A 57,671-nucleotide genomic window follows, 5' to 3' on the forward strand; every position below is an offset into this window, starting at 1 on the left:
CACAGCTCGTCAAAAATCAAGCTACGTACTTTCAAATTGTTAAAAGTACCTTCATCAACTATTCTTCCATCTTGTAGAATGTAGATATAGTCAAAATAGGGCAGCAGGTATAGGCGGTGTAGACTGGAAATCAGCACCTTTTCTTTGAATTCTTCAAAAAGATGTTGATAGATCTTGACCTCTGTTTTAGGATCGATGCTGCTGGTGGGTTCATCCAGTAAAATAATACTACTGGACCGTGCGGCCAATATTCCACGAGCCAGTGCCAATCGTTGTTTTTGCCCCCCACTTAGGTTTACACCCTTTTCCTGGATATGTGATTCCAAACCTTTTGGAAGCGTTTGCACAACCTCCGCAAAATGGGCGATCCGACAGACTTCCATTACTTCTTCATCCCTAAACGATAGCCCAAGGGTGATATTATGCTTGATGGTGTTTTCGAATATTTCCGGTTCTTGCGGAAATAAAGTGACTGCATCGGCCAGGCTTGCGGCATCGATTAATGTATTGTTGTCCAATCGTATTTGGGTGTCGGATTGATGGGTATATAAACCCCTAAGTATGGCCATAAGCGTACTTTTTCCGCTACCACTTTCTCCGATCAACGCGATTTTTTGCCCTCTTTGAATGGTAAGATGGATATTATGTAGGCTGTGCGCTTTTTGTCCGGAAGAGTAGGTTTCGGTATGCGAGAAATTCAAGCCTTCGATCTCGATCTGTTGCCATTTATCCGGTAACATCACAGTAGCTTCCGCCTGATGTTGCCGCTGATAGGCGTCGCTGATATGACGGGAGGTTTCCACATCCGTATTAAACTGAACAATCTGTGTATACTGCCAGGCCACATCGTGAAAAACGCTGGTGAACTGATTGACAAATCCCAGCAGCGCAACCAGATTTCCGATTAAAAAGACTTGACCCTGTTGTCCGTGCTGATAAATATATCCGAGTACCGTAACTACATAAATAAGCGCAACCAACATGTCGGCAATAAACCATTTCAACTCATTTACATGGACAGATTTTCTAAAAGGAGGATAAACATCGGCCACTTTCCCCATTAAGCTTTTCTCCATTCGGTCTTGCAGACGTAAGGTAATCACTGTAATGATGTTGGAAAGACTGTCGAACAGCGTTCCGGAAACGATATGGTCTTTTTCATTTGTTTCGTCCAAAGCCTTGATATAGGGTTTATCAAACTTGAAAATAACAAATACCGTCAGAAGTCCGATCCCTACGCCAATCAATCCAAACAAGGGTGAAAATGCGATCATTGCAATGAGGGAAAAAACAAACTTCATCAATGCATAGGTATACATAAACCCGTTCTCAAAAAAGGATTTCAGTGCTGTGTAAGCTTTCCGGATTCTGTTGATGGTGATTCCTGAGTGGTTATCCTGATGCCATTTCACCGGAAGATGCAGCGTTTGATGATAACGATCCTGCAAGAAATTTCTACTGAGTGCGAATGCCAGCTTCTGTTCGAGTATTCGGGCCGGGCCATGGAAGCTCCATTCTACTAGCTTGAGAAGCAGGTAAGCCCCAACATATATCCAAGCGTAGCGTAAGTACGTAGCACCCTGCTGTTGTATCCCGTTAATAAACCAACCGTACAGGAGCGGATAAGCAGCAAAAGCAGCGCTAGCCAATATGAATAACCCGTAGATGGAAACGTAGCGTTTCTTCTCGCCTCGGGCATAGATCCAGGCAGTGCGCAGAAGAGAAATATAGGGATTGGTCATAATTCAATGTTTGAAATCTAAAAGTATAAAATCCACCGCAACCGGGAAATAGGTTTTTCGAAAAGTGCATACTATGCGCTATTTACGAAGATAGAGCGACTCTAATAAAAGACGAGATGGGACGAAAGGGGGTACGATTTTTGAACAGGAAAGAAGACATGCAACAACAGCGAACATTTGTTATGGGTGATATTCATGGCGCCTATAAAGCATTGATGCAATGCCTTAAAGGAACGGATTTCGATTACGATAACGATGTGTTAATACAGCTGGGGGACGTGGTAGATGGTTACGGAGAAGTCTTTGAATGTGTGGAAGAACTCCTTAAAATAAGGAACCTGATCGCTATCAAAGGAAATCACGACGATTGGTTCGATTCGTTCCTTCAAACGGATTACCATCCAGGTGCTTGGAATTACGGCGGCAAAGGCACTATTGTTTCTTATCTAAAACATGCCGGAAAAGACATTATCTGTATACCATCGAACAGGGGATATAAAACCTCGCTAAATTCGTCGGATATCCCTTCTACGCACCGACAGTTTTTTCGAAATCAAAAGCTTTATCATATCGACAGCGAACAAAGATGTTTCGTGCACGCAGGTTTTGACCGCAACATACTGTTCAGTAAACAAGTACCAAACAAATACTACTGGGATCGAGACCTTTGGATGGATGCCATTCATCATGCCGCGTCAGGTGGAACTGTCGCGGATTTTGAAAGCAAAGCAAGCTTCCGCGAAATATTTATCGGCCATACACCAACCATAAATTGGAATACAGACAAACCGATGCATATACTCAATATCACCAACCTCGATACAGGTGCGGGGCACTCGGGAAGACTTACGATGATGGATATGGACAGCAAGCAATATCGGCAATCGGACCCATTACCGAAACTCTACTCGGAAAACTTTCGGAGCTAGCAATCTATATTTTTGTTGGATCGTTACCACCTACTCAAACTATTGCTCCGCTGGAAACGTTTGGAAAAAACATGATGGATTCGTTTTTATCGACCCGGATGGTCATAGATTTAATGCCTTTTATATGGAAGGCTTTTAAACATCATGTTCATATATTTCCTACCTCTTCTTTTTTATGTTCGCTCGAATGGGTAACTTGCCTTGGCAATACATAAACTTATGTCAAACAAAGAGCAGGGATTTCAGAAAGGAAAGAGTTTTATAAAGGATAATTATATGTTTCCTGCATACTTTAGCGGTAAGTGGAGTTTGGAAAGACTGGTATTCCAACAACCGGAAGTATTATTTGCAAAAGCTTATGGCGTAGCCGAATTCCAGGAAAGCACAGCGAACGATACCATGCTGTATTCGGAGACCGGCAACGTTTTTCCTTTAAAGTCTCAACGTGCGTTTCGTTTTTATAGAAATTATCTTTATCAATTTGACCGCAACTATCTCGCTGTATGGCTTAATGACGAAATCAATAAAAATGTTCTTTTTCAAGAATATATCTTTGATCCCTTAGAAAATAAATATACGCCTAAACAGGAACACCTATGCAACAAAGATCGCTATACTGCGCTTTTCAAATTAAATGAAATTGATACCTATTTTCATAGCTGTAAAGTGGTTGGACCCCATAAGGATTTTTTTATAAATACAACTTTTACAAGACTCACGAAGCCCGCCAGTTAATATTTGCCTTAACTAAATAAGGCTCATTATCCGGAAACATGTTGGTAAACAGCACACGATTGAGCAAAGTATAAATCTATCGGTTTGCTTTTCTTTTTAATGTTGTATAGAATGGCTACCTTGGTATAACAATCAATAAGTTTATGCCAAACAAGAACAAAGAACTGGAATTCTGGGAAAAAAGCTTTAGCGAAAAACAGGAAATGTGGGGTTTTGAACCCGCTAATTCTGCCATCTTAACGAAAGATTTCTTTCTGGAAAATGCTGTAAAAAACATGCTTATTCCCGGAATTGGTTATGGCCGGAATGCGCAGATATTTGTAGATAATGGCATCAAGGTGACAGGTATTGAGATATCAAAAACGGCCATTGAAATCGCCAGAAAACATTATGGAGAGGAGATGACGATTTACCATGGCTCCGTTACGGACATGCCTTTTGACCATGCTCGTTTTGATGGTATATTCTGCTACGCATTAATCCATTTATTGAACAGCGATGAACGAGCGAAGCTAATTCGCGACTGTTATAATCAGCTCACAGAAAACGGTTATATGGTTTTTACGGTTATTTCAAAAGAAGCACCGACCTATGGACAAGGTAAACAGATAGGCAGGGACCGTTATGAAATGTTTGGTGGTGTTCATCTATTTTTTTACGATCGCGAATCAATTAAAGCTGAATTCGGCCGTTTTGGTTTGTTTGAAATTATAGCGATTACAGAGAACTATCCGTTTTTTCTGATTAAGTGTAAAAAGAGTTAATCCGTCATATATTGTCCCATTTTTACTGCTCCTTGTTTTAAGGTCACAATTTCTGATCTTAAAACAAGGAATTCTACTTTAACGTAACATCCAAATAAACGGAGTGACGTCCGTATGTTTCATAGAATGGTTTAAAGATTACATTGTCTATAGTGAATTCCAACTGCTTTGGGTTTCCTTTAATTGACTTGCTAATATCTCGCGCATCTAAGGTTACTTTGCGCCATTCTTTTCTGGCTTCGGTCTCCTGTGCTGCCAGTAATATCGGTCCATAAAACAGGCTGGCTATATTCTGCTGATCCATCACGGGATCGAGATGAAATTGGAAAGGCATCTGTAAATCGATCACATCGCCATCTTTCCAAGTGCGGCTTAATTTTAGATAGGTACCGGGGTTTGCCTGAACTGGTTCTGTGACGCCGTTGATCTTAACAAAGAATCCTTTGGTTGCCCATGCGGGCACCCGTACATGAATATCAAATTGCCCATTACCTTTTATTGTCAAACGGCTGTGATCTTCTCTTGGAAAATCCGTCGTTTGCTGCACAGTTACTTTGCGTTCTGCCCATTGCAGTGTTGAAGGTATATACAAATTGACGTACAGGGCTTTATCATCCTTACGCTTAAAGTAAATTGAATTTTGCAGTTTGGTACTACTTTCTATGGCCGTACCATTGCAGCAGGTAAAACCAGTCATATTTGGGTTGCCGAATTGCTTGATGGAGCCTGGCCTGAGCGGTACGTGATATGTATTGGCAGGGCTGTGCTCAGCTACGGAGGCCAAAATATGATTGTACAGACCACGCTCATAATAGTCCATCAACTCGGTCCGTTGATCGAAAAGAAATAGATCACCTGTCAATTTTAGCATATTGTAGGTGGCACAGGTTTCATTTTGTCCTCCTGCCGAGAAACCATTTTCGTACAAAGTTGCCGGTTGATTGATAAAGCATTCAGCATTGGCAGGATTGCGTGCTCCCGCAACACCCCCTATGCTGTACATATAGTCGTTCACGGCCTTATGCCAAAAATTATCCGCTATTCTGTAGTATACCGGATCATTGGAGACACGATACATTTCAATGCTGCCTACAACTTGCGGTATGTGTTGGTTCGCATGTAAGCCTCGAAATGTATCTACATTCTTAGCCAAACCATGCGAATGATTGGCATCGCCATAGAACATATTGATGTTATCAAACAATTGTGCTGTTTTAAGGTAACTCGGTTCATTCGTGATTCGATACAGACGGGCCATCACCTCATTCATACCGCCAAATTCACCGGCGATGTAAGTGTTCCACATCTTTATAAGGGTTTCCGTCGGCAGCTTGCTTAAACGGGTATATACCCAATTACTCATACCCCTCGCTATTTCGAGTGCCTTTTTATTACCGCTGACTTCATATACATCCATCAGTCCTGCCAGAATCTTATGTAAGGTATAATAGGGTGCCCACACTTGATTTTTTTGTCCCCCATACTTGGCACCCTGTTCCAACATGATAAACTGATCAGGTGGGTAAGCACTGATAAACCCTTCACCCCAATTCCAGTAATCGGTACGGATACCTTCTTCGCTCAGGTCGGAGTCATAGTCTGTTTTTCCCGGACCATGAGGCACAGCTGTCGGATCAGCTACATGAGTACCTCCAGCTCCTTTCGGCTTGCCAGAGAGCTGAGATAACTCGTAGAGCGTATTCACCATGTACGTCATTTTTTGTGCGAAATTGGTTTGAAGCGCTTTGTCGTATCCTGTGCTGGCATAAGCCTGTGCAATTGCTGTCAGGTAATGGCCTGTGGCGTGCCCTCTTAGTTTTGTATCCTGACTATCCCACACACCCAAAGGCTTTGCCCCTTCCGGCTGTTTTTGGCCAAAGGCATGGCGAAACATATAAAGAAAAGAGTTGGGGTCGGTTTTAGCCAATGTGGTGATGAACTTATCGCGATTTTCGATAAACTTAGTTTGGTGACCGTGTATATCGGTATCTAAAGAAACTTGATTCAGACCGAAGGGAACGAGTGTTAAACTTGGTGTTGTACGCTTAGCATCTCTGACAGTAACAAGGGCTTTGGGTTGTAGATCGGTTCCAGGAACTCGCCCGATAATGGTATAATGTCCTGTCTGAAGAACAGCACTGTTATCTGTAGGAGAGGGCCAAAGAACACGTACTTCCGGGCCGCTGACTCCATCCCGATAGGTTCCCTTTAAGTAGCTGGGTAATCGTGGTAAATTTCCGACTTCCGTCTCAACCTCCACATCGGACACCTTGACTAAATAGGTATTATATAGCTTTGAATGATCAGAAGAAAACTGCGGAAGATTATCTTCTGGTTTACCCACATTCACCGCCGTTTGTTGTCCACCTCCTAGCGCGTTGTGGTAGATTCCGGCAACTTGCTTACTGCTAAGAGAAACCCGATAAATACGAAAATCGTGTATCATAGCATCCAGATTGGGATCTCCAGGTAATAGCGATTTACCGATGTAAAGCTGCCTTTTGAGGTCCTGTTGACCAAATACTACCGTTAATTCTGCTGGAATGTTTTTAGCTTCACCTACTGGTTTACCATCGACATAGCTAAGAATCGATTTGGAGAAGACATCGATAACGATGGCAAGATGAACCCATTTATTCTGCGGTATTGTCGATGAAACGGCACCACCTTTATTATCATTTTTTACTGTTATCAACGTCTGGTAACCTTCTTGATCCTTGGTTCCGACAGGAGCAGCAAAGAAATGCTTGATAGCATCCTGTCCGAAATCAAAGAAATGTTGACCTCGCTGATCGGAACGTAAATAGATCCATCCGGAGATACTCAGTGACTCTAAATCGGTTAACGCTTCGCCTGGAATCGTAATAAAATCATGGTCTGCACCGGAAAGCGACAATACTTTTCCAAATCGCTTGTCATTAACAAATTTTACCTCGGCACCTTGAAATTTAGCGTGCAAATTATTGCGAGACCAGTCTTTGGTATCTCCGCCAAACACATAGCGTGCAATCATGCCGGTTTCCCCAATCCCATCCAATATTTGATCACCACTTTGTGCTTGCACGGTATACGTACTTTGCATCAACATTAGAACAAAGAAGATAGCACGCATGATTACTTTGTACATATTTGTTAGCATAAATTATTGTTAGATTTTGTTGCCTCACACATCCTTAAAATGAAGCCGTTAAATTAGGTAATTTATTGTTTGATAATTTTTGATAAAACTAGGGAGATTCTCTAGGTTTCTTTAGGCCTATTTTAACAAATGATCACAGGATATTATCAGGTAGGCTATATACAATGAATGAGGCGTAATCTTCATGTAGAGCTTAATAATGTGTGGCCCTTCTTCTGGTAAAGTTTAAATCTATAATCTTATGAAGGTACCAATAGCAAGGTTTACCTAGCTATTGGTATTGACAATATCCCCAGAACGGAAACATAAGATAGAAAAGAGAAGATGGAATTGATAACGTACGTTTATTAGGGCTCACTGCAAACAGATCCTCCCGTATTATTGGTCATGGTATTTTCCCATTGTCCAAAATTGGTTACCAATTCCGGATGGCGCATACTAATAGCGCACCCCTGATTGTTTGTAATCTGGTTGTTATATACCTGGCAACCATCATCCGGCTGGTTTAGGTTGTTCTGAAACCGTATCGCATGCCCATTGGTCTGGTCGATTGTACAATTGAAAATATTAGCGCCATTAGCTGCATCAATACCAATGGCACCAACTCCTCGCTTGCTGAGGTTGTTTTTGTAAATCCAGACATTTTCTACAAAGCAATTATGAGATCCACCGTCGATGGTAATGCCTTCACCCCCATTTTCGTAGGTCTGGCTATTTTTAATGCGATTATCGGAACTGCCCCACTGAGAAATACCGACTACATAATTATAATAGGTTTTTACTCCTTCCATCCAGATTCTATTTGCATTGTGAATCAAAATGCCCGAATGCCCACTGTTGCGAAAATGGCTGTTGTATATTTTTGTATCGTCCCCGAAAACACGAAGATTCGGTTCCGGCAGCATCCCCCCGTCAATATAAATCCAATCGATTACCGTATGGAGGATACCTGCATCTACGTCCAGTACGGCAACCCCTTGTCCCGAACTTGTTACGGCCTTACGCATATAATTGGTCGGGTCGGTGCCATTATTTTCTCCTCGAATCGTCAAACCGTTTTTGTTAATATGAACAGTGCCGTTGAAATAATGGTTTCCTGCCTGAATAATAATGATATCGCCCGAAACAGACTGATTGATCAAGGTCTGTAAGGCACTTGTCTCATCCGGTCCATTCTGAGCCGCTAAGTATCGTGTAGTTGCATCCTGAGCCAATGTCAGTGTTTGCGAATCTAAGCTATTGGCGGTAAGGCCGGGTCGGTCTTTCATCATATCAGACTTTCCGCAAGAGGCAAATACAAGACTCAGTAAGACCCCCTTCAATAAGTAGGCTTTTATCATAATAATTGGTTTTTAAGGGTTTATTAAATAACTAATTCAAATCTAAGGGCGCAATTACTTAATTGGTTTTTTAATTTGCTTCAAAAATTCATCAAATCATCTCATTTCCTGCAAATTTTCATACAGCATGTGAGGTCTTGTATTCTTCGTGAATTTGTATTGGTTTAGGATAGGGTTGCAAATAAAAAGAGCCATTTCTTTTCCAAGAAATGGCTTCATGTAGCGTATATTCTTCTTTTTATTGCTTTTCAGCGACGTTTAAAGATGATTCACCTTGCAGCTTATCGGCTAAGCGTTTCATATAGAACCCACCTACGACGCTCCGTGCCTTAAAGTTCTCACGGATTCCCGTGTTTGAATCATAAAAATCATTCAATGGAACACGGGATTTCGTCTCAATTGCATGCCGGTATACAGGTTTCACCAGAGCTTCAAACTCCTGACGGGTCGGTGCAAAGCTTGCGGTCCACACAATCCAGTCGTTTTTAGTGTAGGCTTTTCTACTATCCAATGGTAAACCGAATTTATTTTGCTTAGTGAGGTAATAGTTGATTTCGGTATCATATACTTTTTGTGGAAAGAGGTTTAGATCTAACACCTTATCCCAAATCAGGTTATATTTCTGGCTCCAGGTATCTTTATTGTCAAAAGTAAGCGCATAATGATCACCGGCATCAGCCATTGCGATCCATTTAGGTACCATGGCCTCGGCAATAGCACGGTATTTCTTGGCAGTTTCGGTTTCACCAATGGCTTCAGCCATTTGCGCATAGCAGGCGATGCCAACAATGGCTTTAACCGATAAATTGGCATTGCGTGCCAAATGACCGGCAAAGTCATCGGTACATAGCTGGGTTTTCGGATCAAGCCCCTCCTTCGTCAAGTAATCGACCCATGTAGTAAGCGTTTTCCAATGTTTTTTTGCATAGTCGCCTTTGTTCTGCACTTTGGTGATAGCCGCTGTTAAAATGATCATATTGCCCGACTCCTCCACCGGCATAGGCTCACCATAGGTTTGACCATTGGCCTTGGGATAAGTACCCAAGTCATGCGCCGCCCATGGGTGGGGATATTTGCCGCTTTCGCTGAAGTAAAAGATACCATTTAACATCCCCTGCAACAGTTCCGGATTATAGATCAGATACAACGGCGACGATGGATAGGTTACATCTACCGTATTAATGAAACCACCGCTGTTATTTTCTTTAGATAGCCACAATAGCTCTCCTTGTGGACTCTTAACCAGTGTATGCGCAGCAATGCTTTGACGATAGGCCAATACACACAGATGTGCGTAATCTTTGCCGCCGGATTTCAGGACATCTGCATAAAGCTGTTTATCAAAATCAGCGCATTTGCTCATAATAGCCTTGTAATCGTTCGCGGCGTGGTTGAGCTGGTTTTCGATAGTCTCTTTGCCCGAGTTGTTCCACCAAGGCCTCAAATTGTTCTCAAAGTACTGAATGGCGTAGATTTCATCATATCCTAGTTCCATGAAACGCTCCACCCCGGTTTTGCCAACGGTACCAAAAGGTATCACAGTATTGAGCGATAACGATTTGCCTTTTGCCTTTGTGGAAGCTGTGTTACCTTCCCGAAAGGCATTAACAGCCGATGACACAGGGCTTATAAACTGAGTGGCATCATTTACTTTTGGTACAGCAACATAGAAGTAGCCCCAGTCTATACGCATATCATCAGCACCCTTTTGCAAAATGGGTTGCTCAACCGTACCTGTTTTCAGAATAGACAATTGATCACTTGTATACTGTTGGGCGGTCACTTCCTGCGATGGCTTATATACCGCAATGTTTGATGAGGCTCCTAAAAAAACTTTTACGGCATGTTCTTTTTCGTCATTAGCCCTTACATGATACGTAATATAGGAAACGGGTCTCGACAATAAGCTGAGGTCATCCATCAGCAAGGGAGATGTAAAAGTCACTTTCAGATTTACCTTTCCTGCTTCAAAGTGATAGATCGTTTGCGTGGCAGTAACTTCTACTTCCTTTTGCACCGCCATTTGTATTTCAGCCCCCTTTTCTTGCTGCTTATCGACCAAACCAAAATCGAGGAAACGCCCACCGGCGGTATTTACCAGGTGGATGGCAATCAGGTTCTCTCCTGTTTTCAAATCCGCCCTATTGATTGACAAATATTGAAAACTGTTGGTCCAACCTGTTTTCTCGTACACCTTCTTCCCGTTTAGAAAAACCTCCACATTATCATCATGATTCAGTTTTAACAAAAGCTCGTTGATACTTGCCAGATCCTGAACAGGAAAGGTACGTCTTATCCAAATATTATCCGATTTCCAAAGGGTTTTTACGTTTTTTTCGTCGTCACCAATGGGTGCTGATCCTGACTTCCAGTTGCTTGCATCATAACCAGCGGTCGTCCATTCTCCTGTCGGTTCTGCTTCGGTATATCGTATGGTATAGGCTTCTTCATCAGACGTGCTCAGTATGGTCTTATAACTGGGTTCTTCTTTACCCATGAAACGGTAGATTTCACCGTCAACATCAATCAATCCTAAAAGTGAATGATCGGCCTCGGTCCAGTGCTTGGTAGTCGATGTATTCAGCTGATCGGTAGTTGACCAAATACTGAAATTTGGATTGTGTGTAATCAACGGATAAGCCGGGGCCTTTCTATCTTGTGCCAGCGCTTGACCTATTACCAATAAACAGGTAAATAAACCCCAAGCCTTTATTCTTTTAAGGTTGTTCATCGCAATAATTGGGTATTGAAAAGATTTAACTATATTAATGACGGTAAAGTTAACATACTATGCTAACCCGATTTAGCATAGTCGTGTCAAGTTTTAGCTGATTTGTCTCAACATGGATTCATCCGCGCGCTGACAAGGGGAGCTTGGTTAAGCGCATTTAAGACGATGCCCAACATGATATGGGTATTCATGTTGGGCATTGCCTATATTTAAATTATATCTTATTCCACATCAAACCAGAGCCTGGTCAGCAAGGTATTGCTTCCTTGCCGCGCAATTGCCTCTTGATAACTCTTTCCATTCAACGATTGCTCGGTGCCGGGATACAGGAAGCGCAGTGGTATTTCCCCACCTAAGACACCCGCTACTGCCGGCGCAAGTTGCGGATAATCTAATCTACGCCATTCAGCAAATGCCTCCAGCCCTTGGCCATAAAGTGCAATCCATTTTTGCTCTCCGATAGACTTTTTATATTGCTGCGGGTTAAACTGTACTTCCGCCTGTTGGAGATAGGATACAATCAACTCATTACTCACCTTGTATTGCTCCAATGATGCACGGATAGCCTGTTGATAAAATACGGCCGCGTCACCCGTTATCAAACCACGACTCACCGCTTCTGACAAACCAAAGAGTACCTCTGCATAACTTGTAATCACTGCGGGCGCATGTGGATCTCGAAAATAGGCCCCCGGCCGTGAAGTTCGGGCGAAACCTAAATTACTGGCATCGCTGGATGTTAAACCGTTCGGCACACCGATGTATTGTTCGGGTGTAGATGTCTGCGTTGTATCAGCATAAATAGCTAAACGTGGATCGTTCAGTGCACGCAACTTATCAATGATCGTTTTGCTTACGCGATAATCCTCTCGTGCTTCAAAGGAAGCGCTTACCGGGTTTCTATACGGAGCATCTTCATAAATCAATTGTGCATTTTCATCGTTTGACGCAATATAGCCGGCACCTTCTGTCGCAATTTCGGTTAAGGTACTTTTCGACAAATCGGGCAGCCGATCAGCAATACGTAAAGCAAATCGTAAACGCAACGCGTTGGCAAAATGCTTCCATGCTGTGATGTTACCGTGATAAATAATGTCACCCTCGATTCCTTCTTCATCTGCACTCAATAAGGCTTGTGCATTTTTAAGATCATTTAACAAGCCTTTATAAACGGTTTCTTGGCTATCATAGGCCGGCGTAAGATATTCTTCTATATTCCCTGCTTGGGTATAGGGTATTTCACCATAGGCATCTGTGAGCAATGAAAAAATCCACGACTGCAGTACCAATGCAACCCCCTTATAATTGTTATTACCTGAATTGTCGGCGAGCGACTGGATAATCTTTAACTGGCTGATACTTTTGGAATACCAGGTTGACCATCCATCTGTGAAATCATTATTGGTAAATATATACCGATCCGGATCGGTATATTGAATCCGGGCCCAATGTTGGATAAACAAAAGACTGGAGGCCATATTATTGCTTACACCCCAATAGCTGTCGGCCGTTGTTTTGATGGTGCTGGTAAGCAAATATGCCGGTTGCGGGGTTTCCGCTTCATTTGGGTTTTTATTAATTTCTGCTAGATCATCCTTACAAGCGGACAATAGTCCGAACACGGCAAGGAATAACAGGCTATATTTTATTTTCTCTTTCATTTCTTTTAAAATTTGACGTTCAAATTAAAACCAATACTCCGCGTGGTAGGCAGTTGTAAACTTTCCAATCCCTGCGCATTCCCTGTATTGAAAGCAGTTTCAGGATCAATATTGGGTGCATTTTTGTGGATAATCCATAAATTTCTGGCCACTAAAGCAAATGAAGCATCTTGCAAGCCTATTTTAGAAATCCACCGATTAGGAAGATGATACCCCAGCTTCACTTCACGAAGTTTTATATAAGAAGCGTCATATATATTTGGTTCATTGGTACGGTAAAGGGCTTTATAATACTGCTGTGCAGAAATAATCTTCGTATTTTCGGTACCATCCGCATTCACACCATCAACAATAATTCCATCGTCGTAGCTTACACCGTTGAGGGTATATGCTAAGCCCCCATGCTCAGCATCCCTTCCCGGAAGTGTAGACGCTAATACACCTGTCCCTGTCCCTGTGGCATTGGTACCTGAATAAATTTTACCTCCATGTTTGATGTCAACCAAGAAGCTGAGATCAAAATTTTTATAGCGGAAAGCATTCGTTATCCCACCAAGCCAATCTGGCGTAAACTTACCGAAATAGCGATTAACTGGATCTGTGGTGGGCACTCCATTCGCGTCTACCACCATTCTGCCATCTTCATCGCGAAGAAAGGCAGTGCCGTAAAGCATCCCATAAGGTTGATCTACACTCGCTAATACTTGTACTGAACCGCTTGATCCGATCGTGTAACTTTGCAGATTCCCTGCTTCATCGAGCTCTACTACTCGACTCTTATTGCTGGAAAAATTCAGGTTCACATCCCATTGAAAATTGTTCTTTTGTAAAGGTGTTAACCCCAGTTGAACTTCGATTCCTTTGTTATTTATTTTCCCTGCATTAACTAACTGTTTTTTATAACCTGTGGATGGGCTAACGTCAACGCTCAGAATCTGATTGACGCTATTGATGTCGTATAAACTGACATCTAATCGCAAGCGGCTATTAAATAGACTCAACTCCGTTCCAATTTCCGTTGAGGTGGTCGTTTCAGGTTTTAAATCCGGGTTTTTCTTGATGTCATTTACTGAAAGTTGTGGACTATCCGCGTAAGGAGCACTGAAGATATACGAATCAATTAGATTGTAAGGGTCGGTATCCTTTCCTACTTTTGACCAACCTCCCCGTAATTTCCAATAAGATAATATGTCACTTTGTAAATTAAATGCTTCTGACAACACAATACTGGCATTTACTGACGGATAGAAGTAAGAGAGATTATCAATCGGCAGGGTTGATGACCAGTCATTGCGGGCGGTTAAATTAAGGAATGCATAGTTTCTGAAGCCTACCTGAGCCGACGAAAAAAGGCTATAGGTTTTCAGTGAACTATATTCACCTAATGACACCAAGGCATCCCTAGAATTAGCTAAAGTATACACATCGGGTACTGCCAAACGGGGTGCTTTCTGGTCATTCCGTTGACGTGATTGGCTTCGGATGTTACCTCCTGCTAATACGTCGACACTGAAATCGGTGGATAGGGATCGACTATAATTAAGTGTAAACTCGGTATTATTTTCGTTTACGGTATAGGCATCCTCTTCGTAGGAACCGAAAGGTGTCCCATTCGTGCCATAGGCAATCCGTATTTTGCGTCTATCGGTATAATAATCATTGCCGGAACGAAAATTTGCGGTCAGAAAATCGTTGATTTTATAATTCAAACCAACATGACCGAAAATACGGTCTCTTTGCTGTTGCACAATATTCTCTTCAGCAATAAAATAAGGATTACTGTAGTAGCTATTATTCCAATTGATCAGGTTACCATCGGCATCGCGATAATTCTTTAGTCGATTAACGTCTACCTGCCGTCCAAACCAGGTGAACTGCAGCATATAACCGTTGGAACGGAATCCACCTACGCCCGGTAAGTTCCCCGAATTTGTACGGACATAATTAGCATTCGCCGTAAGGGTTAAGTCGGGTGTAATTTTATAAGCGGTATTCAGGTTGAAATTGTTTTTTTCAATAGACGAATTGGGCACTATTCCCGTTTGATTGCTGTTATTATAAGAAAAACGGTAATCGATCTTATCAGTAGCATCGGTAATCGAGATCCCATTGTTCAGGGTTCTACCAGTACCAAAAAAGCTCTTCACATTATCTGGATGGGGTAAAAATGGAACCGCCTCGCCGTTAGAATAAAATTGAGGGATTAATCTACCGTCCATTTTCGGGCCCCAACTTTCATCCACTCCATCATTGATCCCGCCCCCTTTACCATCAACATAACTAAATTTACCATCGGCACCTTGCCCAAATACATTTTGGTATTCAGGTAATACGGCAATGCGTTCAAAAGTATTATTTGAGTTAATAGCAATGCCAAGTCCTTTCCGCTTCGAACCTGATTTGGTGGTAATCAAGATGACACCTGCCGCAGCCCGTGAGCCATATAGAGCTGCTGCGTTTGGCCCCTTTAATACACTGACCGAGGCTATGTCTTCGCTGTTGATATCGGAAATGGCGTTGGCATAGTCTCGGTTTCCACTTGTTCCCAATTGGGAGTTATCCACCGGGGTACCATCAATCACGAATAAAGGCTGATTGTTACCGGCAATGGATGTTTCACCACGAATAACAATACGTGATGATCCCATATTCCCCTGACTATTGGTAACGTGCACCCCGGCAACTTTCCCGGTCAATGAATTAACTAAATTGCTTTCCTTGGCTTCTGACAAATCTTGCCCTTTGACTTCCTGTATGGAATAACCAAGGGATTTCTTTTCTTTTGTAATATTTAATGCCGTAACAACAACCTCGTCAAGTGCATTTTCCTGTACGTTGAGCTTGACTTCTATATAATCTTGATTTGGTCCCAATGTAACAACTTGTTCTGTATAGCCTATATAGCTAAAACGAAGTCGACTATTAGGCGGCACATCTAGATTAAATTTACCGTTCGCATCAGTTTGCACTGTAGCACTAGCCCCTAGTACCTGAACGCTTACACCCGGTAGGGCCTCCCCTGTATTGGCCGCTAGCACGACTCCCTGCAAGGCAGTGCTTTGTGCATGGGCATACAGGCATAAGAATGGCCATAACCATATGGTCCATATGATTTTTTTTAACATGAGTAAAGAATTAAATAATAATGATGGAAATTAAGTTGACAGGGTATATACAACCCGATTACCCCGTAATAAAACGCGATGAGCCACACATATAGGATTGTGGAATTCGTTTCGATGATAAAAATTTAGACAGCTCTGTGCGGAAGAGGAAATACTTGATCATATCTATAGCTTGACAATGTTCATGAGCTGCAAAGGTAATATAAAAACAAATACAAAGTCTATTGTTTAGGTAGATTTTATAAAAAAAGGGAACGTCTAATTTCCATTGCTGCTTAAAGTCTACCCACTCGCCTAAACTCACGGGGTGAAATCTGCGTCTTCATCTTGAATAATTTAGAAAATGACTGCGAATATTCAAATCCTAGTTCGAAAGCAATTTCATTCACAGACAAATTTGTTGTAATTAATTTTTCCTTTGCTTTCTCAATAATTTTTTCCTGTATATGCTGCTGGGTGCTATTGCCTGTCAGTGTTTTGAGCAAACTGCTTAGATAATTAGGTGAAATATGCAGTTCACTGGATATTTCTTTCACGGTGGGTATACCTTTTGCAGCCAACATTTCCTGCGAAAAAGATTTTTCCAACAATGCTTTCAGTTGATTCAAGATAGTATGGTGGGGGATTTTGCGAGTCATGAACTGCCGTTGATAAAATCGCGCTGCATATCCTAACAAAGCTTCAATAAAGGGGATAATAATCTCTTGGCTGAACTTATCAAAGTGAGTAAGATATTCCTGCTCAATGCTCTTAAACAAATTATTAATCATCTGCTCTTCTTGATCGGACAGAAAAAGGGCTTCATTTACTGTATAATCAAAGAATTCGTATTGTTTCATTTTTAGGGCAAGGGGATGGCGCCAGAGAAAGTCCGGATGAAGCAACAGCAGCCATCCGGATGGATTTACCCCTTCCACCTGATCAGCATTGAAACTAAACACACGTCCTGGGGCTATGAAATTCATTACACCTTTATCAAAATCATATCCTTCATGCACATTCTTCATTTTCACACAAGACTGCGTGGAATTACTCATTCCTATAAAGTAGAAATCAGTAATCACAGCCCTATCTAAACGTTCAGGAGGGACTTGTAATGACGTGATATTGATTACACTAATAAGCGCGTGTCTTGTATCTGGTAAACCTCTCAGTTGTAATAATTCCCGGATGCTTTTTATTTTCCGGGGTAAATTTCCGACCATAACATTTATTTTTGATGATACCAGGCAGCATAGTCCTTGGCAAAATCACGCAGTTTTCGTTTTCCTAAAACAGGTCGATTAAGGTAGTAATCTTTCTGCGCTTTTCCATTATGCATGTTTTCCTGCATTTCAACTAATAATTCAGCAACTTCAGGGGATACCCCCATCGCTTCGAATCTTTGTTTCGCTTGACCGCTGGGAACTACGCTCCATTGGAGATCCGGTATGCCAATGGCGTTTCCTATAATTTGTGCTGCTTGGTTACAGGTTAGTTCTTCACTGGCAACATATTTCGCCTTCAACCCAGCAATTGCCGGGCTATTCATCTCTTCAGCGATAGCCGCAGCGATGTCTTCGGGGGAGACGAAAGCCACCATATCATCACCGCCATAGTTGGAAAAAATCATACCTTGTTGTCTGATCATATCGCTGAGATGGTAAAAATTACTATAAAAAGGTCCCGGCCGCATAAAGGTAACGGACAGGTCTTTAAGCGACTCAAACTTTTTCTCTGGTTGAATGGAATCTAGCAAATGTGCTATCCACCCCGTGAGCAGAATGATCCGTTTGATCCCCGCTCTCCTGATCGCTGTAATATAGTGATCGATATTACGGTCCCATGCGTCTAGATCTCGAAGGCTAAAATCCAACGGATTCATACAATAAACAATATCAGCTCCCATAAACGTTTCAGTAAGAAAAGACGGATCCTGAATACTTCCGATAGCGGGTTGAGCGCCCATTGCTTGTATTTCGTTTCGCTTATTGGGATCCGTGCTGATGAGGGTGATTTGATGTCCCGCTTTCACCAAGATTTCGGTAAGTGGTTTACTAATGTTCCCCAGAGAACCTGTCAGTACAATTTTCATTTTCGCCAATTTTATGATGTAAAGGTAGCTGACCAGGTCGAAGGAAACGTGTTCAGATCTCAGAAGCTTGTAAGAAAATCTACCGGTTAAGAGCTGAACAGCATATCGCAATGATCACCCAAAAATGAACAAAGGTGTTCGTATTCGAAAGTTTAAGAAGTGAGCAAACGGCACACCTCTTTAAAATTTATACATAATCCCTAAACGCATATTTCGTCTCGCCTCCACGATATAGGTATAGTAGTCTACCCCACCTTTTGCAAGGATGTCAGCATTTGCTTTGGTTGTAGATCCTGCAGTCAGCAGGGATCTATTATCTAACAAATTGTTGACCAGGAAGGAGATAGTATATCTTTTCTTTTGATAAGACAATCCACCATCGGTTCTTACATAGTTTTTAAAGTTGGCCTCTTTTGTTGTGCCAATCGCCCGATCAAACATTGTTTGCACACTTCCCATCAAACCGAATCCTCTTAATAGACCTTTTTGAATACGATAATTGACCCAAGCATTCGCAGTATGTTTCGCCGTGTTTGGTGTTATATTTCCAATCACAGTTTCATCGGTTGATTTTGTAATTTTCGAGTCTGTCAAAGCATAATTCATGTTCACATTTAACCCGCGAAACAATTCGCCCGAAATGTCCAATTCAATTCCCTGCGTTTTTGCCTCCCCTTCTTGTTTTTGGAAAAACTGAGCACTGCCGCCCGGCATTGGGTGATCGTAATCGGTAACGAGTTGGTTTTGCCTTTTAATCACATAACCACTTAGGGTAGAAATCCATCTTCCACCAAACCATTCCCTCTTTAGGCCCAACTCAATGTTATTACCACGGATTGGTTTAAAGGCATTGCCTTCCCAATCTGTTCCTGAAACCGGAACGAATGACTGATCAAACAAGGCATACCCACTCGTTGCTTTATTGATGGAGTAGCTGAGTCCAGCCCGGGGACTTAACACATTATCTTTAAGATCTGTCGCACCGGTTTTGCCAACTGTTTGTGCGTCCGTATACCGCAAGCCAAGCGAAAGACGAAGTTTATCTTCTAGGAACGCCAATTCATCGTGCGCATAGAAGGACATATAAGAAACAGACGAAACATAATTACTTCCACCTGCTCTCACTTTTGTACTCTGTGATCGGTCAATTATAGGAAATGCTGATCCCGGAACACCGTACTGTGGATTGTATACATTAAGCTCTAAGGGAATAGAATCGAGAAGTTCCCTGAAATCACCCCAGAATTTTTTGTTACCAAAGTCTCCACCTATTAAGATCCGATGCCTGATATTTCCCGTCCTTTCTTCTCCGTTAAAAGAAAATTGTGCAAACCTATTTTCTCCCGTTTCGTCGGCAATACTCCAGTTGCGGGGCATGTTTCCATTAGCTTTCATATAAATTAGCCAGGTGCTATTAGCGGTCATATTAAAATTAAAATAGGCTAATTGGGCATGCAGCTTCCACTTGGAATTTAAACTATGATCTAGATAAAGGTACGCACTGTGGTCCCGTAACTTTCCCGGTTCGAAAGAGGGATCTCCATAGAAAAAGTCATTATCAATAGCAGGATCAGCAAATTGTTTCGGTGAAAACGTGTAGTTACCATTGGCTAAATATGTAGAACCTTGATAGGTATATTCCATGGTGATGGAGGTAGCGGTGTCCACCTTATAGGTCAACACCGGCGCCACTGCGACTCGATTACTGTAGTTGTATTTTGTGAAATAGTCTTTTTGTTGCGCAGCGACATTGAATCGATAAAGTAATTTTCCATCCTGACTGAGCTTACCGTCAAAATCCAGTGCTCCCCGGTAGGTACTAAAGCTCCCCATATTAAAGGATACTGATCCTTTTTGTTGTCCTGAAGGCTTTTTGGTTACAACGTTATAGAACCCTCCGGGTTCGCCACTGGCGAGCATAAAACCAGCCGGCCCTTTAACAAATTCGATACGTTCGATCATCGATACATCTTCTGCTGTTGGTCCCCAAGAAGCTTCGATATTCATGCCATTTCTAAAGGCAGGGATTTTAGAGCCTCTCATTCGTATGTTGGCGTACTGATTATCCCAATGCCCCTGCCGCGTGGCACCGCTAATATTACGTGTTATGCCATCTACAATATCAAATACTTGTTGATCAGCCATAATATCGGATGAAATAACCTGAATGTTCTGTGGCAACTCCAAGATGGAAGTTCTCAATCTTAAGGAACCTGAAATACTATCCAGTTTGTAATTTTGGTAGTACTTCCCGTACACGGCAACTTCATCAATTGCTATGTTATTGGCTTGCAACCGAACGGGTGACAAGACCAGATTCTGCTGCTCAACAGCAATATCACGAACATATTTCCGAAATCCCAAAGCAGAAACTTCTATTGTGTAATGCCCCGCTTTCATGGCTTTAAAGACAAATACCCCTTGTGTGTTAGCAGGTGCTCTCCCCTTGACAGTGCTCCCTTCTAAAAGGGTAACAGAGGCTCCTGAAATTGGCAGACTGTCCAGCGAATGCACCGATCCTTCAATAGAATAGGTTTGCTGTGCGCAAACGTTAGCCACTGCCATGACTAATCCGACTAAAACAAGTAAAGTATTCTTCATATAAAATTTGTATAAATAAATCAGCAGGTAATATATCTTATTTAGACTGATTAAAATTAACGCAAATATAGAGCGAATACTTTTAAATGCAACAACGAAAACAAAAATGGGTATCCTGATAGCTTATCCTGGAACCACTTTCATTTACACAGTGCGTGTTCCTATTTAGATTAACTTGTTTCAAATTCGAACACTTCTATCCTACTGCGAAACTTTTACACGATTTCCTACGACCTAAATTCCCCACTAAACTGTCGCATACTCCCCTCTTGAAGATGAAATTTTGTACTGATCTTTGTTAAAAGCAAAACGAATAAGTGGAGCAGCGACCACAAAAAAACGGGCGAACCGAAAAGCCAAACGAGTAGGAACAATTAAATAATCATCTTATGTCAGAGAATAAAGTATCACTGCACCGAGTTATTAAAGCTTCTCCCGAAAAAGTTTACCGCGCATTCACAGATGCTTTGGCAATCGCGTCATGGTTGCCCCCGTACGGATTTCTTTGTACCGTACATGATATGAAGGTAGAAATGGGAGGCACATTTAGGATGTCGTTCCAGAATTTTAGTACCGGTAATAGTCATTCATTTGGCGGGGAATATTTAGCAGTAAAACCCAACGAATTCCTGAAATACACGGATAAGTTTGACGATCCGAATTTGCCCGATATTATGACAACTTCTATATCGCTTGTTAAAACATCCGTCGGCACGGAATTGAACGTATTACAGGAAGGAATACCAGCTGTAATCCCTGCGGAAATGTGCTATTTAGGCTGGCAGGAATCGTTAGATAAATTAATCAAACTCGTAGAACCGAATATTCCGGATGCTTAGTTTTTTCTTGTTGAAAAATAGCCTGTTATTCACTCGTAAGCGCGGCATAATGAATAACAGGTTCCTGTAATTCCCGGGAAGTATTCTTGAAAACTTCTAGATTAATTCGCACCTAATTTACTGTATAATTTTTAACGTATTGCTTTCTTATACGGCCAAATATTACTTGTTCACGTTGCTACAAGGACATTTGATACAAAATGTTTGAGTCAAACGTCACGTAGATGGGGTTTAGGCTCGATGTTAAGCCTCCCTGAAATGCCACTAGCGGAGTGTTATTAGCTAAATAAATCGATTTAGAGGTAATGGGAGATGCTTTTGACAAATTTTTCGGTTTCACTTTTTTTTTCGACATTTGAAAAATTGGATACTGAAATCAATTAACCTATGTCCCCTTTTGCCGTGGATATCAATGCGTTTAATGCGGGCGAACGAAAAGCGTTTGACGACGTTTATCGTTATTATTCACGACCATTGCAACATTTTGCTCGTTCCTATGTTCACCGACAAACATTAGCAGAAGAGATCGTAAGCGACAGTATGCTTAAATTATGGGATAACAGGCAACGTATTCGAACGGAGCAACAGATCAAAGCCTTTCTTTATATAGCTACACGCAATGCCTGCATTGATAGTCTCCGCAGCAGACGCGCAATTTCGATACAAGATCTCCCGGAGGACATGCATGACCTCACAGGACAGGAACCGGAAGTGTATAACCGTATTCTTTACGTTGAGCTGTTGCAGCAGGTTGAGGAGGCAATGGATAGATTACCGCCCAGTCAGCAAGCCGTTTTCCGTAAAAGTTTCCTTGAAGACAAAACTACTGATGAAATTGCCAATGAAACCGGTATGTCTGAATCATCGATCTTTACACAGAAGTCCAAAGCTTTAACTACGCTTCGGAAACTATTGAAGAACAATTTTTTGTTTCTTTTATGGTTAGCCAAGGTCGGCTAATAATCAACCTTTGCTTCTAAGTAGCAACACCGTGCCAACAAATAAACTAAGAAAAAATCTTTTTTTGGTAAGGTTCACATCTCTTTTTCGTATCTATAATGTTTGTCGCCTAACCAGACAAAAATATAGGCCAAAATGGAACGGATAAGTCAGTTACTTTATAAGCACTTACGTGGCAATCTCACCGATGCTGAGCGCGCTGAGCTAATGACTTGGGCAGCGGCTGACCCGGCCAACTGGGAATTGTTAAATCGTGTACTGGACGAAGAAGACCTGGAAGCGGGCATTCGAGACTGGTATGTCATCCCCAAACGGTCCGTGACGGACGATCCACGCCTAGATGCTGCGATCACCGCGAACGAAATGAAGTCCAAACACTCGATACTTCGCCTTATAATCCGCCGTGCTCTTCCTTACACTGCCGCAATCATTGCGCTGGCACTCATTGGCTTATGGTACACTTATAGACAAGATCATAAAATGGTAACGGAGCAGGCGATAGATGACACTTCAACACAAGGAAATAAAGCCGTGCTAACTTTGGCAGATGGCCGTAAAATTGACTTAAGTGAAGAACGATCGGGAATAGTAGTTGAAAAGGGTCATATCACCTATGATGACGGTTCATCGCTTACTGTATTGCCTGATATAGGCGAAAGTGTGCAAACGATTTCGCAATTAGAACTCTCCACACCGAGAGGTGGAACCTACCAGATGATCTTACCTGATGGCTCTAAAGTTTGGCTCAATGCTGCTTCCACTATTAAGTATCCAAGTAATTTTATTGGCAAAGAGCGTATTGTGGAGATCAGTGGTGAAGCTTATTTTGACATCAAAAATGACCGCCAACGGCCATTCAAAGTGCTTAGCAAAAATCAGGAGATTGATGTTTTAGGCACCGAATTCAATATCGCTGCGTATCCGGATGAAAGGGAAATACGAACTACTTTGGTAGACGGCAAAATTCGTTTGTCCGTAGCGGGGTCGGGAGAAACAAAATCCTCTAAAACAATTATACTCATGCCGGGAGAACAGGGAGCATTAAGCAATGGTCACTTCCTGAAATCCAGGGTGGATGTTTCAGAATATGTAGCCTGGAAGGACGGATTTTTCTACTTCAATAGAACACCTACGTCGGCAGCCATTACGCAGTTGGCTCGATGGTACGACTTGGATGTGGTTTACAAAGGGAAATTACCGGAAGCAAATCTATTTGCTTACATCGATCGCAATAAACCATTAAGTGCCGTTTTAAAGGCCTTAGAAAAGAGCGAACTGAAACTTAAAATTGTCCAAAACGGACAAAGAAAACAGCTGATTATTTTAGGCGGACAATAAGTAATGAATGAACTCATTTACCACATTAGAATTAAACCAACAATTAAACCAAAAAGAGGAGTAGCCATGATAAAAACGTAGAACCAAACTGATCGAATATAGCCAAAGGAAAGCGGATGATGGTAACGACATCACCCGCTGATTTTGTCCGGATTTTGATGCTCGGCACATTCTTCCTGAAGCTGCCGAAAAACCAATTTTTAAAAGCCAAACTAAGCAAATATATGATTTTTATATCACGTATAGCGGGATTTTATTGCCCGTATAAATACCGATTATTACTAATTATGAAATTAGCGATCCTCTTAACAGTTGCCTTTACCATACAAGTTATGGCCGAAAGTAAGGCGCAAACTGTTACGCTAAATGCCCGAAACAAAACGCTTCGCGAAGTATTACAGGAAATTCAGAAGCAGCATGGATATTCTTTTTTGTTTCGTGGAGATAATATAGCGGATAGACGCATCACCGCTGAATTAAAACAAGTCGATTTTACGAAGGCAATGCATGTCATTTTAGATGAGAATGGCCTTGCATGGTCATTGGATGATGGGATTATTACGATTACTAAGAAAGCGAAATTAACAGAACGGATATCTGTACCGCAACAATATAGCTTTTCCGGGAAGGTGACCGACGAGAACAATGCCCCGCTACCAGGGGTCACAGTTAGTATCAAAGGCACAATGGAAGCAACGAAAACCAATGAAAATGGAATTTTTGAGATCAGGACTTCTACTGTTAGCGGCCTTTTTGTTTTCAGACTAATGGGTTACGCACCACAAGAAATACCTTTTGGTACCAATACAACTATAAACGTCGTCTTAAAGGAAACTTTAAGTGATTTGGATGAAGTTGTGGTGGTTGGTTACGGTACAGCCAGAAAGAGTGATTTAACAGGTGCAATTACACAGCTTAAACCCGATAAAATTGCGGATGAAAATCCCCGAACGGTTCAGGATATTCTAAGAGGTACGCCAGGTCTAACGATCGGATTAGATGCGTCGGCAAAAAACGGTGGTAGTATCAATATCCGTGGCCAGCGCTCCGTTTATACGGAAGCAAACCACAATTCTCCTTTGTTGATTTTGGATGGGGTAATTTTCTATGGTGAGCTCTCTGAAGTTAACCCAGATGATATTGAACAAATAGATGTACTAAAAGATGCATCAGCGGCGGCCGTGTACGGTGCACAGTCCGCCAACGGTGTACTGATCATCACTACTAAAAAAGGTAAGCAGGGTAAGCCCAAAATAAACTTTACCTCCAACCTGGGGCTTTCAACGATGGGTGCCAACCGACCGGTTTGGGGGCCTGATGGCTATTTAAAATACAGAGAGGATTGGTACACAGCAGGTACCTACGACATCAATCCGGCTACAGGTAATTATGAGCCTTATATGTCAAGCAGCACAGATGCCTTACCGGCCAAAGGTAAGCCAGGCTACTATGAAAAACTGACGCCTGAGATGTTGTCTAAATATGGAATAAGCGAAGCCGACTGGCGGGCTTATTCTGTTAATGGGACGGGTGCTTCGAATGAAGAAATCTATGCCAGGCGTATCGGTCTTGACCATAACGTGTTAAAAAATTACCTTGCCGGGAAAAGTTTTGATTGGTACGATCATAGTTTCCGCGATGGTTTTAATCAAGATCATAATGTGAGTATTTCCGGTGCCAGCGACAAGATTAATTATTATATGTCTGGTGGCTACCTGTCTAATCAGGGGGTGATAGTAGGCGACAATTACCGGGCTGTACGTTCTAATCTTAAAGTAGATGGTCAAGTAACCGACTGGCTAAACATTGGTGCGAATATCAACTTTCAGGATCGCACGGACGGGAATATTGCGACAGATTGGGGCAGAGCGATTACATTAAATAGCCCGTTTGGTTCTTACAGAGATGAAAACGGAAATCTGGAAGTACATCCGCAGGGATCCGGTCTTACGGGGTTGATAAGAGGCTATAATTATGATTTTGACAGGCAGTTCCAAGATCTAGAAAGTGGCTACACCGTATTAAATTCTATTTTTACAGCCAAAATAAAACTACCATTTAATATAACTTATTCATTTAATGCTGCCCCAAGATATCAATGGTTCTATAGACGCTATTTTGCATCGTCAACACACCCAGATTGGAATCCGCTCTCTAATAATGCCGGGGTAGACCGCGAAAACAGTAAACGCTTTGACTGGTCGATCAATAACACGATTAACTGGGAGCAGACCTTTGCCGAAAAGCATCGAGTAAATATTACTCTGGTACAGGAAGCGGAAGAGCGGCGATACTGGTGGGATGTTATCAGGGCCCGGAATATTACCCCTACCGATGCGTTGGGCTTTCATGAAACGAGTGGTGGAGACCGGTTGCGAAGTGAATTTGACACCGAAGACAGTCGGCAAACAGCAGACGGTATGTTGGCCCGCCTCTTCTATTCGTATGACGATAAATATATGTTTACGGGTTCGGTACGCCGGGATGGCTACTCGGCATTTGGCACCTCCAATCCGCGGGCGACCTTCCTGTCTGCTGGATTAGCCTGGACTTTCACCAACGAAAATTTCTTTAACTGGCCGGCCATGAGCAATGGTAAATTGCGCTTATCTTACGGGCAAAATGGAAACCGTTCGCTGGCGAACCCTTACATTGCATTGGCGAATCTTGCCAACGGTGTGGGTACACAAGGTTATATAAATGCAAATGGCGATTACATACAGTATCAGTACTTACGAATAGATCGCTTAGCCAATAAAGATCTGCAATGGGAGAAAACCGCTTCTTTTAATATTGGTTTGGATCTTGGCTTCCTGGATAATCGTATATCAACTACTTTGGATTATTTTCAAATGTCTACTACTGACATGATTATGAACCAGTCTTTGCCGAATTTTTCGGGCTTTACCAGCATCACGACCAACTTGGGTGAGGTGCAAAACAATGGATTTGAAATCGCCATAAATACTGAGAATATAAGGCAAAAGAACTTTAGTTGGAGTACTTCTTTTGGATTCTCAAAATATAAAAATTCCATCAAGCACTTGTATTATCAATACCAAGATGTATTGGACGCGAATGGTAATGTGGTAGCCAGTAAGGAAGTGGATGATATTGGAAATGGATGGTTTATCGGGCAACCCATCAGTGCGATCTGGAATTATAAGGTAACTGGAATCTGGCAGGTGGATGAACTGGAGGAAGCCGCCCGCTATGGACAACGTCCCGGTGACCCTAAAGTAGCCAATAATTACACCGCGGATGATATCCAGAATGCGGACGGAAGCATAAGACCCGTCTATAACGATAACGATAAGGAGTTTCTAGGACAAACGCAGGCACCTATCATGTGGTCGCTACGAAACAATTTTACTTATAAAAATTTCAATTTTTCTTTTAATATCTATTCCTACTGGGGGCATAAGAGCACGAACGGGGCCTATCTGAATCAGGATAACGGGACGTCAACGATTACCCAAGGTCTGGCAAATACTTATGAGAAACCTTACTGGACACCGGAAAACCCAAGTGATTTTTGGGCGCGATTGGAATCGAAAGGACCTGCAGGTCTTAACGCGCCTCAAAGAATATTCGACCGATCTTTCATCAGGTTGGACAATATAAGTTTGGGCTATGCATTACCTAGTAAATTAATCTCGCGCTACCATATCGAAAATATAAGAGTTTTTGGTTCGGTTCGGAATGCGGCCGTATGGCGCAAGGATAAGAATTGGCGATATTGGGATATTGAAACCGGGGCAATGGCACCAAGAATATTCACTTTGGGGGTAAACCTAACTTTTTAAAAACATTAATTATGAAAACGAAGACTTATTATATATCGGTTATCAGTATATTATCAGTTGCTTTATTGGCCAGCTGCACAAAGGATTATTTAAAGCCAGATCCCTTGTCCTTTTATGAACCCGAACTTACTTTCTCAACGCGTTCGGGTTTGGATGCAACAGTGGCAATGGCTGATAGGCATTTACGTACCTATTGGAGCCATTTGGAAACAAGGGATGTTTCTGTACCCATTAGTACGGAGTATATGTTATCGGATGTAGCTGTTTCCGGTAAAACGGATGATGGTAATATTTTTGCCGATGTGGCCACCCGCCTTACTCCTACCGACGGAATGCATGACAACAACATAAATACGATTTCGTTCTTCTGGGATCAGACCTATATGGGGATTAAGTATGCCAATACGATTACAAGCTTTATTGATAATGTACCGGACTTGGACGAAGCAACCAGACAAGAATATCTTGGAAGGGCCTATTTTCACCGATCTTTCCGCTATTTAGCACTTTGTTTTCAGTTTGGAGATGTGCCATTGGTAACGAAAATATTAACAGCACCCAAACAGAACTACAAGACTTCCAGTCGTGCGGCTATTCTGGAAATGATTACTGCGGATATGGAGAAAGCGGTGGAATGGGTGCCGGAACAATCGCAAATGGCCTACCTTGGTATGATCAATAAAGCGGCTTGCCGACAGCTTTTAATAAAATGCTACCTTGCCACGGGTCAGTGGGATAAGGCGATTGAACAAGCTAATATACTGATTGATCAATCGGGATATGCGTTGATGACGGAAAACTTTGGTACATTCGATAACCCTTCTCCACTTGCATGGCCTGTTACTCGTAATGTAATATGGGATTTACATCGCCCAGTAAATAAAGCCATTGCAGCCAATAAAGAAGCTATTCTGGTGATGCCTAATCGTGAGGGTACGGACGCAACGATTCGGTATAAATCAATGCGCAACTGGGGACCTATGTGGAACCAGGCCGCGTTGAAATCGCCCAGCGGGAAAGTGCTGCTAGCTGCCGCCAAAACCGATTCCAAATACAGCGCCGAATATGACATTAACGGCTCTGTAGGTAGAGGGATTGGGATGATAAGGCCTACGCATTTTGCCCAATATGGTCTTTGGTCTGTTAACGGAATAGAAGATACGACTGATTTACGACATTCGAGTACCGTGGGAAACTGGGCTCGTATGGAGATGCTGAAATACAATGATCCTGCGGATTCTTACTACGGACAAAACTTGAGATTGTATGAGGGTAACCAGCTGCTATGTACAGATACCATCCGCAGTTGGTTTAACTGGCCGCACTATAAGATATACATTGATGATCCTGTGTTTCAAGCAACACCTACGTCCAACAGAAATGATGGTGGAGCGGCCGATTGGTATTGCTATCGTTTGGCAGAAACCTATTTGCTACGAGCAGAAGCACAATTCTATAAAGGAAATGTTGGAATGGCCGCCGAAGATGTCAATACGGTACGAAAAAGAGCAAAGTGTAGCCAGCTCTATACAACCGTAACCATTGGCGATATTGTAAATGAACGTGCACGCGAACTGTACATGGAAGAATGGAGGCACATGGAGTTGAGCCGCATATCGTATAGTTTGGCTTTGAGCAACAAGGCGGACGAATGGGGTAATACCTATCAGGTAAATAACTTATCGAACAACAACTATTGGTATCAGCGCATTCAACATTATAACGACTATTATAATAAAAACAAGCTAACGGTAAGGAATAGAAGTTATACCATAGCACCGCATAATATCTACTGGCCTATTCCTCAGGACGCTATAAATTCTAATTTGTATGGAAAATTACACCAGAACCCAGGTTATAGCGGTTATGATGCAGGCCTGGAAATGTGGACCAACTGGCAGGATGCCGTAGCGGATGAAGATATTACGAATTAATAACGACGTGTTTGTCAACTCATGGCGCCTAAATTTGAATATGCTCAAATAAAAACCAATAAGATATGATGTGCAAGAGATTTTTTTTATCCGTGCTGGCAGTACTTGCTTTTCAACTGTTATTTGCCCAACTTAAAACAGCCACGCGCCCCAATATCGTCCTGATTATTGCCGATGATATCGGTTGGGGTGACATTGCTTGCTACGGAAATAAGGATGTAAAAACGCCCAACATTGATGCGCTGGGATCTTCCGGTCTGGTATTTAAGAACATGTACCTAACGACCAGTAGTTGTAGCCCCAGCCGGAGTAGTATTATAACAGGCCGATACCCCCACAACACGGGTGCACCTGAGTTACATGATCCGCTCCCGGCGACGCAAGTCATGTTTCCGGAGCTCCTCAGAAAGGCCGGATATTATACCGTACTTTCTGGTAAAAACCATATGGGGCCTGCGGTAAAAAAAGCATTTGATATGATTTCGCTAGGTAAGGGCCCTGGTGCAGAGGAAGACTGGGTGTCTATCCTTCAAAACCGACCCGAGAATCAACCCTTCTTTATGTGGTTTGCCTCGCACGATGCGCACCGCGACTGGCAATTCGACGAGCACGGCGTTATACACGATCCCGAAAAGCTAAGCGTGCCGCCGATGTTATATGACGGTCCTGAAACACGCAAAGACCTGGCAGCTTACTACCATGAAGTTTCCCGTCTTGATCATTATGTTGGAAAGGTGGTGGAAGAACTTAAACGTCAAGACCTTCTTGAAAACACCTATATCATTTTTATGAGTGATAACGGGAGCCCTTTCCCGCGTAACAAAGTGAGATTATACGACAGTGGTATAAAATGTCCCTTTATTATGGTTGGCCCTGGTATAGCGGGCACGCAGACCAATTCCTTGTTTAGTGCTATTGACATCGCTCCTACCATATTGGACATAGCGGGAGCCACTGTAACAGATAAGCGAATTCAGGGGAAAAGCTTTTTAAAGGTATTGCAAGGCCATAAGCACAGGACACGTGACTTCGTTTTTGCCGAACATAACTGGCACGTGTTTCAGGGTTATGAACGCATGGTTCGCTATAAAGATTGGGTATACATCCGGAATGGATTCCCTGAAAGACAGAACCTCGCCGGTGAATCAACGAAGATGTTTCCGGCAGGCAAAGAACTTTGGGAAGCGTATGCGAAAGGCGCGACCAACGCAGCGCAGGAAGATGTTTTCCTGAAGCCGCGAAAGGCAGAAGAACTCTATAATGTATCCGAAGATACCTTTCAGTTTAGCAATGTAGCGGATGTGAGCGGTAATCAGAAGATGCTAGCTTACCTGCGCAAGATGCTTGATACATGGATCGTTGAAACAGGGGATTCGAAACCTCAAAACCCTACAACGGATCGGGATGATGTGGAAGGAAAACGACTTCCTGGAACATGGAAAAAAAGAGAGAAGCCAGGTGCGCGAAACAAAGCTGATAGCATCAACCAACCCGGCCCTGTACTGGAAAAGGAGCTACAATAGGTAAACGATCAAAATCAGTATTATGCCTTTAAAAAAATCTTTAACTTTCTTATAAAAAATCCTTAAATGAAGTATTTTAAAAAATCATTTTTATTGTTATTAACAATAAGTTCTTTTCAAACTTTATTTGCCCAGGAAAAATTGTTGACTGACTTTCCAAAGGGGGATACACCTCAAGAGGTTGGAAAACGTTTAGCCTATCATTTTATAGACGGTAGGCATGACCTTTATGCAGGGCGATTTATCCATTATGCAGAGGTATGTACCTGGAATGGCGCTTTGGACTATGCTGTAAAAACTAATGACCAGAAGCTTATTAAGCTCCTGCAGGAGAAATTTGAACCCTTTTTTACGACTGAAAAAGTATTACTGCCCCCCATGAACCATGTGGATTATAATATGTTTGGCAGTCTCGCACTCAAGCTTTATCAAATAACAAAAGAAGAACGTTATAAGACCTTAGGATTGGCCTATGCCGATACACAATGGGATGTGCCGACAAATGCCAAAGCAGAAGAAAATGCATGGGCAGACAAAGGGTATTCGTGGCAGACGCGTCTGTGGATTGATGATATGTACATGATTACGGTTGTACAAAGTGAAGCGTATAAAGTGACCGGCGATCGCAAATACTTGGATCGAGCGGCAAAGGAAATGGTCCTTTACTTAAATGAGTTGCAGCGTCCTAATGGCCTTTTCTACCATGCTCCTGACGTTCCTTATTATTGGGCAAGAGGTGCCGGATGGATGGCCGTTGGAATGCCTAACCTGCTGCGTTTACTACCCGCAGACCATCCAGATCGATCGCGTATTATGGAAGGCTATTTGGCGATGATGAAGAGTTTGAAAAGTTATCAGGGGGAACAGGGTATGTGGAACCAGCTCATTGATGAACCGGATTTTTGGCCGGAAACATCTGGAACGGGAATGTTTGCTTACGCCTTTATTGTTGGTGTGAAGGAAGGATGGCTGGATGCGACAAGCTACGCCCCTGCGGCACGCAAGGCATGGCTGACGATGGTTCCCTACATTGACCAACGCAACAATGTAACCGAGGTTTGTGTTGGTACGGGTAAGAAGAATGACAAGCAGTATTATTATGACCGTCCGCGAAATGCGGGGGATCTTCACGGACAAGCGCCTTACCTTTGGTGTGCGACCGAACTTTTGGGAGAATAGTTCGAGTGGCGAATTAGCTCCAGAAAGGCAGTATGGCCAGCAACGATATATTGTGTGTTGTGGTAACATGCAAAAGTAAACTGAGTTGAATACAGGATACCGCTTACCGGCTTGTAAGGATGAAAAATAAAAATTCTACTATTTAAATATAAAAATTAATTATTATGCGTAAAAAGCTGTTTTTATTGACATTAACGATATGCGCTTTTCAATTTTCGTTTGCCCAAAAAAATCTTCTCATCGACTTCCCAAAAGGATATACACCCGAAGAGGTAGGTAAGCGCTTAGCGTACCGATTTTTGGAAGGAAAGCACATGCTTCATGGCGGGAAATGGATCAGCTATCCAGAAACCTTTAATTGGAATGGTGCTCTCCAATTTGCATCGATGACAAAGGATAATGAACTTATTAAGCGTTTACAAAATCGGTTTGAACCTCTATTCTCAAGTGAAAAGGAACTACTTCCCATCAAGAATCATGTGGACCTGAATATGTTCGGAAGTTTACCGCTAACACTGTTTCAAATAACGAAGGAGGAAAGATACAATGCATTAGGTATGCCTTACGCAGACACGCAATGGGAAGTTCCTGATGAGGCAAAGCCGGATCAAAAGGAGTGGGCAGAAAAAGGCTATTCTTGGCAAACACGGCTATGGATTGACGACATGTATATGATTACAATCGTACAAACACAGGCTTACAGGGTTACTGGAGATTTGAAATATCTTGATCGAGCTGCCAAAGAAATGGTCCTTTATTTGAATGAATTGCAGCGTCCGAATGGTCTTTTCTATCATGCACCTGATGTTCCTTTTTATTGGGGGCGCGGCAATGGATGGATGGCCGCGGGTATGACGGAATTATTACGCTGCTTACCCACAGACCATAAGGATCGACCTCGTATTCTACAAGGCTACCACACCATGATGAAAAGCTTAAAGGATTATCAAATGGCAAGTGGGATGTGGAATCAATTAATTGATGAGAAAGACTGTTGGGCGGAGACTTCAGGATCAGCAATGTTTACTTATGCATTTATTACGGGCGTTAAACATGGATGGTTGGATGCGAAAACATATGGCCCTGCGGCTCGAAAAGCTTGGATGGCCCTCGTATCTTATATCAATGAGAAAGGTGATGTAACGGAAGTTTGCGTCGGAACGAATAAAAAGAACGATAAGCAGTATTATTATGATCGTCCCCGTCATGTGGGAGACTATCACGGACAAGCACCTTATCTTTGGTGTACTTTTGCCTTGTTGGAAAAAAGTACTAACTAAATCAAGTACGCGGAAGGTGCTCTCCCAAATTTTTTCTTAAAAGCATGGGAGAAATGTGAGAGACTTTCAAATCCGAGATCGAGATAAATGGCAGATGGTTTCTTCTTCTTTTTTTCTAAAAGACGTCGAGCCTCTGTCAATCTCCTTTCTTGTAACCAATGACGTGGCGGCATGCCAAATATTTTTTGAAAATCACGCTTGAACCCGGCAAGACTTCTCCCGGTAAGTCGCGCAAATTTCGCTATCGGAACATTGTAATGAAAATTGCACTGCATGAATTTTTCCAGATCAATCTTATAGGGTTCGGAAAAATCGAATAGAAATCCCTGGAGATGGGGCATGGCATTAAGAAGCAAATATACAGCCTCTTTTACTTTCAATCGGCCCAAGGTATTGATTATTTTTTCTTCTGGATAACGAGTATAGGGTATGATGGATTGAAAAAAAGCTCGTAAAAAATCATCTTCAGGAATCAGTAGATTAGGAGGTCCCGTGTATTTTTCCGCGATCTCAATCTGTTCCTCAAGCGCAATCTGCCGAAGCAAGTCTTCCCTAAGACTTATAACAATGGTTTGATAGCCCTCCCCCTCCAAGGGTGTCTTGGTAATTTCCCCTAATTGATTTTTTGCATTAGCAGCATCTGACCACGGTTCATGGAGATCTTTTGACTGGCGGTTTCCAACGTAAAATGGCCTGAAACCTGTAATACTAATGTGTTATGGCCCAGAACGGCCCCCTTTTCCTTTTTTAGGCTTGTCAGATAGGAAAAAAAGATTACTCTTGGGATTATTTCAGTTGGATTTGTCATGACATAAAGATATAAAACAAGCTTGGCTTATTGCAAGTACTTATCGCTGTAGATAGGTTCCTCCAAGTATCGCCCCTGATGAAAAATGCATATTGAGTATATTTTCCTCCGCGGCTGTGAAATGAATCTCCATAGCCTCGATATTTTCGGATAATCGTGATCTCCTACTCATACTTACCAAGGGCATAATATGATCACCTTGTGTGTTGACCCATGCAATTGCCAACTGTGTAGGTGTATATCCTTTTTCTGCTGCCATTTGCTTTAACAGTTCAACTTTTTCTAGATTCTTAATTAAGTTCTCTCCTTGAAACCGAGCGAAATGAAGATGATAGTCGTCAGCAGGGAGCGGTGCTTTCATTTCGCCTGTGAGCAAACCTTCAGCTGTATTCGCAAATGCCACCACGCCTACACCTAGCTCTTTTGCCACAGGAAGTAAATCATGTTCTATTTGGCGATCGGCCAGCGAATAACCGATCTCCAAGGCAGTTACCGGATACACACTATTCGCTTTCCGTAGCTGATCGGCTGTTATTTCTGAAACACCTAAATAACGTACCTTCCCTTCTTGAATTAAGTCGGCAATGGTTCCAATCACATCTTCTATCGGAACACTGTTATCCATTCTACAGGGTTGATAGAGGTCGATCGTCTCGACTCCTAACCTAACTAATGAATAATTGATGAAATTTTTGATCGCGATGGGGCGTAAATCTAATCCAATCCACTGCCCGCCATAAAAAATGGCACCGAACTTAACACTTATAAAGGCATCTTCGCGACGTCCTTTAACGGCCTTTCCTACCAAAAGCTCGTTATGCCCACTTCCGTAGAAATCTCCTGTATTTACAAAGTTAATGCCACTATCCAGGGCTTGCTGGATGGTAATAATACTTTCTTTTTCATCCTTCATCTCGCCTCCCCAAACGGACGACATACGCATACAACCTAATCCGAGTTTGGAAACAAGTGGTCCATTTTTGCCTAAGGCTATTTTCTTTATTGTTGTCATTGTTCTGTTCTATTGATTTACATAACAAAGATCAACGTTCCCATCCCCACCAAGCTTTTTCCTATGGCTCAATTTTGTTGCCTATATAGCTCAGTTTAATCTGTAACTGTACTATTAAGCGTTCTTTTTTAAATTTATCTTATATTCGTAAGACACGGATTAATAAATCTTCTCATGAAACCAATTACGCATATCCGTTATCCAAGGATAACGACTATCTTTTTCGTCCTGTTAATGACTAGTTTTGCTTCTTGCGGCAAAAGCCCTCATAAAAGTGCTGTCGGTAAAATTGGGCAGGCAACTATATCCATCGATTACAGCAGTCCAAGTGTTAAGGGTAGAACCATTTGGGGAGCGCTAGTACCTTATGATAAAATCTGGCGGGCAGGCGCTAACGCAGCTACAGTCTTTGAAACAGATAAGGATCTAACCATAGACGGAAAAAATCTTCCCGCAGGTCGTTATAGTCTTTTTGCCATCCCCGGAAAAACATCGTGGACTATGATCTTCAATTCGCAGACTGGACAATCGGGGATCAAACAAAATGGTGAAGCCAATTTGGATCGTTCACAAGATGTACTAACGATATCGGTCCAACCGATCAGCAATCCGATGATGGAAAATTTGACCTATGAGGTTAATGAGCAGGGCATCGCATTGGTCTGGGAAAAAGTACGGATACCTATAAATATAAAATAACGGGCCAAATAATTTTCGCGAATCCCCTTTTTTCGCTCGTGATCAAACCGATACACACTTTTCGTGACCACAATCACGTTTCTTAAAAAAGGGGGCATTTATATTTGTACATACAACGCAGCCGTATTTTTTTTTACATAGCGGAGTATATACGGCTTTACAATATAAAACAGGATTTTATATATGAAACCCAATCATCACGACTGGTACCATCGTTTGCGAGCGAAATATTCGATTGTGACAGAGGAAGAATGGAAATTACTCGACAGCATGACAAAGGTAAAAGCCATCAAAAAAGGCGAAAGCTTTTTGCAGTACGGTAAGATTGCCCGATATGCGGCCTTTGTAATTTCGGGAAAGTTTGCATTCACAATTTTTGATGACGAAGGCAATGAGAAGATTTTACGGTTTGGTTTTGCTGATGATTTTTTGGCAAACTGCGAAAGTTACTATCAAATGGCCCCCTCAGCGATCGCCATTACTGCCCTGGAAGATTCGATGATAAGAAGAATAAATATTAGGGAAGTACAACCCTTGTATAATCTGCATATGAGTATTTCCAATGTCAATCTTCAAATTTATCAAGAAATCGCTGAACAAGATCTCGAACACCAATATATTTTGTCCCTAAAAAGTCCATTAAAGCGTTACAAGTTTCTATTGGAAAACCGACCTGCCATTATTAAAAAAATTTCGCTCACCAATATTGCCAAATATCTCTACGTAAGTAGAGAAGCACTGAGCAGAGCAAGATTAAATTTGCTCAGTAGATCGCAGCATTTTCGTGACTAAAATCACAGCGTCGCGATTGTCAGACAACGATCTTTGTAAATAAAGATGAAACAAAACCTAATTTTATTGCACGGATTATTTGGTGGTTTAAGTAACTGGGAAAATGTAATCCCTTATTACGAAAAGAAGTTTAATGTTCATGTTCCCATACTGCCTATTTACAATACACACGAGGAAAATATATTGGACCACCTCGTTAACTACCTGGAAGAATACATTAACGCAAAGAATCTAAAACGAATCATCTTGATCGGAAATTCACTGGGAGGTCACATTGCCATTTTATATGCCTATCAGAATGCCGATAAAGTAGAAAAATTAGTGCTAACAGGTAGTTCGGGACTCTATGAAAACTACACGATCGGGAGTTATCCACGTCGACATGACTATTCTTATATTCGAGAACGGGTAGCTTATACTTTTTATGATCCCAAATGGGCAACAAGAGAATTGGTGGACGAGGTATTCGAAATTTTATCGGACAATAAAAGATGCTTGCAGATCATCAAAACGGCAAAAATTACCCAACGCAACTATGTGAGCAATTTACTACCAAAAATAGCGATGCCTGTTCTTTTGATTTGGGGTAAGGATGATCGAATTACACCCCCAACTGTTGCAGAAGATTTTAGGGATATGCTCCCAAATGCTCAACTTGTATATTTACCTGAATGTGGGCATGCGCCAATGATGGAAAAATCAAATGATTTCAACAATGCGCTTGATCAGTTTTTCTTCAATTGAAATTAGCTCATCTGACTTTTTTCTCCTCTTCTACAAAAAACGGGATGTGAACGAATTCGAACAGTAAGTGTTCGTTTTCAAACGTATTTATAGGGATCAAATGCGTTTATTTGATCTCCTTGTATCTTTTTCATATTGGCCGATTAATTGATACACTGCTCTAGTTATGGGAAGGCAAAACACCTCTTGTAATCAATTGATTAGGTGTTGCATACACTTTGCATCTTTTACAGGAAGATACCAAATGAAGAATTATGATAAAAAATTATCTGAAAATGCTATTGCGCGATTTTCTGAAGAGTAAGGCCTACTCGCTGATAAACATCTCCGGTTTATCGATAGGAATGGCTGCCGTGATACTCATTATGCTTTGGGTACAAAATGAATTGAGTATGGAACGTTTCCATGAGAAGGAGGATCGCATCTATGTAATGTACAATCGAGATATAAACCCTGATGGTAACCGGTGGGCTTGGAATAACACACCAAAAATACTTGCACCGACGTTGAAAACGGATTACCCCGAGATAGAAGATGCAACGCGCTTCACCAACATTAACTTCCTTCTAACGGTAGGTGAAAAAAAACTAAATGTGCAGGGAGCGTTCACCGATAGTAGTTTCTTTAATATATTCACTTTTCCACTGTTACATGGCAATGCACGGAAAGCTTTGTCTGATGGACACAGTATTGTTCTGACGGAGAAATTTGCCAAAACACTATTTGGAAACGAGAATGCTATGGGCAAGATTATTAGAATAGATAGTAGTCATAATGCAACGGTAACTGGTATTATGAAGGATCTACCCAATAACACCCTGCTTGAATTCGATTACCTATTGCCTTGGGATTATTTGGATCAGCTCGGTGAAAATGACACCTATTGGGGCAATAATTCGACAAGAACCTATGCACTGTTGAAAACCGGAGCAAGTAGGCAGGTCTTTGACGACAAAGTAAGAACAATCACTATAGATCATACCAAAGGATCTGAAGATGCTTCTACAACAGAGGTGTTTACACAGTCTTTAAGTCGCTACTATTTATATGGGAAATCGGAAAATGCCAAGTTAGTCGCAGGAAATATGGTGACGGTAAGGTTATTTATTGTCCTTGCTATATTCATATTACTGATTGCCTGTATTAATTTCATGAATATGAGTACAGCGCGCAGTGAGCGACGTGCGAAGGAAGTGGGTATTCGAAAGGTTGCGGGTGTAAGAAAAGAAATGCTGATCTTACAGTTCTTAATTGAAAGTACTTTACTGAGTATTTTTTCGTTTTTAATCGCAATACTCATGGTACAATTGAGCCTCGGCCCCTTCAATCAATTGGTCAATAAAACACTATTTATTCCGTATGGTAATCTACTTTTTTGGTTGTGTGCCCTCGGCTTTATACTGCTCACCGGCATCATGGCAGGAAGTTATCCGGCATTTTACTTATCTTCATTTAGGCCGGTAAGTGTTTTAAAAGGCACTTTTAAGAAAACAAATGCGCTGGTAACGCCACGGAAGATACTTGTTACCATACAGTTTACTATTGCTATTGTTCTTATTATTGCGACGATTATTGTTTATCACCAAGTTCAATATGGATTGAAACGTGATACAGGTTATGCAAAAGATAATGTCGTATTTATCTTTACGGAAGGTAATATTGGAAAACACTATACAGCCATTAAAAATGAACTACTAAATAAACAATTAGCGACGTCCGTCACGTTATCAGCGAACCCCATTACGCAGCGGTGGAGTGATAGTTGGGGGTTCTATTGGGACGGCAGCACGAAAACAGATGAAAAAATTGACTTTTTGCGTTTGGGTTCGGATGCAGATTTTGCCAAAACCTTTAACATAAACATCACTCAAGGTCGCGATATTGATGTATACCAATACCCAACTGATAGCATGGCTATCGTTTTAAATGAAACAGCGGTAAAAGCAATGCGGTTAACCAACCCAATTGGAACACAAATACATCAACGAGGGGGCGACTTGGTATTTCATGTCGTTGGTGTTGTTAAAGATTTTATTATCGAATCTCCTTTTCAGCAAAACATGAGTCCTTTGATGGTATTTGGCCCCAAAGGTTATTCACGAAACATTGTTCATATCAAGCTAAATCCCATCAATACAACAACACATAATTTGGCGGGAATGGAAAAAATATTGAAAGCCTACAATCCCCAATATCCATTCCGCTATATTTTTGCAGATGAGGACTATGCACAGAAATTTCAAAATGCAGAACGGACAGGTAAACTAGCGGGTTTATTTGCCTGCCTGACCATTCTGATCTCTTGTTTGGGTTTATTCGGCCTGTCAGCTTATATGTCTGAAAGTCGCACAAAAGAAATTGGTATTCGAAAAGTTTTAGGGGCTTCCGTATGGAGTGTAACACAACTCTTATCGTTAGACTTTCTAAAGCTGGTAATAATTTCTTTTGTCATTGCTTCACCCATCGCTTGGTTTGCGATGGATTCATGGCTTGAAAGCTATTCGTATCGTATCGGCATTGAGTGGTGGGTATTTGTTTTAACCGGTGTACTTGCAATCACAATTGCTTTACTAACAGTAAGTTCCCAAGCCATTAAAGCAGCCGTCGCTAATCCGATAAAGTCCCTTCGGGAGGAGTAAAAAAGTACAACTATCAAACATTTGGATTACTGAATATTTAAAACATGATGTTCCAAAATGGAACATCATGTTGAATAAGCACGGTAAGCAAACATCTCCTACTCCCACGGAAAGATTGGGCTATCCAAATGTGCTTGCTGCATGAAAGTTGCTATTTCTTTCACGACCTCAGGATGGCGAGCAGCTAAATCATCCTTTTCTTCTTTATCCACCGTTAAGTCATACAATTCAATGGGTGCGCGCTCGTTTTCTTTTACATTTAACCTTACGCCTTTCCATTTGCCATAACGTACCGCCTGTTTACTGCCCTGTTCGTGAAACTCCCAATACAGGTATTGATGTTTCTTCTGTCCCCCCCTGCCTAACAGCGTATTTACGAATGATATACCATCGATTGATTCGGAGGTCTTCGCTCCTGCCAGTTCCGCAAATGTTGGAAAGATATCCCAAAAGGTACCAGTAAATTCACTTTCTTCGCCCGCCCGGATTGCCTTTGGCCATTTGGCTACAAATGGCACCCGTATCCCACCTTCATATAGGTCCCGTTTTATCCCGCGAAATCCTCCTGAGCTTTGAAAGAAAACGGGATCGGCTCCTCCTTCTTTATGTGGACCATTATCACTGGTAAAAATGATGAGGGTATTTTCGTCTAGTCCTAATTGACGTAGTTTCTCCTCAATCTGTCCGACATATAAATCCAGACGCGCAACCATTGCTGCAAATGTGGCATGCGGATATTGCTGAGAAGCATAACCGCCGGATTTTGCGCCTTGCCCGTAATCAAAACCTTTGAAAGGCTTTTCCTCAAATTTTCCTTTATAGTATTGAAAGATGCTGTCATCAGGCACCAACAGTTCCGCATGCGGTAATATATATGGTAAAAAAAGAAAAAAGGGTTGATCCTTATGAGTTTCGATAAAACCAAGGGCTTGCGTTTGTATTAAATCAGGTGCATATTGCTTGTTATACTCCAAATTACCATTTTCTTTCAACACCACTTTCTCCCCGTTGTCCCATAAATGGGTAGGATAATAACGATGTGCTAGGGATTGACAGTTATAGCCGTAAAAACGATCAAAGCCCTGCTTGTTCGGATCTCCCTCGGAACCTACCGGCCCCAAGCCCCACTTCCCAAAGGCGCCGGTTTGATAACCCGCCTGTTTTAACACCTCAGCGAGTGTCTCCACTGAATCGGGAATGGGATACTGTCCTTCTGGTTCCACACCTAGATTACCACGGATAAAGGTGTGGCCCGTATGTTGCCCACTCATCAGCGATGATCTAGAAGGAGCACACACGGCGGTTCCCGCATAAAATTGATTGAAGCGCATACCCTCTCTCGCCAGACGATCTAAATGGGGGGTATTAATTAGTTTCTGGCCGTTGAAGCCCACATCGCCATAACCAAGATCATCGGCTAGGATGAAAATGATGTTCGGTTTCTTCTCTTGGGCTACGGTATCAAATGCCAAAAAAAGTATCAGTAAAAATGGTAATAAAAAAAATTTCCTCATTCGTTAATCATTATTTAGTTATATAATATATTTGGTTACCATAGTGCCCCCTAATTGCCATACCCGGGATTCTGCACTAATGCGGTATTCTCTTGGATGGCGATCGCGGGAATTGGCCAAAGCCCATCTCGTTGTGCATCAAACCGCCTTGTATCGATACGTTGCCCCTTATCGTTGTAAATATCGCCATTAAGTACGTCATGTGCAATCCCCCATCGTCTTACATCGTAATAATAGAGTCCCTCGCCAGCTAACTCGATGCGCCGCTCATGTCTTATCTCTTTTCGCAATTCATCCTGTGACAGGTTAGTAGGCACAGGTGGCATCCCCACACGATTTCTTACCTGCTGTAGTGCATCATAAGCAGAGGGATCGGGACCAAAAGCCTCATTATGAGCTTCCGCATACATCAATAGAACATCTGCATAACGAAGTAAAATATAATTTAATTCAGATTGGCCATCTGGGATTGTAGCTGCAGGTATGTCATCCTTGAACACCGTATATTTCTTCTGTCCATAACCTGTTCGTGGATATTGCCCTTCCGTCACAACGGCCCCTTTAAACAAGCTTCCTTTTACAATTACGGTAGCCTGCAACCGAGGATCTCGGTTTTCGTAGGGTTTAGCAGGATTGTAAATTGTTGATTGATCGATACTTTTTCCTTCTTTATCGTAATAAGCATTTACCAAATCAGGTAATGGTCCAACATTATTGTATTGATCCAAATTAATATCGAATCCATGTGTAAATTCAGGAAACTTAAACTGCACATCGAAAATCACCTCTTCATTTCCTTCGTTTTCTAAATAAAACAACCCACGATAGTCTGGAAACAATCGATAGTTGTTCGCATCAATTATTTCCTTGGCGGTTTCTGCTGCTTCTTGCCACCGATTCGCATAGAGCAACACACGGGTTTTGAATGCCTTTGCCGCACCGTTAGTGGCTCTGCCTTTTTCGTTGGCTCCGTAGCTGGTCGGTAAATCAGGGATCGCATCATTAAGGTCCTGCAGAAGTTGGGTATAGATTTCATCGGCCGTATTTCGAGGTAAATTGGACTGAGTAGCATCATTGGTTGCCTCCAAAATAAGCGGTGCACCGCCGAATAGATTCCATAATGGAAAGTAAAATACCGCCCTCAAAAATTTTGCCTCTGCGATATAACGCTTCCGTCTACTTTCATCCATATCGACTTTATCAATATTGGCCAATAGGTTGTTAGCACGTCCAATTCCTTGATAAGCACCTTGCCACACCGTATAAAATAGCGTTGTATTCGCGTTGTGCTGCCCTTGGGCCACTAAATTATAATCACCTTGATAGCGATAGGTATTGGGAGAAAGATTCTCAAAATAAAGAGGCGTTGTACCTCCGTATAAACCAGTATGCAATAAGGAAGCATATACACCATTAAGGCTGGCCACAATGCGTTCTTCCGTTTCCCAATAATTATCATCGGTATAACGATCAGTAGGCTCAACATCGAGAAAAGAAGAACAACTACCGAACAAAAGCAAGTTGCCTAGTAGCAGATATTTGCAAAGTAATTTCATTTTTATATAATTTTATTTATTGCCCGAACAACATTAAAGCGTTAAATTAATTCCTGCTGTTATGGATTTATAGTTCGGATAGTCGATCATATTTGCCCGCGTTAAATTACGCTCGGGATCACCTAATTTGAAATTTGTGAAGGTTAAGTAATTTTGTGCGTTCACAAAAACTTTAAATCGTCGAATATGGAGGTGTTCTAGCCAAGCGTTTGGAAGGCTATAGGCAAGTTGAATATTTTTTAATCGTAAATAACTGGCATCTTTTATCCAGAAATCAGAGGTTAGAAAATTCTGTGGATATCCAGAAGATGTTGTAAGAATAGGCAATCGAGCCCCTGGGTTTTCGGGTGTCCATGAATCTGTTAACCATTCTGTTGTCACTCCTGCTCCATTTCTATAAGGGAAGGCCAAGTTACCATTGGCATAAGTATCTACATCAGCTACTCCCTGAAAAAACAAGTCAAGATCAACGTTTTTATAAGATCCGCTTAATGTAAATCCGTAAGTATATTTAGGGACACTACTTCCAATAACTATTCGGTCGTTATTATCGACAATACCATCTCCGTTTTGATCGACATAACGGATATCGCCTGGTCTCGTATTGGCAGCCTGAAACGCATGTTGTTCAATTTCTGCTTCATTCTGAAAGATTCCGGCAGATTGCAAACCGTAAAAGGCACTTATTGGATCCCCTTCTCGAATAATAGTAGCCCCATCGTAATATACATTACCCTTTACATCTAACACCTTATTTTTTAGATAAGCCAAATTACCGCTTAATCGATAGCGGAAATCACCAATAATATTCTGGTAAGCTAAAGATAGCTCGATTCCTTTGTTCGATACTTTTCCGATATTTCGGAACGGACCGGTTAGATTACCAACCTGTGCCGGTACATTGACCTGCCTTAAAATTTCGCTGGTAGTTTTGTCAAACACATCAAGCTGAAGAGCCAGCTTTCCTTGTAAAACATCAAAATCAAGCCCAATGTTCGTCATCGTTGTCGTTTCCCAAGAAATGGAGGGATCAGCGATTTGGACGATGGCCGTGCCAGGAACCACATTATTGTTAAAACTGTAATTATTACCTAAACTAATGGCATTAACATAGCTATATAGGGGGATGTTCTGATTTCCCAATTGCCCCCAAGATGCTCTTAATTTGAAATTATCAATCCAGGTAGCCTCTGATAAAAAGGGTTCTTTATTCAGCCGCCAGGCACCGGAGAATGAGGGAAACAATCCCCATCGCTTGTCTTTAGCAAATCGGGACGAACCGTCATACCGCACATTGGCCTCAAAAATATACTTATCGCGAAAACTGTAATTTATACGACCAAAGTATGATTGTAGCCGCGATTGCGACGACTTACCGCCTACCGCCGGTGCGGTGCTGCCAGCGTCGAGTTCATTCAGTTCATTGCCCAGATAACCCTGATTATATGCATCAAAATTACCATCATCGAATCGTTCAATACTGAATCCAGCTAATGCATTAACGGAATGGTCACCGATTTGGCGTACAAAATTCACCGTATGAAAGTTTGTTAGGGCTACGCTGTCTCTGGCGATCTCTTGCACACCTCGCGCTGGTATATTTCCCATTGGTGTCACCGCACCCGTCTTGGGGTTAGTTAAGGAGATTTGTGGATATGCATATTTTTCCTTGCCAAAGAAGATATTAGCGGCCGCGGTGATTTTATAAGTAAGACCTAATGGGAGCTTAAACTCCGCAAATACATTGGCCAAGGTGCGATAGCGATGATTTCTTCGAAAGCCTTCGTAGGATAGTGCTAATGGATTTCGGAAAAAATTATGCCCAGGTACACGTACCCACTGATCAGCATAACTGCCATCTTGCGCATAGGGCGCCTGCATAGGCAAGCCTCTGTACAGAAGTCCCATAATACCTCCTTCACCATTTCCTTCATCAGCCGTATAGGCGCTCTCTCTGTCATTCCAAAAAGTTCCCATAACGTTGGCACCAATTTTTAACCAAGAACTCAGGTCGGACTGTACATTACTATTTAAGGTGTATTTTTTAGCATCTGTAGCAAGTAATACACCCTCTTGGTTCAAATAACCAAAAGATAGCGAAAAACTTGTTTTTTCTCCACCACCCGACAATCGCAAGTTATGCTCCTGAATAGGTGCATTTCGGTACATAACATCAAACCAATTGGTATTAGGATAAATAAAGGGGTCTGTACCACCACGATACTCATCTAAAAGCTGTTGCTCGTACTCTGCGGGTTTCCCTTCGTTAGCCAACGCCCTGTTTTTACCTTCCATATACTGCACAGCGTTCGACACGACATTCGGCTTAAAAGTTGCGCGCTGAGAGCCTGCATAAACGTTGTAGTCTACTTGAAATTGGCCTTTTTGCCCGGTTTTTGTTTTCACAAGAATGACGCCATTCGCTGCACGGTTACCATAGATTGCAGCCGAAGCGGCATCCTTCAAAATGGAGACACTTTCAATATCATTTGGGTTCACTTCACTTAGAGGATATTCAATGCCATCCACTAGCACCAGCGGATTGTTATTGTTTAACGTACCTACACCCCGTATGCGAATGGTGTTGCCTTCTGCTCCCGGGCGTCCTTTATTTTGATTAACGTAAACCCCATTTGCTCCCTGCAGGGCTTGCGTGGCGTTGGTAATAGGCCTGTTTGAAAGAAATTTTGAATCGACTGTAGCAACTGCTCCCGTGAGTGTACTTTTCTTTTGAGTGCCATATCCAACAACTACTACACCTTCTAGTTCATTTAAATTGGGTTCCAGTTGAATTGCAATCTCGCTCTCGTTCACAATAAGCGTGCGCGTTTTGTAGCCTACATAGCTGACTATTACTGTGTACGGAAATCGCTGGCCTGTCACGAAATTAAATCGCCCATTACCATCAGAAGTAGCTCGATGCGTAGTACCTTCCAACGTGAGTGTAGCACCAGCGATGGCTTCACCTGTCTGCGCATCTTGCACATTTCCTTTTAAGGTTGAATTAATGAGTGGTTTCGTTTGCTGCGCATAAAGGCCATAGTAGGTACTGGCGAGTAGCAGCAAAAAGGGAATAAGGCTTTTCGGCCCTGTCCTGATGAGTAAAATCATTTTTCGATATGGTTAAGTTCTTAGTAAAATAAATGCAGGTTTTTTCCTGCGTCAGACCGTCCGAAGAAAGTTGCAGCAAAATTAGAATAAAATATATAATACACAAACTATATAGTTTTAGTAGTTTATTCTTTAATACACAGCCACAACGCCCTAAACAATGATCAACAATCTATGGCCTTATTTTAAATGCGATGTAATAATGCATATGTCGGCTTAACAAACAAAATAACATTTGTGAAAAAAATGCAATTTATATAAGTTTGTGAAAACAACCGATTATGATACTACAATCCCTTATTGCCGAGTTTGAGCACGAAGTAAACAATACCCGAAAACTATTACAAGCTGTGCCTGAAAGAGATATTAATTACAAACCTTCCACCGTTTCGTGGACTATGGGCGAGCTGGCACAACATATTGCTACCATATACCACTGGTACGCAGGTACACTTACCCAAGACGTATATGATTTAGCGGCCGATCATCTTGAGCGTGGAGAAGCGGTTGATATCAAAGCGACACTTGAATTTTTTGAAAAGAATGTTGAAATGGCACGAGCAGCGCTACAGTCTATAAGCGAGGAAAGTTTGCAAGAGCAATGGACGATGAAGGTGGGCGATCGTACCGTGCTTGGTCCAATGCCACGCGGCATTGTTGCACGAGGTTTCCTTTTTAATCATATCTACCATCACAGAGGCGAGTTGATCGTTTATCTTCGTGCAACAGGTAATAAAGTACCTGGTTTGTATGGACCAACCTACGAAGAAATGGCAGGTCGTTGATAGACATCAAGGTAATGCAACCTACGTCAGTATTTATTGACAGTAGAACAAAAGAAGTTATCTCTTGTAAGGTAGCTTCTTTTTTGCATACTCGTGCGTGTGTCAAAATACCTATTTTATTTTTTAGCCGGAAATCCCTTATATTTCCTACATGAAAGCATGGTTCTACTTCAGCTTTTGGCTACTTGTTGTATTGCCAACTTATGGCCAAATAAATAAAAAACTAAACACCTATTTTCCACCTGCTTCGACCTGGGAACATCGAGAAGCCGAAGCGTTGGGGCTCGATCGCAAAATGCTCTCAAAAGCCTTGGATTTCGCTGTAACTCATGAAACAAAATCACCTAAGGATGGTGAACTTGCGCAATTATACAGCTTTGGAAAAGAACCGATGAGTGACCCAATCGGACCTATAAAGGATCGTGGAAATGCCACCGGGCTCATCATTTATAAAGGTTATATCGTAGCACAATGGGGCGAGCCCTCCCGTATCGACATGACCCATAGTGTAACAAAGAGCTTTTTATCTACTATAGTTGGACTGGCTGTGGATCACGGATTGATTCGCAATACTGCTGATACGATCTATAAAATAATACCACCAATAGAACGTTATCAACCTGAACGAAAGACTTATCCTGAACTAATATACCCTTTTGAATCCAAACATAATCGCAAATTAACTTGGGAGGTGATGTTAAGGCAAACAAGTGATTGGGAAGGTATGCTTTGGGATAAATATGATTGGGCGGACAGGCCTGAAGGCGATATCGATCAATGGAAAATCCGTGAACGCAATGTGCCCGGCTCCGTTTGGAAATATAATGATGTGCGTGTCAATGCACTGGCATTGGCGGCGACCATCGTTTGGCGACGGTCGCTACCACTGGTACTAAAAGAGCACATTATGGACCCTATTGGTGCTTCGGGTACTTGGCGATGGACAGGTTATCAGAATTCGTGGATTGTTCTTGACGGACAGCCAGTACAAGTTGTAAGTGGAGGTGGCCATTGGGGCGGAGGGCTTTTCATCAATGCCTACGATATGGCACGTTTCGGGTTGTTAACATTACACCATGGCAGTTGGAATGGACAACAACTCATCAGCGAGCAATGGATAAAACAGGCTTTAATACCAACGAATGCGAATCGGGGTTATGGGTATATGAACTGGTTTTTAAACACCGATAAAAAACTGCTCCCTTCTGCGCCAGCCTCTACTTGGGTACATATTGGTAATGGCACGAATATGATTTATTGTGATCCTGAACACGATTTGATCATTGTAGCCCGTTGGATTGAAAACAAAGAGATGAACGGCTTGGTTAAACAGGTATTAGAAGCTATTCCTAAAAAATAAAAAGGAAATCATCTTATCCAACTCACATCTTTTACTCACGAAAGCAGTATTCAAAGGATATTCGATACGCTAACTAGATCTTTAATAACATGGAAGCTTCTTTAATTAAGGAAGTCATTAATTCATCCGCCTTGCGATGAACAAAACCTTTATGCTGGCCAGACCAGAAGTTTACCAAATCTGTCCTCCCCTGTTCCAAAGCAGCTTTCTTTAAGGGCATCAACAATTTGGTATGTAATGGAAACGGAAGAATGTCATGATCCAGGGAAATTTCGTCAGCGATCCGATTTTTAATCATCCGCCCCATTCTACCAGTAAGTGATTTCGAGACAACGGTATATCGGCCTTCTTTTGAAAAGAGCTTGGCGCGATGGGCATCGCTAGCATTACACTCTTCACAAGCAACAAAGGCAGTACCTAATTGTACGGCATCAGCGCCCAAACAGCATGCTGCCGCAATCCCTTTGCCATCGGATATTCCACCGGCAGCAATGATCGGAATCCTTATATGAGATTTCAGTTGCTGTAGAAGTGCAAACAAACCGGTAAATGATTCTTGTGGCGGACGAAGAAAAGAAGGTCTATGCCCTCCCCCTTCAAAACCAGCAGCTACCAAGGCATCAACACCGGCTTCTTCCAGCAGAAGTGCTTCATCAAGCGTCGTGGCTGCACCCACAGTCTTAATATTCAACCGTCTACATTCTCGAAGAATTTCGGGCGATGGAACTCCGAAAATAAAACTGAATACGGCCGGTTTGATTTCAAATATAACCTCCACTTGATTTTCGAACTTAGAAGGGATATCAGTGGATAACGCTGGCATGGGAATACTCAATTCGTCAAAATAGGGTTTGAACCGTTGCTTTACTTTTTCCAATGCCTCCATAGGATAGTTCTTCAGTCGTCCGTCCACATCGGATACCCATAAATTAAAGTTGTAAGGTTGATCCGTCAACTGACGAATGGCTTTGTCAGTCTCCCTTATCTCCTGAGGTGTTAAGGTATAAGCGCCAAAGCTACCCAAACCGCCTGCATTTGAAACAGCCGCCAACAACTCAGGTGTTGAAAAACCCCCTCCCATTGGTCCGAGTAAGATCGGATATTTAACGCCAAATAACGCGGTGATTCTTGTGCGATTCCACATTGTATTTATTTTTGCTGCTCCACATTTACTTATTCCTTCCGGTATTTAATTGCTAGGTCTAATATATTTAAAAGTATTTTCTCATCGGAATAAATTGTCGGTTTTTTTGCTTTTTACCTCCTAAAGCTCCACTACTAAGCGTGTCATCAAGCTGATTTTCTCCGTTGTATTCCCCAATGGCATCCCCGTTATCAAACCGATAGCTACGTTTCTAGCTAATGCCAGTTTCATTTGTGGATGTAATACCGTATGCCATCCCATCATATCCTTTTCTTGATTACACTCAATTCCAAAGAAATGTCCTCCATTCCATGCATAATGAATGCTGGTATGCAGTTGATATCCCAAATAATCATTCCCCTTCCCGGGTGAAAATACCCATTCAGGTCCAGTATACACGAGGGAGTGAAAATGTTTTCCCCAGCGCTTGGCAACGATGAATACGGGATTTTCCGCCGTTCCCTTCATTAACTGATGTTGATGTCGAATAGAATAAAAAGAATGAAAACGAAATTCATGAACAAACGCGAATGCCATGGAAGTCTGCCATCGGTCGGAAACCAGGAAAGTATATTGATTTGCCCATTTAAGTCCTTCGACCCGATTGCGTGGAATCTGAGCCAATTGATCCGAATGATTGGCTTTGTAAAAGGAAAAATCAGCCTCCAATTCCATTCCCCAGCGATTGGCAACCGCAAATTCATATTCCACAAATCCGCCAATTTCCTTATAAGCCTGATCTCTTCCGTAATTCAACCCCACGTTAATCTCTTTTTCTCCTTTATGAGCCCCTAAATCACGTATCAAATCCATGTAGAGCGGCTCTGCGTGTTTTAACTTTAAAGGCAATTCCTTTTGATCTGTTTGTGCAAAACTCCATTTTAGGATGGAGAGCAACAACATCAGTAGTATCCATTTTCTCATTCGATATTTCTTTTGTTCCGCAGCAAGATTAGGGGTCGAAACTGGAAAGAAATTGGAATACTGATAACAAAGCGGTTTCTCGTGTTTTTAGAATCGTCCAAAAGGCTTGATAACGATCTAGCAGAAAACGCTAAACTGATGGCTCAAAAAGAAAGGCGGCCGAAGCCGCCTCCCATATTTATTAGGTTTGATTGTTATGCCATTGCAGCTGTTATTCCATACTTTTGTGATTGATGAGCTAATGCTGTATTATACTCTTCAAGTAGTGAAATATACTTGTCCTTCCAGTACGAGATTTCCTCTACGTTCTGAAGTGTAACATGGTATGATTCCTTTTTTCGCTCAAACTCTACTTGAAAATCCTCTGTGTTAAAAAGCTCAGAAAATTCCCGCGAAAAATCGTGGCGTAGTGTTACACCAATTTTGAAAATGATTTCCGGCTTAATTCGAGGTTGCCCGAACCAATTATATATTGACCTTCTGTTCACTTTCATCATACGACTTAATTCGCTTATACTGTAACCGTTGCGTCTAATTACCATTTCGATAATCTCGCCATAATGTTTTTCCATAGGTATGTTATGTTTTTCAATAGTACAAAGGTGAGAAATAATGCAACAAGTAACACGAGGATTAATACCTAAATTAGCACAGGATATTTCCTGTTTTTGAGAAATAAACTGTAATAACTTTCATTGGCTTTCGCTGTTGCATCACAAATTAACAAAGCTAACACATAAAAACAGCATTAATTTGTGAAGTAAACAAAGGATACCAGTGCTTGTTTAGTAACTATTGTTTTTTGTTATTAGGAAAAGCTAGCTTTACTGGCTTTAACTTCCGATGATAGTGGGAGGGGAAAAGAATAAAGGCTCTATTGAATCAAGAGCCTTCAGCTTGTTCTAGTATATGTTCGATGTATAATATATTGAACAATTCGGATGCCAACAAAAGAACATCGTTATGATTGTTACTTTTAATAAATTCAACTTCTTGTTTCTTATAGTTATAGTAAATTTTTTACACCAATAAAAAAACTAGCGTCCACTCTATTCCAACCAAGGAGAATGCAAAATACAATCACAAAAGTTTTTGTGGTGAAAATTCGGAATCATAAACGCGCAAACATCAGCCTTAATATTGCCAAAGGTGGTTTCCGTTTTATGTTCAAAGCCTGAAAAAAAAGTGGGTATAATTTTCTTTTTAAAATCGGTACGAGGAAATAGGGTTACAATTTCGCTTCTATGTTCATCGGAAATAGCTTCGTACCCAACACCCATTACATCTAAACCTACACCTGAGTACATAAGTGCTACTTCCGCTTCTTTATGTTCAGCAATACCTATCGTGGTATGTAAAGCAATGGCGTCCCATACTAACCTTAACTTTTCCTCGGGCAGGCCATGCCCTCTCAGGAAATCCCTGGCAGCATTAGCTCCATCGACTTCAAAGCGTAAGCTCGTACTGCTGTATTTTTTTGTTAATCCTAAATCATGAAAGACAGAAGCGATATACAATAATTCACCATCATGCTTTACCTTATTGCGTTGCGCATTTAACGATGAGAATAGAAACACCCGCAAAGAATGGTTATACAAAAATTCTGTTCCATGATCAAGGAGTAATTCTGTAGCCTGTTGAGCAATACTACTGTCAGGAATATTGATTCCTGCAACTATTTTAATCTTATTTACTGACATATTTTTTTACGTCAAAAATAGACGGTTAACCCATCGAAGGGAATGTCCGAATCTGCTATTAACATGTAAAAATCTACAGAACTTCCCGGTAGTGTTGTGGTGATTGTTTCATGTATTTTTTAAAGAAATGACTAAAATGATCCGCAGTACTGAAATTCAATTGATAAGCAATTTCCTTAATAGGCATACTTGAAAATTGCAATAAACGTTTCGCCTCTGTAATTCGATGATTATTGATTAAGACCTTTGCTGTATATCCTGAATAGCGCTTGCTAATAATAGAAAGCTGCCGCGGCGACAGAAGCAACATAGCGGCATACCGCTCGACATCATGGATCTCCATCCCTTTTTTATCAATAAGGTCGAGAAACTGAACATATTTTTGCTTATCGAGGGCATTATATCGTTCCGCATCGCTGTGATTAATATTCGCAATTTTGATCATAATAATTTTGAGAAACGCAGCCAATGCATCTTCTTTATTGATGTATTTTTCCTTCTGATACTCCAGCAATAGTGTACCAAATAAGAACATCAACTCCTTCAGCACGACACCATCGATTGGTAATGAATGGTTGATGGCTGATTGATCAAATAGTACAGATTTACAATTGCTGGCACTCTTGGGTGATTTTTCCCAAAAATCATTATCAAAAACCAACTTATAACCTTGAAATAACTCAACACCTTCGAAAGAACAAACCTCCCCACAACGAATTAGGATAACTTGCCTGTTAAATACGTCCACAGCCTGTTCATCGATCAATATAAAACCGTCTCCTTTCTCACAAAGGAATATAGTATGCGTAGTCATCCTTGTAATAGGCTGACCTTTAAGATCATCTTGTAAAACTTTCTGTATCGAAAACATATTTATATACAACAGCTAGGTGTAAGCATCGTAATTTCAACTGCCGAATAGCATTACTGTCGGCAGACAAATTTAACGATAATGGAAATGGCAATAAAGTGAATATCTTGGTTTTGAAATCAATGACAAAAAGAGGCGGTAGGTAATACTGCAAGGTAAAGTGTCCAAATTACCCCGCAACAAAGTCAGATTTACACCCGTTGTGAACTAATCAAAGTCGATAGTTTTGTACATAAACAAAAGAAAATAACATGAAAACAATATCATCACTTAGCCCGGAATCCTACGAATGAAATCAGCTGAATTTATTGCACTATCCGCTTGTACTATGATGCTTACCGCATTGGGAATTGATATTATGCTGCCTGCATTTAGTGAGATCAGGACACATTTTAATCTTCCTGCAGCATCAAATACAACGGCACAAATAATCGTATTTTTTTTCATGGGCCAGATTGCACAACTTGTTTTCGGTACACTTTCCGATCGCTTTGGTAGACTGGCTATTTTTAGAGTCGGATTTCCTTTGTACATTGTTGGTGGCATTGCCGCAACCTACGCCCCTAGCCTACACATCATGTTTGCTGCCCGCTTCTTGGCCGGTATGGGCGCATCGGCTGTTTTTACGACCGCCATTGCAGGTGTGCGCGACAGATTTGTTGGTGATAAAATGGCCAGCACCTTATCGCTGATTTTTACGATCTTTTTGTTTACACCCGTTTTTGCTCCTTTTTTGGGTTTGGCGATTTTATCCTTTTCGTCTTGGCGGGCCGTGTTCTTAACACCTCCATTATTCGCGATGGTCATCTTTGTCTGGTCTTTGCGAATGGAAGAATCACTACCTCCGGAAAGGCGAAACAGGTTGAATTGGGAGACGATCACTCAATCCCTAAAATTGATGCTGAGGAACAGCATCTTTCTAAGGTATACCCTGATTACCACATTTCTTTTCACGGGTTTAAGTTCCTGGGTTTCCAGTTCTGAACACATTTTAGGAAAAATATATGGAAAGCCTGAATTATTTGCTTGGGTCTTCGCCAGCATTGGACTTGTTGCAGCTTTGTCTGCACTTACCAATTCGCGCCTTTCGTCCAAGTTTGGTGCGAGGCGAACTATACGAGGGTTACTGATTGTTTACGGTGTGGTGGGAACACTACTGTTATTTAGTACTTTTATTTTGGGAGATCCTCCACCATTATCTTTATTCTTTATTGCCGTTGCTTTATTAATCGGCCTTAACTTAGCCGTTGAGCCAAACAGCAGTGCATTGGCAATGGAATCAATGGGAGACATGGCCGGAATGGCCTCTGCCTTGTACGGAACCTCGTTTTTCTTTATTGGAGCAGCATTAGGCTCATTCATTAGCAAGTTATTGCTTAACACGGTATTTCCTCTGGTTGTCTGCTTTTTTCTGATCGGCATTGCTACCCTTGTTTTAGTGTTTGGTGACCGAAGACCAAATGACGCACCATCTTCTTAATTTTAATTGTTTTATGATTACGAGAACGCGAAACAAAACATTAACGCATACTCCGCTTAAATTTGTATCTTTCATTTATCAAAAGGCTCTTTTATGAAATTTTTAATTTTTTTTTTGCGCTGATTCTTTCTACTGCAACGGGCTATGCCCAGCAAGCCGAGCAGACAAGCTCCAAAAAGATCCACCAGTTAAGAATCTATGAAATTTTTGACCATAACAAAGATGCGTTCCATAAAAGATTTAACGATCATGCCCTTCGCATTATGAAGTCTTATAACTTTCATATTTTAGGTATGTGGGAAGCTAAAACTGATGATAAAACCAAATTCATCTACTTATTAGAATGGCCTGATACACAAACGATGGAGACCTCTTGGAATAACTTCATGGCAGATGAAGAGTGGAAAAACATTAAGCGGGAAACGGGCAAAACCCAAGGTGTTATGGTTGGCGAAATTGAAGATATAAGAATGAATGCTGTCCCCTATTTTCCCACTTCCGGTTTATCGAATCACTTCGTTCGTGGCAACCACTAAATGCCGAAAGGACCTTCTCCTTCCGAATTAGGTTCGTTATAACTTCCGAACGTTTCGGTTTGAATAGTCGTATTGGCATGTTTACTTTTTCATATCGTTTCGGAAAATATACAACGGAACCCCTTCGAGAAAAAGAGCTGATGATGACGTACAGCAACGCGCGTGCGGTGCCGGTTAAAAGATGATTGAAAATTTCCTTTAAAAAAATTGCGTAGCTAAATAACTACATATATATTTGTAGCCAAATAACTACATAATGAATTTACGAAGAGATGTGTTTCAAGCTATAGCGGATCCGACAAGGAGAGCTATCCTATTATTACTCGCCTCGCAATCGATGACAGCGGGAGCCATAGCCTCGAACTTCGATACATCGAGGCCAACCGTATCCAAACACTTACAGATACTTACCACCTGCGAATTGCTTGCACAGGAGCAGAATGGTAGAGAGATTTATTATCACTTAAATCCTCAAAAGATGAAGGAAATCGCAGATTTTATTGAGCAATTCAGACAGTTGTGGGACGATCGCTTCAACAAATTGGAAAGTATTATGAAAAACTATAAACTAAATCAATAAAAATTATGAAACAAAAAACGCAAGTTCACGCGGAAGAAGGTAAACAGGAGTTAATGATTGTAAGAGATTTTGATTTGCCTTTGGAATTACTCTTTAAAGCCCATATCGAACCTGAAATTGTTGAACAATGGATGGGTACAACCGTCCTAAAGCTGGAAGGAAAAAAACATGGTAGCTGGCAATTTGAAACACATGATGGAAAGGGAAATATTGTATTTCGGGCCAATGGAACAATCCATGAGTTTATTCCAAATCAAAAAATCACAAGAACATTTGAAATGGAGAATACCCCTTTCGACGTTCAGCTTGAGTTTTTTAATTTCGAACCGACTACTAAAAACACCAGCAAACTTACGATACATACAATATTTAGGTCTGTCGCACTTCGCGATCAAATGTTGCAGCTACCCTTTGCTCAAGGCATCAATATGGCACATAATCGCCTACAGAACATTGTAAACACCTTAAAGTAATCAAGATGAATCAGATAAATCAGCCCGCTGGTAGGGCAGGCAAAATTATTTATTGGATTGCTACACTGTGGCTTGCATTGGGGATGCTTTCAACCGGGATCGTACAATTAATCAAAATGGAAGAGGAGGTTGATGTTACTATACATTTGGGCTATCCGGTCTATTTACTAACAATCATTGGTATTTGGAAAATGTTGGGTGTGATAACGGTACTTATTCCTAAATTTGCCTTATTAAAGGAATGGGCTTATGCGGGTTTCTTCTTTGCTATGTCAGGCGCTATATTTTCACACGTTGCAGTAGGCGATCCGATAAAAGAAATATTTCCTCCCTTACTACTTTTAATATTAACGGTAATATCTTGGTATTTCAGGCCTCCTGAAAGAAAGTTAAGTTCAGTACTAACCAATAAATAAAATCGAGTCCCTGCACAAGTGCTGGAAAAAAATTAAAACGATGAATCCTAACGTTGATTTCTTCTTCAATCAAGAACAAAAGTGGCAGAACGAATTCCGGAAATTGCGAAGAATTATACTTGACTGTCAATTGACGGAAGAGCTAAAGTGGGGTAATCCCTGCTATACGCTCCAAACCAATCCTCCCTATAACCAGCAAAAAAATATTGTTTTAATCCATGGCTTCAAAGAATATTGTGCGCTTCTATTTTTCAAAGGAGCGTTATTGCATGACACCGACCGTATCTTAATCCAACAAACGGAGAATGTACAGGCAGCACGTCAAATCCGGTTTACCCATGTTCAACAAATAATGGAAATGGAACTTCTAATAAAAGCTTATGTTTATGAAGCGGTTGAAATAGAAAAAGCTGGATTGAAAGTACATTTTAAGAAGACTAAAGATTTTGCTATTCCCGAAGAATTTCAAGATAAACTAGCTGAAATACCCACGCTAAAAGCTGCATTTGAAGCATTAACGCCTGGGCGGCAACGAGCCTATATCGTTTATTTTTCTCAACCCAAACTACATAAAACACGCATTGCAAGAATTGAAAAATATATGCCATTGATATTGAATGGAAAAGGATTAAATGATTCGTATTTTTGATTGGATTTTTTGAAAGATTTCAGTAAAAATGATTGTAATTAACCAGAAATAACATAAATATAGCATTATATGGCAACTAATAAGAAAAAGTTGGCGCCTGAACAAGCTGAAGAATTATTCAAAACATTGAAAGATCGCTTCGAAAAAAATAGGCAGCGTCACCAAGACCTTGGATGGG

General features: G+C 41.5%; 44 protein-coding genes (2 of these 44 running past the window's edge). 24 read left to right on the forward strand and 20 right to left on the reverse strand.

Features of this window, described 5'->3' with window-relative positions; all coding sequences use genetic code 11:
* Positions 1-1,742, reverse strand: the 5' portion of a protein-coding gene (locus RYH73_RS01620) for an ABC transporter ATP-binding protein (protein ID WP_335311505.1). It extends 37 nt beyond the left edge of the window; the window shows 1,742 of its 1,779 coding nt (coding positions 1-1,742); it begins with the start codon at positions 1,740-1,742; its stop codon lies beyond the left edge, outside the window.
* 116 nt (positions 1,743-1,858) lie between these two features.
* Here RYH73_RS01620 and RYH73_RS01625 point away from each other — a divergent pair, with 116 nt between their 5' ends.
* From RYH73_RS01625 to RYH73_RS01635, 3 genes are all read left to right on the forward strand, one after another.
* Positions 1,859-2,671 carry a metallophosphoesterase gene (locus RYH73_RS01625; protein ID WP_335311506.1) on the forward strand — a complete coding sequence of 271 codons (813 nt, stop codon included), beginning with the start codon at positions 1,859-1,861 and terminating at the stop codon, positions 2,669-2,671.
* Between the two features lie 219 nt (positions 2,672-2,890).
* Complete coding sequence (locus RYH73_RS01630) at positions 2,891-3,406, forward strand: DUF6314 family protein (protein WP_335311507.1); 516 nt, start codon at positions 2,891-2,893, stop codon at positions 3,404-3,406.
* 143 nt (positions 3,407-3,549) lie between these two features.
* Positions 3,550-4,170 (forward strand): class I SAM-dependent methyltransferase, encoded by a 621-nt coding sequence (locus RYH73_RS01635; RefSeq protein ID WP_335311508.1) that lies wholly within the window; start codon positions 3,550-3,552, stop codon positions 4,168-4,170.
* 73 nt (positions 4,171-4,243) lie between these two features.
* Here RYH73_RS01635 and RYH73_RS01640 read toward each other — a convergent pair whose 3' ends face one another.
* The 8 genes from RYH73_RS01640 to RYH73_RS01675 all read right to left on the reverse strand — a co-directional run bounded on the left by RYH73_RS01640 (position 4,244) and on the right by RYH73_RS01675 (position 20,841).
* Complete coding sequence (locus RYH73_RS01640) at positions 4,244-7,297, reverse strand: beta-L-arabinofuranosidase domain-containing protein (RefSeq protein ID WP_335311509.1); 3,054 nt, start codon at positions 7,295-7,297, stop codon at positions 4,244-4,246.
* Between the two features lie 359 nt (positions 7,298-7,656).
* The gene (locus RYH73_RS01645) at positions 7,657-8,649 is read right to left on the reverse strand and encodes a right-handed parallel beta-helix repeat-containing protein (RefSeq protein ID WP_335311511.1); all 993 of its coding nucleotides are present in this window, start codon (positions 8,647-8,649) and stop codon (positions 7,657-7,659) included.
* A gap of 238 nt (positions 8,650-8,887) precedes the next feature.
* On the reverse strand, positions 8,888-11,380 hold the full coding sequence (locus RYH73_RS01650; protein ID WP_335311512.1) for a glutaminase family protein: 2,493 nt from the start codon (positions 11,378-11,380) through the stop codon (positions 8,888-8,890).
* Positions 11,381-11,601: 221 nt separating this feature from the next.
* Complete coding sequence (locus RYH73_RS01655) at positions 11,602-13,041, reverse strand: SusD/RagB family nutrient-binding outer membrane lipoprotein (protein WP_335311513.1); 1,440 nt, start codon at positions 13,039-13,041, stop codon at positions 11,602-11,604.
* 5 nt (positions 13,042-13,046) lie between these two features.
* Positions 13,047-16,166 (reverse strand): SusC/RagA family TonB-linked outer membrane protein, encoded by a 3,120-nt coding sequence (locus tag RYH73_RS01660; protein ID WP_335311514.1) that lies wholly within the window; start codon positions 16,164-16,166, stop codon positions 13,047-13,049.
* Positions 16,167-16,441: 275 nt separating this feature from the next.
* The gene (locus tag RYH73_RS01665; protein ID WP_335311515.1) at positions 16,442-17,371 is read right to left on the reverse strand and encodes a helix-turn-helix domain-containing protein; all 930 of its coding nucleotides are present in this window, start codon (positions 17,369-17,371) and stop codon (positions 16,442-16,444) included.
* A 5-nt stretch (positions 17,372-17,376) separates the two neighbouring features.
* Positions 17,377-18,240 (reverse strand): NAD(P)H-binding protein, encoded by an 864-nt coding sequence (locus RYH73_RS01670; RefSeq protein ID WP_335311516.1) that lies wholly within the window; start codon positions 18,238-18,240, stop codon positions 17,377-17,379.
* A 180-nt stretch (positions 18,241-18,420) separates the two neighbouring features.
* Positions 18,421-20,841, reverse strand: a complete 2,421-nt coding sequence (locus tag RYH73_RS01675) for a TonB-dependent receptor (RefSeq protein ID WP_335311517.1) — start codon at positions 20,839-20,841, stop codon at positions 18,421-18,423.
* A 389-nt stretch (positions 20,842-21,230) separates the two neighbouring features.
* Between RYH73_RS01675 and RYH73_RS01680 the strand changes: the two genes are divergently transcribed.
* From RYH73_RS01680 to RYH73_RS01715, 8 genes are all read left to right on the forward strand, one after another.
* Complete coding sequence (locus RYH73_RS01680; RefSeq protein WP_335311518.1) at positions 21,231-21,680, forward strand: SRPBCC family protein; 450 nt, start codon at positions 21,231-21,233, stop codon at positions 21,678-21,680.
* Positions 21,681-22,067: 387 nt separating this feature from the next.
* Positions 22,068-22,640, forward strand: a complete 573-nt coding sequence (locus RYH73_RS01685) for an RNA polymerase sigma-70 factor (RefSeq protein ID WP_335311519.1) — start codon at positions 22,068-22,070, stop codon at positions 22,638-22,640.
* 135 nt (positions 22,641-22,775) lie between these two features.
* Positions 22,776-23,978, forward strand: coding sequence for a FecR family protein (locus tag RYH73_RS01690; protein ID WP_335311520.1), 1,203 nt, complete (start codon positions 22,776-22,778; stop codon positions 23,976-23,978).
* Positions 23,979-24,265: 287 nt separating this feature from the next.
* Complete coding sequence (locus RYH73_RS01695) at positions 24,266-27,784, forward strand: SusC/RagA family TonB-linked outer membrane protein (RefSeq protein WP_335311521.1); 3,519 nt, start codon at positions 24,266-24,268, stop codon at positions 27,782-27,784.
* A gap of 11 nt (positions 27,785-27,795) precedes the next feature.
* The gene (locus RYH73_RS01700) at positions 27,796-29,718 is read left to right on the forward strand and encodes a RagB/SusD family nutrient uptake outer membrane protein (protein ID WP_335311522.1); all 1,923 of its coding nucleotides are present in this window, start codon (positions 27,796-27,798) and stop codon (positions 29,716-29,718) included.
* Between the two features lie 65 nt (positions 29,719-29,783).
* Positions 29,784-31,241 (forward strand): sulfatase family protein, encoded by a 1,458-nt coding sequence (locus RYH73_RS01705; protein WP_335311523.1) that lies wholly within the window; start codon positions 29,784-29,786, stop codon positions 31,239-31,241.
* Positions 31,242-31,307: 66 nt separating this feature from the next.
* Positions 31,308-32,420 (forward strand): glycoside hydrolase family 88/105 protein, encoded by a 1,113-nt coding sequence (locus tag RYH73_RS01710; protein WP_335311524.1) that lies wholly within the window; start codon positions 31,308-31,310, stop codon positions 32,418-32,420.
* Between the two features lie 164 nt (positions 32,421-32,584).
* The gene (locus tag RYH73_RS01715) at positions 32,585-33,700 is read left to right on the forward strand and encodes a glycoside hydrolase family 88/105 protein (protein ID WP_335311525.1); all 1,116 of its coding nucleotides are present in this window, start codon (positions 32,585-32,587) and stop codon (positions 33,698-33,700) included.
* On the opposite strand, the gene RYH73_RS01720 is transcribed toward RYH73_RS01715, so the two are convergent.
* The 3 genes from RYH73_RS01720 to RYH73_RS01730 are packed head-to-tail and all read right to left on the reverse strand — an operon-like array spanning position 33,697 to position 35,520.
* On the reverse strand, positions 33,697-34,293 hold the full coding sequence (locus RYH73_RS01720) for an AraC family transcriptional regulator (RefSeq protein ID WP_335311526.1): 597 nt from the start codon (positions 34,291-34,293) through the stop codon (positions 33,697-33,699). The genes RYH73_RS01715 and RYH73_RS01720 overlap by 4 nt on opposite strands.
* Positions 34,294-34,313: 20 nt before the next feature.
* On the reverse strand, positions 34,314-34,508 hold the full coding sequence (locus RYH73_RS01725; protein ID WP_335311527.1) for a hypothetical protein: 195 nt from the start codon (positions 34,506-34,508) through the stop codon (positions 34,314-34,316).
* 40 nt (positions 34,509-34,548) lie between these two features.
* Complete coding sequence (locus RYH73_RS01730; RefSeq protein ID WP_335311528.1) at positions 34,549-35,520, reverse strand: aldo/keto reductase; 972 nt, start codon at positions 35,518-35,520, stop codon at positions 34,549-34,551.
* Between the two features lie 174 nt (positions 35,521-35,694).
* Here RYH73_RS01730 and RYH73_RS01735 point away from each other — a divergent pair, with 174 nt between their 5' ends.
* From RYH73_RS01735 to RYH73_RS01750, 4 genes are all read left to right on the forward strand, one after another.
* Positions 35,695-36,219 carry a DUF2911 domain-containing protein gene (locus RYH73_RS01735; RefSeq protein WP_335311529.1) on the forward strand — a complete coding sequence of 175 codons (525 nt, stop codon included), beginning with the start codon at positions 35,695-35,697 and terminating at the stop codon, positions 36,217-36,219.
* 183 nt (positions 36,220-36,402) lie between these two features.
* Positions 36,403-37,011 carry a Crp/Fnr family transcriptional regulator gene (locus RYH73_RS01740; RefSeq protein WP_335311530.1) on the forward strand — a complete coding sequence of 203 codons (609 nt, stop codon included), beginning with the start codon at positions 36,403-36,405 and terminating at the stop codon, positions 37,009-37,011.
* 45 nt (positions 37,012-37,056) lie between these two features.
* The gene (locus RYH73_RS01745) at positions 37,057-37,755 is read left to right on the forward strand and encodes an alpha/beta fold hydrolase (protein WP_335311531.1); all 699 of its coding nucleotides are present in this window, start codon (positions 37,057-37,059) and stop codon (positions 37,753-37,755) included.
* A 254-nt stretch (positions 37,756-38,009) separates the two neighbouring features.
* On the forward strand, positions 38,010-40,394 hold the full coding sequence (locus RYH73_RS01750; RefSeq protein WP_335311532.1) for an ABC transporter permease: 2,385 nt from the start codon (positions 38,010-38,012) through the stop codon (positions 40,392-40,394).
* A 98-nt stretch (positions 40,395-40,492) separates the two neighbouring features.
* Here RYH73_RS01750 and RYH73_RS01755 read toward each other — a convergent pair whose 3' ends face one another.
* From RYH73_RS01755 to RYH73_RS01765, 3 genes are read right to left on the reverse strand one after another with little or no spacing between them, the layout of a single operon-like run.
* Entirely contained in the window at positions 40,493-41,908 is a 1,416-nt protein-coding gene (locus RYH73_RS01755) for an arylsulfatase (RefSeq protein WP_335311533.1), read from the reverse strand.
* A 50-nt stretch (positions 41,909-41,958) separates the two neighbouring features.
* Positions 41,959-43,464 carry a RagB/SusD family nutrient uptake outer membrane protein gene (locus RYH73_RS01760; RefSeq protein ID WP_335311534.1) on the reverse strand — a complete coding sequence of 502 codons (1,506 nt, stop codon included), beginning with the start codon at positions 43,462-43,464 and terminating at the stop codon, positions 41,959-41,961.
* Positions 43,465-43,497: 33 nt separating this feature from the next.
* Entirely contained in the window at positions 43,498-46,575 is a 3,078-nt protein-coding gene (locus RYH73_RS01765) for a SusC/RagA family TonB-linked outer membrane protein (protein WP_335311535.1), read from the reverse strand.
* Between the two features lie 281 nt (positions 46,576-46,856).
* On the opposite strand from RYH73_RS01765, the gene RYH73_RS01770 reads away from it, so the two are divergent.
* Together RYH73_RS01770 and RYH73_RS01775 are read left to right on the forward strand one after the other, a co-directional pair.
* Positions 46,857-47,360, forward strand: coding sequence for a DinB family protein (locus RYH73_RS01770; protein WP_335311536.1), 504 nt, complete (start codon positions 46,857-46,859; stop codon positions 47,358-47,360).
* Between the two features lie 151 nt (positions 47,361-47,511).
* On the forward strand, positions 47,512-48,720 hold the full coding sequence (locus RYH73_RS01775; RefSeq protein ID WP_335311537.1) for a serine hydrolase domain-containing protein: 1,209 nt from the start codon (positions 47,512-47,514) through the stop codon (positions 48,718-48,720).
* Between the two features lie 73 nt (positions 48,721-48,793).
* On the opposite strand, the gene RYH73_RS01780 is transcribed toward RYH73_RS01775, so the two are convergent.
* The 5 genes from RYH73_RS01780 to RYH73_RS01800 form a co-directional block, all read right to left on the reverse strand.
* Positions 48,794-49,864: an NAD(P)H-dependent flavin oxidoreductase gene (locus RYH73_RS01780; RefSeq protein WP_335311538.1), complete on the reverse strand. Its 1,071-nt coding sequence runs from the start codon at positions 49,862-49,864 to the stop codon at positions 48,794-48,796.
* A 120-nt stretch (positions 49,865-49,984) separates the two neighbouring features.
* A complete protein-coding gene (locus RYH73_RS01785) occupies positions 49,985-50,788 on the reverse strand; it encodes an HAEPLYID family protein (protein ID WP_335311539.1) in 804 nt (267 codons plus the stop codon).
* A 194-nt stretch (positions 50,789-50,982) separates the two neighbouring features.
* A complete protein-coding gene (locus tag RYH73_RS01790; RefSeq protein WP_335311540.1) occupies positions 50,983-51,360 on the reverse strand; it encodes a hypothetical protein in 378 nt (125 codons plus the stop codon).
* 477 nt (positions 51,361-51,837) lie between these two features.
* Positions 51,838-52,488, reverse strand: a complete 651-nt coding sequence (locus tag RYH73_RS01795; RefSeq protein WP_335311541.1) for an HD domain-containing protein — start codon at positions 52,486-52,488, stop codon at positions 51,838-51,840.
* 73 nt (positions 52,489-52,561) lie between these two features.
* Positions 52,562-53,302 carry a helix-turn-helix domain-containing protein gene (locus RYH73_RS01800; RefSeq protein ID WP_335311542.1) on the reverse strand — a complete coding sequence of 247 codons (741 nt, stop codon included), beginning with the start codon at positions 53,300-53,302 and terminating at the stop codon, positions 52,562-52,564.
* A gap of 346 nt (positions 53,303-53,648) precedes the next feature.
* On the opposite strand from RYH73_RS01800, the gene RYH73_RS01805 reads away from it, so the two are divergent.
* The 7 genes from RYH73_RS01805 to RYH73_RS01835 all read left to right on the forward strand — a co-directional run.
* A complete protein-coding gene (locus RYH73_RS01805) occupies positions 53,649-54,839 on the forward strand; it encodes an MFS transporter (RefSeq protein WP_335311543.1) in 1,191 nt (396 codons plus the stop codon).
* Positions 54,840-54,901: 62 nt separating this feature from the next.
* The gene (locus RYH73_RS01810) at positions 54,902-55,375 is read left to right on the forward strand and encodes an NIPSNAP family protein (RefSeq protein WP_335311544.1); all 474 of its coding nucleotides are present in this window, start codon (positions 54,902-54,904) and stop codon (positions 55,373-55,375) included.
* 256 nt (positions 55,376-55,631) lie between these two features.
* The gene (locus tag RYH73_RS01815) at positions 55,632-55,955 is read left to right on the forward strand and encodes an ArsR/SmtB family transcription factor (protein WP_335311545.1); all 324 of its coding nucleotides are present in this window, start codon (positions 55,632-55,634) and stop codon (positions 55,953-55,955) included.
* A 5-nt stretch (positions 55,956-55,960) separates the two neighbouring features.
* On the forward strand, positions 55,961-56,428 hold the full coding sequence (locus RYH73_RS01820) for an SRPBCC family protein (protein WP_335311546.1): 468 nt from the start codon (positions 55,961-55,963) through the stop codon (positions 56,426-56,428).
* 5 nt (positions 56,429-56,433) lie between these two features.
* Positions 56,434-56,844, forward strand: coding sequence for a DoxX family protein (locus RYH73_RS01825; protein ID WP_335311547.1), 411 nt, complete (start codon positions 56,434-56,436; stop codon positions 56,842-56,844).
* Between the two features lie 40 nt (positions 56,845-56,884).
* Entirely contained in the window at positions 56,885-57,493 is a 609-nt protein-coding gene (locus RYH73_RS01830; protein WP_335311548.1) for a YdeI/OmpD-associated family protein, read from the forward strand.
* A 69-nt stretch (positions 57,494-57,562) separates the two neighbouring features.
* A protein-coding gene (locus tag RYH73_RS01835; RefSeq protein WP_335311549.1) for a DUF4256 domain-containing protein crosses the window boundary here: on the forward strand, positions 57,563-57,671 show its 5' end (the start). The gene runs 458 nt beyond the window's last position; 109 of the gene's 567 nt are visible here — the first part of the coding sequence; it begins with the start codon at positions 57,563-57,565; its stop codon lies off the right edge, out of view.

The organism is Olivibacter sp. CPCC 100613, from assembly GCF_036959255.1.
GTDB lineage: Bacteria > Bacteroidota > Bacteroidia > Sphingobacteriales > Sphingobacteriaceae > Olivibacter.

Bases quoted from the DNA above. Each gene is read 5' to 3' on its own strand.
- RYH73_RS01625 (WP_335311506.1), top strand. From the start codon at position 1,859: ATGGGACGAAAGGGGGTACGATTTTTGAACAGGAAAGAAGACATGCAA.
- RYH73_RS01630 (WP_335311507.1), top strand. From the start codon at position 2,891: ATGTCAAACAAAGAGCAGGGATTTCAGAAAGGAAAGAGTTTTATAAAG.
- RYH73_RS01635 (WP_335311508.1), top strand. From the start codon at position 3,550: ATGCCAAACAAGAACAAAGAACTGGAATTCTGGGAAAAAAGCTTTAGC.
- RYH73_RS01640 (WP_335311509.1), bottom strand. From the start codon at position 7,297: ATGTACAAAGTAATCATGCGTGCTATCTTCTTTGTTCTAATGTTGATG.
- RYH73_RS01645 (WP_335311511.1), bottom strand. From the start codon at position 8,649: ATGATAAAAGCCTACTTATTGAAGGGGGTCTTACTGAGTCTTGTATTT.
- RYH73_RS01650 (WP_335311512.1), bottom strand. From the start codon at position 11,380: ATGAACAACCTTAAAAGAATAAAGGCTTGGGGTTTATTTACCTGTTTA.
- RYH73_RS01655 (WP_335311513.1), bottom strand. From the start codon at position 13,041: ATGAAAGAGAAAATAAAATATAGCCTGTTATTCCTTGCCGTGTTCGGA.
- RYH73_RS01660 (WP_335311514.1), bottom strand. From the start codon at position 16,166: ATGTTAAAAAAAATCATATGGACCATATGGTTATGGCCATTCTTATGC.
- RYH73_RS01665 (WP_335311515.1), bottom strand. From the start codon at position 17,371: ATGGTCGGAAATTTACCCCGGAAAATAAAAAGCATCCGGGAATTATTA.
- RYH73_RS01670 (WP_335311516.1), bottom strand. From the start codon at position 18,240: ATGAAAATTGTACTGACAGGTTCTCTGGGGAACATTAGTAAACCACTT.
- RYH73_RS01675 (WP_335311517.1), bottom strand. From the start codon at position 20,841: ATGAAGAATACTTTACTTGTTTTAGTCGGATTAGTCATGGCAGTGGCT.
- RYH73_RS01680 (WP_335311518.1), top strand. From the start codon at position 21,231: ATGTCAGAGAATAAAGTATCACTGCACCGAGTTATTAAAGCTTCTCCC.
- RYH73_RS01685 (WP_335311519.1), top strand. From the start codon at position 22,068: ATGTCCCCTTTTGCCGTGGATATCAATGCGTTTAATGCGGGCGAACGA.
- RYH73_RS01690 (WP_335311520.1), top strand. From the start codon at position 22,776: ATGGAACGGATAAGTCAGTTACTTTATAAGCACTTACGTGGCAATCTC.
- RYH73_RS01695 (WP_335311521.1), top strand. From the start codon at position 24,266: ATGAAATTAGCGATCCTCTTAACAGTTGCCTTTACCATACAAGTTATG.
- RYH73_RS01700 (WP_335311522.1), top strand. From the start codon at position 27,796: ATGAAAACGAAGACTTATTATATATCGGTTATCAGTATATTATCAGTT.
- RYH73_RS01705 (WP_335311523.1), top strand. From the start codon at position 29,784: ATGATGTGCAAGAGATTTTTTTTATCCGTGCTGGCAGTACTTGCTTTT.
- RYH73_RS01710 (WP_335311524.1), top strand. From the start codon at position 31,308: ATGAAGTATTTTAAAAAATCATTTTTATTGTTATTAACAATAAGTTCT.
- RYH73_RS01715 (WP_335311525.1), top strand. From the start codon at position 32,585: ATGCGTAAAAAGCTGTTTTTATTGACATTAACGATATGCGCTTTTCAA.
- RYH73_RS01725 (WP_335311527.1), bottom strand. From the start codon at position 34,508: ATGACAAATCCAACTGAAATAATCCCAAGAGTAATCTTTTTTTCCTAT.
- RYH73_RS01730 (WP_335311528.1), bottom strand. From the start codon at position 35,520: ATGACAACAATAAAGAAAATAGCCTTAGGCAAAAATGGACCACTTGTT.
- RYH73_RS01735 (WP_335311529.1), top strand. From the start codon at position 35,695: ATGAAACCAATTACGCATATCCGTTATCCAAGGATAACGACTATCTTT.
- RYH73_RS01740 (WP_335311530.1), top strand. From the start codon at position 36,403: ATGAAACCCAATCATCACGACTGGTACCATCGTTTGCGAGCGAAATAT.
- RYH73_RS01745 (WP_335311531.1), top strand. From the start codon at position 37,057: ATGAAACAAAACCTAATTTTATTGCACGGATTATTTGGTGGTTTAAGT.
- RYH73_RS01750 (WP_335311532.1), top strand. From the start codon at position 38,010: ATGATAAAAAATTATCTGAAAATGCTATTGCGCGATTTTCTGAAGAGT.
- RYH73_RS01755 (WP_335311533.1), bottom strand. From the start codon at position 41,908: ATGAGGAAATTTTTTTTATTACCATTTTTACTGATACTTTTTTTGGCA.
- RYH73_RS01760 (WP_335311534.1), bottom strand. From the start codon at position 43,464: ATGAAATTACTTTGCAAATATCTGCTACTAGGCAACTTGCTTTTGTTC.
- RYH73_RS01765 (WP_335311535.1), bottom strand. From the start codon at position 46,575: ATGATTTTACTCATCAGGACAGGGCCGAAAAGCCTTATTCCCTTTTTG.
- RYH73_RS01770 (WP_335311536.1), top strand. From the start codon at position 46,857: ATGATACTACAATCCCTTATTGCCGAGTTTGAGCACGAAGTAAACAAT.
- RYH73_RS01775 (WP_335311537.1), top strand. From the start codon at position 47,512: ATGAAAGCATGGTTCTACTTCAGCTTTTGGCTACTTGTTGTATTGCCA.
- RYH73_RS01780 (WP_335311538.1), bottom strand. From the start codon at position 49,864: ATGTGGAATCGCACAAGAATCACCGCGTTATTTGGCGTTAAATATCCG.
- RYH73_RS01785 (WP_335311539.1), bottom strand. From the start codon at position 50,788: ATGAGAAAATGGATACTACTGATGTTGTTGCTCTCCATCCTAAAATGG.
- RYH73_RS01790 (WP_335311540.1), bottom strand. From the start codon at position 51,360: ATGGAAAAACATTATGGCGAGATTATCGAAATGGTAATTAGACGCAAC.
- RYH73_RS01795 (WP_335311541.1), bottom strand. From the start codon at position 52,488: ATGTCAGTAAATAAGATTAAAATAGTTGCAGGAATCAATATTCCTGAC.
- RYH73_RS01800 (WP_335311542.1), bottom strand. From the start codon at position 53,302: ATGACTACGCATACTATATTCCTTTGTGAGAAAGGAGACGGTTTTATA.
- RYH73_RS01805 (WP_335311543.1), top strand. From the start codon at position 53,649: ATGAAATCAGCTGAATTTATTGCACTATCCGCTTGTACTATGATGCTT.
- RYH73_RS01815 (WP_335311545.1), top strand. From the start codon at position 55,632: ATGAATTTACGAAGAGATGTGTTTCAAGCTATAGCGGATCCGACAAGG.
- RYH73_RS01820 (WP_335311546.1), top strand. From the start codon at position 55,961: ATGAAACAAAAAACGCAAGTTCACGCGGAAGAAGGTAAACAGGAGTTA.
- RYH73_RS01825 (WP_335311547.1), top strand. From the start codon at position 56,434: ATGAATCAGATAAATCAGCCCGCTGGTAGGGCAGGCAAAATTATTTAT.
- RYH73_RS01830 (WP_335311548.1), top strand. From the start codon at position 56,885: ATGAATCCTAACGTTGATTTCTTCTTCAATCAAGAACAAAAGTGGCAG.